48 protein-coding genes, 2 pseudogenes and 2 riboswitches (2 of these 52 cut by a window edge) are annotated in these 57,671 nt (G+C 38.3%); of the genes and pseudogenes, 47 read left to right on the top strand and 3 right to left on the bottom strand.

What is annotated here, in order from left to right; translation table 11 throughout:
- Nucleotides 1-2,268, top strand: partial view of an RNA polymerase recycling motor HelD gene (gene helD / locus G3O09_RS03835; protein WP_163100157.1) — the 3' portion only. 72 nt of this gene lie to the left of the window's left edge; the window shows 2,268 of its 2,340 coding nt (coding positions 73-2,340); its start codon lies off the left edge, out of view; its stop codon occupies nt 2,266-2,268.
- Nucleotides 2,269-2,522: 254 nt separating this feature from the next.
- On the opposite strand, the gene G3O09_RS03830 is transcribed toward helD, so the two are convergent.
- Entirely contained in the window at nt 2,523-3,068 is a 546-nt protein-coding gene (locus G3O09_RS03830; RefSeq protein ID WP_163100156.1) for a DUF7010 family protein, read from the bottom strand.
- A 388-nt stretch (nt 3,069-3,456) separates the two neighbouring features.
- Here G3O09_RS03830 and G3O09_RS03825 point away from each other — a divergent pair, with 388 nt between their 5' ends.
- Nucleotides 3,457-4,848 carry a TldD/PmbA family protein gene (locus G3O09_RS03825; RefSeq protein ID WP_163100155.1) on the top strand — a complete coding sequence of 464 codons (1,392 nt, stop codon included), beginning with the start codon at nt 3,457-3,459 and terminating at the stop codon, nt 4,846-4,848.
- A 1-nt stretch (nt 4,849) separates the two neighbouring features.
- Nucleotides 4,850-6,193 carry a TldD/PmbA family protein gene (locus G3O09_RS03820; RefSeq protein WP_163100154.1) on the top strand — a complete coding sequence of 448 codons (1,344 nt, stop codon included), beginning with the start codon at nt 4,850-4,852 and terminating at the stop codon, nt 6,191-6,193.
- 135 nt (nt 6,194-6,328) lie between these two features.
- Here the strand turns inward: G3O09_RS03820 and G3O09_RS03815 are convergent, their stop codons facing one another.
- Both G3O09_RS03815 and G3O09_RS03810 read right to left on the bottom strand, forming a co-directional pair.
- Nucleotides 6,329-6,913 (bottom strand): YdcF family protein, encoded by a 585-nt coding sequence (locus tag G3O09_RS03815; protein WP_163100153.1) that lies wholly within the window; start codon nt 6,911-6,913, stop codon nt 6,329-6,331.
- 179 nt (nt 6,914-7,092) lie between these two features.
- Entirely contained in the window at nt 7,093-7,968 is an 876-nt protein-coding gene (locus G3O09_RS03810; RefSeq protein WP_163100152.1) for a LysR family transcriptional regulator, read from the bottom strand.
- Nucleotides 7,969-8,087: 119 nt separating this feature from the next.
- On the opposite strand from G3O09_RS03810, the gene G3O09_RS03805 reads away from it, so the two are divergent.
- The 44 genes and pseudogenes from G3O09_RS03805 to G3O09_RS03585 all read left to right on the top strand — a co-directional run.
- Complete coding sequence (locus tag G3O09_RS03805) at nt 8,088-9,116, top strand: YeiH family protein (RefSeq protein ID WP_163100151.1); 1,029 nt, start codon at nt 8,088-8,090, stop codon at nt 9,114-9,116.
- 301 nt (nt 9,117-9,417) lie between these two features.
- Nucleotides 9,418-10,149 carry a GntR family transcriptional regulator gene (locus G3O09_RS03800; protein WP_163100150.1) on the top strand — a complete coding sequence of 244 codons (732 nt, stop codon included), beginning with the start codon at nt 9,418-9,420 and terminating at the stop codon, nt 10,147-10,149.
- 389 nt (nt 10,150-10,538) lie between these two features.
- A complete protein-coding gene (locus G3O09_RS03795; protein WP_163100149.1) occupies nt 10,539-11,588 on the top strand; it encodes a LacI family DNA-binding transcriptional regulator in 1,050 nt (349 codons plus the stop codon).
- Nucleotides 11,589-11,976: 388 nt separating this feature from the next.
- Nucleotides 11,977-13,128, top strand: a complete 1,152-nt coding sequence (locus G3O09_RS03790; RefSeq protein ID WP_163100148.1) for a Gfo/Idh/MocA family protein — start codon at nt 11,977-11,979, stop codon at nt 13,126-13,128.
- Between the two features lie 85 nt (nt 13,129-13,213).
- Nucleotides 13,214-14,143, top strand: coding sequence for an ABC transporter permease (locus tag G3O09_RS03785; protein WP_240338330.1), 930 nt, complete (start codon nt 13,214-13,216; stop codon nt 14,141-14,143).
- 13 nt (nt 14,144-14,156) lie between these two features.
- On the top strand, nt 14,157-15,038 hold the full coding sequence (locus G3O09_RS03780) for a carbohydrate ABC transporter permease (RefSeq protein WP_163100147.1): 882 nt from the start codon (nt 14,157-14,159) through the stop codon (nt 15,036-15,038).
- Nucleotides 15,039-15,053: 15 nt separating this feature from the next.
- On the top strand, nt 15,054-16,670 hold the full coding sequence (locus G3O09_RS03775; protein WP_163100146.1) for an extracellular solute-binding protein: 1,617 nt from the start codon (nt 15,054-15,056) through the stop codon (nt 16,668-16,670).
- A 73-nt stretch (nt 16,671-16,743) separates the two neighbouring features.
- Complete coding sequence (locus G3O09_RS03770) at nt 16,744-17,427, top strand: YesL family protein (protein WP_163100145.1); 684 nt, start codon at nt 16,744-16,746, stop codon at nt 17,425-17,427.
- A gap of 67 nt (nt 17,428-17,494) precedes the next feature.
- Nucleotides 17,495-20,053 (top strand): beta-galactosidase, encoded by a 2,559-nt coding sequence (locus tag G3O09_RS03765; RefSeq protein ID WP_163100144.1) that lies wholly within the window; start codon nt 17,495-17,497, stop codon nt 20,051-20,053.
- 23 nt (nt 20,054-20,076) lie between these two features.
- A pseudogene (locus tag G3O09_RS03760) lies at nt 20,077-20,367 on the top strand (carbohydrate ABC transporter permease); the annotation flags it as partial.
- Between the two features lie 95 nt (nt 20,368-20,462).
- The gene (locus G3O09_RS03755) at nt 20,463-21,446 is read left to right on the top strand and encodes a Gfo/Idh/MocA family protein (RefSeq protein ID WP_163100142.1); all 984 of its coding nucleotides are present in this window, start codon (nt 20,463-20,465) and stop codon (nt 21,444-21,446) included.
- 518 nt (nt 21,447-21,964) lie between these two features.
- On the top strand, nt 21,965-22,855 hold the full coding sequence (locus G3O09_RS03750) for an ROK family protein (RefSeq protein ID WP_163100141.1): 891 nt from the start codon (nt 21,965-21,967) through the stop codon (nt 22,853-22,855).
- 16 nt (nt 22,856-22,871) lie between these two features.
- Nucleotides 22,872-24,038 (top strand): SIS domain-containing protein, encoded by a 1,167-nt coding sequence (locus tag G3O09_RS03745; RefSeq protein ID WP_163100140.1) that lies wholly within the window; start codon nt 22,872-22,874, stop codon nt 24,036-24,038.
- A 19-nt stretch (nt 24,039-24,057) separates the two neighbouring features.
- Nucleotides 24,058-25,224, top strand: a complete 1,167-nt coding sequence (nagA, locus tag G3O09_RS03740; protein ID WP_163100139.1) for an N-acetylglucosamine-6-phosphate deacetylase — start codon at nt 24,058-24,060, stop codon at nt 25,222-25,224.
- On the top strand, nt 25,221-26,156 hold the full coding sequence (lacC, locus tag G3O09_RS03735; RefSeq protein ID WP_163100138.1) for a tagatose-6-phosphate kinase: 936 nt from the start codon (nt 25,221-25,223) through the stop codon (nt 26,154-26,156). The genes nagA and lacC overlap by 4 nt, the downstream gene beginning before the upstream one ends.
- A gap of 14 nt (nt 26,157-26,170) precedes the next feature.
- Nucleotides 26,171-27,181 carry a tagatose-bisphosphate aldolase gene (gene lacD, locus G3O09_RS03730; RefSeq protein ID WP_163100137.1) on the top strand — a complete coding sequence of 337 codons (1,011 nt, stop codon included), beginning with the start codon at nt 26,171-26,173 and terminating at the stop codon, nt 27,179-27,181.
- Between the two features lie 335 nt (nt 27,182-27,516).
- Nucleotides 27,517-28,518, top strand: coding sequence for a sugar-binding protein (locus G3O09_RS03725; RefSeq protein ID WP_240338322.1), 1,002 nt, complete (start codon nt 27,517-27,519; stop codon nt 28,516-28,518).
- Nucleotides 28,518-29,984 (top strand): sensor histidine kinase, encoded by a 1,467-nt coding sequence (locus tag G3O09_RS03720; RefSeq protein ID WP_163100135.1) that lies wholly within the window; start codon nt 28,518-28,520, stop codon nt 29,982-29,984. The genes G3O09_RS03725 and G3O09_RS03720 overlap by 1 nt, the downstream gene beginning before the upstream one ends.
- The gene (locus G3O09_RS03715; protein ID WP_163100134.1) at nt 29,978-31,564 is read left to right on the top strand and encodes a response regulator; all 1,587 of its coding nucleotides are present in this window, start codon (nt 29,978-29,980) and stop codon (nt 31,562-31,564) included. Before G3O09_RS03720 ends, G3O09_RS03715 begins: the two co-directional genes overlap by 7 nt.
- A gap of 360 nt (nt 31,565-31,924) precedes the next feature.
- Nucleotides 31,925-32,108: pseudogene (locus tag G3O09_RS03710) on the top strand (transposase); the annotation flags it as partial.
- A 521-nt stretch (nt 32,109-32,629) separates the two neighbouring features.
- The gene (gene mglB / locus G3O09_RS03705) at nt 32,630-33,694 is read left to right on the top strand and encodes a galactose/glucose ABC transporter substrate-binding protein MglB (RefSeq protein ID WP_163100133.1); all 1,065 of its coding nucleotides are present in this window, start codon (nt 32,630-32,632) and stop codon (nt 33,692-33,694) included.
- A gap of 99 nt (nt 33,695-33,793) precedes the next feature.
- The gene (mglA, locus tag G3O09_RS03700) at nt 33,794-35,296 is read left to right on the top strand and encodes a galactose/methyl galactoside ABC transporter ATP-binding protein MglA (RefSeq protein ID WP_163100132.1); all 1,503 of its coding nucleotides are present in this window, start codon (nt 33,794-33,796) and stop codon (nt 35,294-35,296) included.
- Between the two features lie 12 nt (nt 35,297-35,308).
- Nucleotides 35,309-36,331 carry a galactose/methyl galactoside ABC transporter permease MglC gene (mglC, locus tag G3O09_RS03695; RefSeq protein WP_163100131.1) on the top strand — a complete coding sequence of 341 codons (1,023 nt, stop codon included), beginning with the start codon at nt 35,309-35,311 and terminating at the stop codon, nt 36,329-36,331.
- Nucleotides 36,332-36,661: 330 nt separating this feature from the next.
- Nucleotides 36,662-37,843, top strand: coding sequence for a galactokinase (locus G3O09_RS03690; RefSeq protein WP_163100130.1), 1,182 nt, complete (start codon nt 36,662-36,664; stop codon nt 37,841-37,843).
- On the top strand, nt 37,844-38,833 hold the full coding sequence (gene galE / locus G3O09_RS03685; RefSeq protein ID WP_163100129.1) for a UDP-glucose 4-epimerase GalE: 990 nt from the start codon (nt 37,844-37,846) through the stop codon (nt 38,831-38,833). It begins immediately after the preceding gene.
- Nucleotides 38,834-38,843: 10 nt separating this feature from the next.
- Complete coding sequence (gene galT / locus G3O09_RS03680; protein ID WP_205439601.1) at nt 38,844-40,349, top strand: UDP-glucose--hexose-1-phosphate uridylyltransferase; 1,506 nt, start codon at nt 38,844-38,846, stop codon at nt 40,347-40,349.
- On the top strand, nt 40,346-41,392 hold the full coding sequence (locus G3O09_RS03675; protein WP_163100128.1) for an aldose epimerase family protein: 1,047 nt from the start codon (nt 40,346-40,348) through the stop codon (nt 41,390-41,392). Before galT ends, G3O09_RS03675 begins: the two co-directional genes overlap by 4 nt.
- A 17-nt stretch (nt 41,393-41,409) precedes the next feature.
- Nucleotides 41,410-42,399: a LacI family DNA-binding transcriptional regulator gene (locus tag G3O09_RS03670; protein ID WP_163100127.1), complete on the top strand. Its 990-nt coding sequence runs from the start codon at nt 41,410-41,412 to the stop codon at nt 42,397-42,399.
- Nucleotides 42,400-43,012: 613 nt separating this feature from the next.
- Nucleotides 43,013-43,206: riboswitch (cobalamin riboswitch) on the top strand.
- Between the two features lie 157 nt (nt 43,207-43,363).
- Nucleotides 43,364-44,122 (top strand): energy-coupling factor ABC transporter permease, encoded by a 759-nt coding sequence (locus G3O09_RS03660; protein WP_420850321.1) that lies wholly within the window; start codon nt 43,364-43,366, stop codon nt 44,120-44,122.
- A 1-nt stretch (nt 44,123) separates the two neighbouring features.
- Nucleotides 44,124-44,405: an energy-coupling factor ABC transporter substrate-binding protein gene (locus G3O09_RS03655; protein WP_163100126.1), complete on the top strand. Its 282-nt coding sequence runs from the start codon at nt 44,124-44,126 to the stop codon at nt 44,403-44,405.
- Nucleotides 44,406-44,423: 18 nt separating this feature from the next.
- On the top strand, nt 44,424-45,200 hold the full coding sequence (gene cbiQ, locus G3O09_RS03650) for a cobalt ECF transporter T component CbiQ (protein ID WP_163100125.1): 777 nt from the start codon (nt 44,424-44,426) through the stop codon (nt 45,198-45,200).
- Nucleotides 45,201-45,233: 33 nt separating this feature from the next.
- Nucleotides 45,234-46,088, top strand: a complete 855-nt coding sequence (locus G3O09_RS03645; RefSeq protein ID WP_240338321.1) for an energy-coupling factor ABC transporter ATP-binding protein — start codon at nt 45,234-45,236, stop codon at nt 46,086-46,088.
- Nucleotides 46,089-46,430: 342 nt separating this feature from the next.
- Nucleotides 46,431-46,608: riboswitch (cobalamin riboswitch) on the top strand.
- A gap of 137 nt (nt 46,609-46,745) precedes the next feature.
- Entirely contained in the window at nt 46,746-48,368 is a 1,623-nt protein-coding gene (gene cobJ / locus G3O09_RS03640) for a precorrin-3B C(17)-methyltransferase (RefSeq protein ID WP_163100124.1), read from the top strand.
- Nucleotides 48,369-48,377: 9 nt separating this feature from the next.
- The gene (gene cobK / locus G3O09_RS03635) at nt 48,378-49,154 is read left to right on the top strand and encodes a precorrin-6A reductase (protein WP_163100123.1); all 777 of its coding nucleotides are present in this window, start codon (nt 48,378-48,380) and stop codon (nt 49,152-49,154) included.
- The gene (locus G3O09_RS03630) at nt 49,135-49,809 is read left to right on the top strand and encodes a precorrin-8X methylmutase (RefSeq protein WP_163100122.1); all 675 of its coding nucleotides are present in this window, start codon (nt 49,135-49,137) and stop codon (nt 49,807-49,809) included. The genes cobK and G3O09_RS03630 overlap by 20 nt, the downstream gene beginning before the upstream one ends.
- The gene (locus G3O09_RS03625) at nt 49,784-50,920 is read left to right on the top strand and encodes a cobalt-precorrin-5B (C(1))-methyltransferase (RefSeq protein ID WP_163100121.1); all 1,137 of its coding nucleotides are present in this window, start codon (nt 49,784-49,786) and stop codon (nt 50,918-50,920) included. Before G3O09_RS03630 ends, G3O09_RS03625 begins: the two co-directional genes overlap by 26 nt.
- Nucleotides 50,895-52,091 carry a precorrin-6y C5,15-methyltransferase (decarboxylating) subunit CbiE gene (gene cbiE / locus G3O09_RS03620; RefSeq protein WP_163100269.1) on the top strand — a complete coding sequence of 399 codons (1,197 nt, stop codon included), beginning with the start codon at nt 50,895-50,897 and terminating at the stop codon, nt 52,089-52,091. The genes G3O09_RS03625 and cbiE overlap by 26 nt, the downstream gene beginning before the upstream one ends.
- Nucleotides 52,088-52,792, top strand: coding sequence for a precorrin-2 C(20)-methyltransferase (gene cobI, locus G3O09_RS03615; protein ID WP_163100120.1), 705 nt, complete (start codon nt 52,088-52,090; stop codon nt 52,790-52,792). The genes cbiE and cobI overlap by 4 nt, the downstream gene beginning before the upstream one ends.
- Complete coding sequence (gene cobM / locus G3O09_RS03610) at nt 52,792-53,574, top strand: precorrin-4 C(11)-methyltransferase (protein WP_163100119.1); 783 nt, start codon at nt 52,792-52,794, stop codon at nt 53,572-53,574. Before cobI ends, cobM begins: the two co-directional genes overlap by 1 nt.
- Nucleotides 53,567-54,697: a cobalt-precorrin 5A hydrolase gene (locus tag G3O09_RS03605; RefSeq protein ID WP_163100118.1), complete on the top strand. Its 1,131-nt coding sequence runs from the start codon at nt 53,567-53,569 to the stop codon at nt 54,695-54,697. Before cobM ends, G3O09_RS03605 begins: the two co-directional genes overlap by 8 nt.
- A gap of 2 nt (nt 54,698-54,699) precedes the next feature.
- Nucleotides 54,700-56,085, top strand: a complete 1,386-nt coding sequence (locus tag G3O09_RS03600) for a cobyrinic acid a,c-diamide synthase CobB (protein WP_163100117.1) — start codon at nt 54,700-54,702, stop codon at nt 56,083-56,085.
- On the top strand, nt 56,054-56,683 hold the full coding sequence (locus G3O09_RS03595) for a precorrin-2 dehydrogenase/sirohydrochlorin ferrochelatase family protein (protein WP_163100116.1): 630 nt from the start codon (nt 56,054-56,056) through the stop codon (nt 56,681-56,683). The genes G3O09_RS03600 and G3O09_RS03595 overlap by 32 nt, the downstream gene beginning before the upstream one ends.
- On the top strand, nt 56,680-57,441 hold the full coding sequence (cobA, locus tag G3O09_RS03590; RefSeq protein ID WP_163100115.1) for a uroporphyrinogen-III C-methyltransferase: 762 nt from the start codon (nt 56,680-56,682) through the stop codon (nt 57,439-57,441). Before G3O09_RS03595 ends, cobA begins: the two co-directional genes overlap by 4 nt.
- Nucleotides 57,435-57,671 carry the 5' portion of a nitroreductase family protein gene (locus G3O09_RS03585; RefSeq protein WP_163100114.1) on the top strand. Its footprint extends 318 nt past the window's final position, so 237 of the gene's 555 nt are visible here — the first part of the coding sequence; it begins with the start codon at nt 57,435-57,437; its stop codon lies beyond the right edge, outside the window. Before cobA ends, G3O09_RS03585 begins: the two co-directional genes overlap by 7 nt.

The raw sequence follows: 57,671 nt of genomic DNA, 5'->3' as shown, positions 1-57,671 counted from the left end.
AAATTGCAGGAAGAAACTTCCCGGCACCGAAGCGAAGTGGTGAATATCCGCAAACACTTTTGGGATGAAATCAAGGTGAACATTGATACCTTCCATGATTTTCTTGAGACCATCATCGGCTTGAGACAAGAGGCTCAAGCTCTGTCAGTAAGTCAAAGCACCCACAGACATGCATCCAAGAGATTGACCACGCTACACCGCATGCAGGAGGTTCCTTACTTCGGCCGAATTGATTTCATTGAAGAAGGAATTTCATCTCAAGAACAAATCTATATTGGAATCTCGACGCTTACGGATGCAAGTGGAGGTGATTTCCTTATCTACGACTGGAGGGCACCGGTCTCGAGTGTATACTACGATTACCAGCCCGGTCCGGCTAAGTATTCAACACCAGGAGGAATAATCCAAGGTGAATTGGAGAAAAAGTGGCAATATCTTATTCGCGGCGGTGTTCTTCAATCCATGTTCGATACGAGTCTGACCATTGGAGACGAGATTTTACAGCAGGTTCTGGGCAAAGGTACAGACAAACATATGCACAATATAGTAGCTACCATTCAACAGGAGCAAAACCGGATCATCCGTCATGATCGAGGGAGGCTACTTATTGTTCATGGTGCAGCTGGTAGTGGCAAGACATCTGCTGCCCTGCAACGGATTGCTTATTTGCTCTACAAATATCGAGATAATCTGAATGCTGATCAAATTATTCTATTTTCGCCAAATTCGATGTTTAATAGTTACGTGTCCAATGTGCTGCCGGAACTCGGCGAAGAGAATATGCAGCAGGTCACATTTCAGGAATACCTGTACCATCGGCTGAGTAATGAGTTTCAAGTTGAAAATCCATACGATCAATTGGAATATGTATTAACAGCAGAGAATATCCCTTCTTACAGAAATAGGGTTTCGAGTATCCAGTTCAAAGCATCTACTCGTTATTTTGAGGTGATTAATGCATATAGGAAATCGCTGGAGTTATCTGGAATGTTATTCAAGGGAATTAACTTCAGAGGAAAGTCGATTATTACCGCTCAACAAATTGCAGACAGATTTTATTCCGTCGACACCTCACTCCGCTTCCATAACAGACTTGAAAAGTTAAAGGATTGGCTCATTAAGCAAATAAATGAAGCCGAAAAGGTCGAACGGACTAAGCCATGGGTACAGGAGGAAATCGAGCTGCTTAGCAACGAGGATTACCATAAAGCACATACCTTTTTAGCGAAAAAACGAGGCTATAATAGAGAATCGATTGCTGATTATGAGATCGAGCCTCAAGCACTTGGCCAATTGATTGTTCACCAGAAGATGAAGCAGTTGCGAAAACGAATCCGGACGTTACGTTTCGTCGACATTAAGGGGATGTATAGGCAGTTATTTGCTGATCCGATGTATATCAAACAGTGGATAGAAGGGGAAACACCCGAGGAGTGGGCGGATATTTGTCAAGCTACTCTGGAAATGCTAGATGAAAGTAAATTATCTTACGAAGATGCTACTCCGTTCTTATATATGAAAGAATTGATTCAAGGCTTTGAGACAAACGGCTCGATAAAGCACATACTTGTTGACGAGGCGCAGGATTATTCACCGTTTCAATTCGAGTTTCTAACACGTTTGTTTCCTTCGGCAAGGATGACTGTGCTAGGTGACTTTAATCAGGCGATATTCATCCATGCAAGCGAAATGGTTGATTTCCATACACTTACCGACTTATATGGACAGGTTGAAACGGAAGTGATTAACATGACACGCAGCTACCGATCAACAAAACCGATCATCGAATTTACACGGAGACTAGTGCCTAACGGTGACCATATTATACCTTTCGAACGTGACGGCGAACAACCTGTGCTGACACAATTGTTCGATCACGAAGAACTGCACCGCTGCATTTCATCTAAAATCGATGCTCTACGAAGTCTTGGTTATCATAGTATTGCCATAATATGCAAATCTGCAGAGGAAAGTAAGAATGCATACGAAGCATTGTCAAACGTCGATGATATTAAGCTCTTGAAGAACGGCTCGCTTGAATATGAACAAGGAGTGGTTGTCATTCCGTCATATTTGTCCAAAGGAATCGAATTCGACGCTGTCATCGTCTATGACGCTTCGGAGCAAGTATACGGCGATGAGAGCCTCCGTAGAGTATTCTACACCGCCTGCACCAGAGCCATGCATTATTTGCAACTTTACTGCGTAGGTGAACCGAGCCCATTTTTGCGAAATGTATTACGTGAAAATTTAATCCACAATGAATAAGGTATGTAGAAATAACAGAATGAAAACCTTCATATAGTAGTTTTTCATTTTGTCGACATAAGGCATTCCGAATGAGTCCATTCGGGTGTCTTTTTGTCATTTCATGAATATTGCGTCAGGCACTATTCGTAAACGATAGAAAGACTTATATATTTGGTTCGGTTCCTAGTTGTCTTATTATTTATGTTCTGGCTGTACAAGTTGGATCAATATTGAGATTTTTAGGAAATAAAAAAACACCTATAAATAGGTGATTAAACAGGACTTGACTTAAGTTCCTTAAATATTAATAAAACACCACTAAAATAAACAATAGAGATTGCTAACGGGACTAGGGTATAGGCATGATTAACAAGGAATCCACCGAATAATAGAGAAGAAAAGCAAGTTCCAAGCGTTACGAATAAATAGGCTTTACTTTTATAAATCCACATATATGGAAGAAAATGAGAACCACCTAGAAGTCCTATGGTGAATGGAATAAATTCAGGAATATGCATGTAAACAATAATAAAAACTGGAATATAAAAAGCTTGTGGAGCAGCAACAATGCCTCCCAAAGTTCCAATTGGATTATCAGTGGTAATTAAATTTACATGTAAGATTTTTCCTAATAATAATCCAAAAGGAAATATGACACTCAATCCGAAAATCCATATTAAATGTACTGTTTCCATTGGAAAAACGAGAGGTAAAAAGGTAAAGAGAAAAAAGACGATAGATCCTGATAATAAAATAGGAAATCCTTTTTTCGCATTCGTTATTATATGTGTTTGCAAGTGTTCTAGAGTTAAATTCAAATAATTTCAGCTCCTTAATAAGTATTTTTTACTATAATTTACCATGTTTATCCAATGCTTACTATTATTATTTTTAGTAATAACATTGGTCGGTTTTGCATCTGTATCTGAAGAGAGGTCAAAGGGTAAATAGGTATTCTACCTGAATGTTTACAGTTTTTCTTGTTGAGAATGGAAGTCATATCAAGCTGTCCTTATAATCGTTCTCATATTTGCGAGAAAAGAGTTGTCCCAATTGTCATTAGTATTAGCAGACTCTTTTTCATACAGTCTGAAAGCATAACTTTCAACAGAAAAGATGTTTTATCTTTTGTGGTAAATATAGGTAATGAATCGTATAATAATATTGTTCTGATTATTTTGAAAATATTGAGCGAGGAGGGGTTTTATGCTTTCGAAATCTGTGATTGAAGATGTTCTTTCAGCTGCGCTCGCAACCGGAGGAGATTTTGCGGAAGTGTTTGTGGAGGATAGATATACAAATACTCTAACTCTACAAAGCGGTAAAATTGAAAATAGTTTATCAGGTAGGGATTTTGGCATTGGGATCCGTGTCTTTAAAGGTTTGCAAAATGTATATACATATACAACAGATGGGTCAAAAGAGAGTTTGTTAAAAGCAGCTAGTAATGCCGCACATGCCATTTCTGGAGATTCGATTATCCAACCGCAGCCTTTAGAAAAAGAAATGCTTACTTGCGACCATCCGATTTTGATTCATCCGCGAGAAGTAGAGAAAATGCGCAAAGTAAATGTCATGAAGAAGGCTTATGAGATTGCGAAAAATTACCATTCTAGCATTCAGCAAGTTCATATTCGTTACCTGGATGAAGAGCAAAATGTTCTAATTGCGAATAGCGAAGGTAAATTTGTAGAAGACAAAAGGATTAGAAGTAGAATGGCGATTCAATCAATCGCTTCCGATGGCATGCAAATGCAGCGGGGTTTTTATGGGCCAGGTGCACATAAGGGATTTGAATTCTTTGAGAATTTAAATCTAGAACACTATGCAAATGAAGCATCGCGGATTGCAGTGACTATGTTAGGAGCTGAACCTTGTCCAAGTGGTAAGTTCCCTGTAATCATTGACAATGAATTTGGAGGCGTTATATTCCATGAGGCTTGTGGACATGGATTAGAAGCGACTTCTGTAGCAAAAAATAACTCTGTTTTTGCCAATCGAATTGGAGAAAAAGTCGCCTCAGATGTTGTGACTTATATTGATGATGCGACACTTTCAAACGAGTGGGGATCCATCACGCTTGACGATGAAGGGGAAAAGGCTCGAAGAAATGTTTTAATTGAAAATGGTATTTTGAAAGGATACTTGATTGATAAATTTAATAGCCGAAGAATGGGGATGGAATCAACAGGATCTGGTAGAAGGCAGTCTTACCGTTTTGCCCCAACCTCTCGTATGACGAACACATATATAGCGGAAGGGAAGTCTTCGCCGGAAGAAATCATCGCTAATACAGAGCATGGCATTTATGCAAAGTATATGGGTGGTGGTTCCGTGAATCCTGCAACAGGTGATTATAATTTTGCCGTCATGGAGGCTTATCTTGTGAAAGATGGCAAAATTGGTAAACCAATTCGAGGAGCGACACTTGTTGGGAATGGTCCGGAGACGATTAAGCTTGTTGATATGGTAGGAAATCAATTAGCACATGGAGCGGGAATGTGTGGATCATTAAGCGGAAGCATTCCTGTGAATGTTGGACAGCCAATGATCCGTGTTAGTGAAATGACGGTTGGCGGCAGTAAGGAGGCTGAATAAAATGAATATCAATCAATTTCAGCAGGAATTATTCGAACTCGGAGTAAAGCATGGATTTAGCGACATGGAGCTTTATTTTGAACGAGAAGAAAAGTTCGGATGCGGTATATTCAAAGGAGAAATTGATTCCTATGAAACTTCGGAAATTGCGGGCGTTTCATTCCGCGGCCTTTTTGATGGGAAAATGGGCAATGCTTTTACTGAAAAATTAGATGAAGATTCATTATTGTTTCTAGTGGAAAATGCAAAAGAAAATGCTCAATTGTCAGAGGATGAGGTTCAAGAAGAGATTTTTGCAGGAAGTGCAGCATATCAAGAGGGAAGCTTCTATTCGAATGAATTAAAAAAGGTCACCATTCCTGAGAAAATCGAGCTACTAAAAGAGATTGAAAAGCATATTTATGCTTACGATGAGAGAGTAACTGGAACCAATTTTTTTAAACTACAAAGCGAAGAATTAGAGCGCCACATCATCAATAATAAGGGGCTTTCCCTTCAAGAGAAGCGGAATTATATCTATATGTATGTTTCTGTCGTGGTTAAGCAAGGAGAAGAAATAAAAACAGGTTTTTATGTAAAAGCCACCAAAGACTTCTCTGCTTTTAATCCTGAAGTGATCGCAAAGCAAGCCGTCGAGGAAGCACTATCACAATTGGATGCACAATCGGCTGACAGTAAGCGTTATACAGTTTTGTTGCGGAACGATGCAGCAGGAAGTCTTCTCGAGACCTTCTCGCCAATATTTTCAGCAGAAAATGCCCAGAAGGGCCAGTCGCTATTAAAAGATAAGGTTGGAAAAGTCATAGCTCATTCTGCTTTACAAATTATCGATGACCCGTTATTAGAAGAGGGGATATTAGGTCAGACATTTGATAGTGAGGGAGTTGCAACGTTAAAGAAACAAATTGTGAAGGATGGAAAGCTTGTTACCTTGCTCCATAATCGGAAAACAGCTGAGAAAGCAGGGGTTGAGACTACAGGAAACGCCTATAAGTCCTCTTATAGTGGAGTTTTGACAGTGTCTCCATCGAATTTCTACATCGTCCCATCAAATAATAGTTTCGAGGAGCTAACTGCTTCTATGGAAGAAGGAATAATTATTATAAGTTTGGCAGGATTACACTCCGGTGCGAGTACGGTTTCAGGAGATTTCTCACTAGCTGCTCATGGGTATTTTGTGAAGGATGGAAAAATTCAAAACGCAGTAAAGCAAATGACGGTTGCTGGCAATTTCTTCGAATTATTGAAGAATATTGAGGAAATTGGATCTGACCTAGATTTTTCAAGGTCGAATATCAGCTCACCGTCACTATTAATTAAAGATTTAGCTGTTACGGTAGAATAGGTAATAAGAAAAAGTGTCAGGCACCATTCGTGGACAATTTCTTTACTTTTGTCCATGGGAGGTGTCTGACGCTTTTATAAAAATCAACAATTCTATCAATCTATGTGATTTATCAATCATTAATTAACTGACCTATCAAAGAATATATTTATATAAAAAGTATTTTGTAATAGCCAAGTATTCACGACTGTATGATTTTGGAATAGCTACTAGTGGAGTTTTTGCAGATAGTCCATCTAAAGGAATATTTAAATCTTGTGCTATCATTTTTGATCTAAAAAGATGAAAATCATTTGTAACAATCATACCTTTTTCCAAATGATCAGGTATTAGTTCCTTCGAAAATTTAATATTTTCAACTGTATTTGTAGATTTATCCTCTTTAATAATTCTATGATCTTCTACCCCCTGCTCTATTAAGCCTCTTTTAATGGCTTCTGCTTCGGAGATTTCTTCACCTGGACCCTGCCCTCCAGATGCAATCACTATTACATGTGGATTTTCTAATAAATATTCTGCTGCTTTTTCTATTCGATATTGAAGAGATAAAGATGGAACGGTTCCTTTCACCCTTGCACCTAGAACAATGAGAAACTCTGCAGTCTCTTCTGCCTCTATATCAGCATGTTCCATAATCTTAAAATGCAAAATACAAAAATAGACAACCATTAACACTGTAAATGCACCTATTGAAATCATTATTTTTTTCTTATACTCCATTCAATCATTCCAATCTCAAATTAAAAATCCTTCAATTAGAATTTTACCATATAATTACATAATAATGTGATATCAGGGCTGTTTTGGCAAGGATTGTTGTTTTTTTGTACCTATATATTTTCATGTAGTAAATAACTACGTTCTCTTATCCCTTACATGTAGGATGATTTTATGCTGGGTTACATTGGACGGATCACATTAATGAAAGCTTCAACACTTTTTTTATTCTTCATGATGGGAGAAACCACATAGGAAAAAGTTCGAGTAAAAGATTGGTTCTCTATAGGAATTATTGATAGTTCCCCATGTTTTAATTCCCTCACAATAACACTACGGGAGAGTAGAGAAATTCCCATCCCTTGAATAACACATTCTTTTATCCCTTGATTACTGCTAATTGAGATGAGTGATTTTACTTTTAAGCCATTGGAACGAATAACGTGTTCTAAATATTCACGTGTACCGGAGCCTACTTCTCTTGTTATCCACGTATGATCCTGGAGGTCACCCCATGTAATGTTTCCCTTAATACTTGGATGACTAGGAGAAGCTATAATAAAAAGTTCATCTTTCATAAAAGAATGAATAAACAGTTCCTTTTCATTTGTTTGTCCTTCAATTAAACCAATATCTACTTTAAACTGGCGAATATATTCAACAATTTCTTCTGTATTTCCAATTACAACTTTAAGTTCAAGTTCTGGAAAGTCATTTTGAAGTTTAAAAAGCAAGGAGGGTAGTATATATTCACCAATTGTAAAACTTGCCCCTATTGTTAGTTCACCTTGTACGGAATTATGATGATCTAAAATATCATCTTTTGTTTGTTCATAAAGGGAGATTATTTGCTTTGCGCGATTGTACAGGATATCACCTGTTGGCGTAATCTGCACATGTTTAGGAGATCGCATAAATAATTCCGTTTGAAATTCCTTTTCTAAATTTTTTATATGTAAACTTACACTAGGTTGTGAAATATGGAGGGAATCTGAAGTCTTTGTGAAATTCTTAACCTCTGCAAGCGTTACAAATGTTTTTAAAGCGTCAAAGTACAATTTTTTCACACCCTTATCATTAGTAATACTAATTGTTATTATCAATTATATGTATTTTACTAATGATTGAACCTTTAATAAAGTGTAAGTATGCAAAACAGATTAGGGAAGTGACATAAATGGATACGGCAATTGGAAGACAGTCAAAACAAAGAATGATAGTAGCCTTTATGAAAGGTGTAGGCATTACATTACTCATAGCAATAGTTGCTAATTACTTATCTAGATTTCCTTTTTTGTCCATAATGGGACAGCTAGTAATAGCCATTTTAATAGGTATGATTTGGAGATCCCTATTTGGTCTTCGTGAGAATCTCAAACTCGGTGTGACCTTTTCAAGTAAAAAACTACTAAGAGTAGGAATTATCCTTTTAGGAATGAGATTGAATTTATCAGACATTTACCATGCTGGAACAAGTGTATTTATCTATGCTGTAATTAATTTAGTATTTGCTCTAATAGTAGTTTATGGATTAACACGTTTGTTTGGTGTAGAGAAACGATTAGGAATCCTTACTGCTTGTGGTACAGCAATTTGTGGGGCTGCTGCTGTCGTTGCAATTAGTCCTCAAATAAAGGCGAAAGAAGAAGAAACAGCAGTGGCGGCGGCTACAGTTGCTGTGTTGGGAACGATATTCACATTGGTTTATACAGGATTATATGCTGTTATGAATTTATCCGAAAAGGGATATGGTGTATTTGCTGGTGGAACACTCCATGAAATAGCCCATGTTATTGCTGCTGCTGCACCTGGTGGAAATACTGCTGTTGATATAGCAGTTATTGTTAAACTTACGCGAGTTGCCCTATTAGTTCCAGTAGCCCTTATTATTGGATTTATAGTCCAAAAAAAAGAGAAGGAAAGCAATGAAAAGAAAATCTCCTTATCTATTATTCCTTGGTTCATTTTAGGGTTCATTGCAATGAGTGGATTTAATACATTAGGTATAGTTTCTGATACAGTGGCTAATTATATCGTGAATTTCGCATACCTATTAATAGGGATGGCTATGGCGGGTCTGGGGTTAGGTATTGAAATAAAGACCTTTAGAAAATTAGGAATAAAAGCATTTGCTGCAGGATTTATTGGTTCCATCCTTTTAACCATTTTGGGTTATTTTTTAGTCATCGTTTTTCATCTGAATTAAAGAAAATGGATATTATTAGATTTTTTAAAACAAGCAATGCTTTAACAAAGATAGTAAGGTGAACCTATCCTTGAACAAATAAATTAAAAAACTAAGGAACAACTACTAGATTAAAAGAAGTTGAATCCACTATTGTCAAAAAAGATATAGGTGACGAAGTAGGGAGGTTGTGGAAAAGTTTTCGCTTGGTACTTAAACTCTACCTACACACGGCACCTTGTTAGGTTGACTCAACAAGTTGAGGTGGTATAATTTTGTTAATTAAAAGAATGAAGTATTGTTTGGAGGCAGGCTTATTATAATGGAACCATTGAAACATGAAAGTATAATCCCGCTTTATCACCAATTAATGGAAAGACTAAAGGGTTCGATTGAAAAAGGGCATTGGGCACCAGGTGATAAAATTCCATCGGAAAATCAGTTGATGGACCAATTTGGTGTGAGCCGCAACACGTCTAAAAAAGCGATTGAAGAGCTAGTGCAGGAAGGAATCCTATACCGAGTCCAAGGGAAAGGAACCTTCGTGGCAAAACCGAAATTGCAGCAGTCATTGATGGGATTCTACAGCTTTAGTAAAGTATTAAAAGAAAATGGCTTGAATCCTAAGGATATCATTTTGAAAATTGAAGAAGTTACACCGACAGCAAAAATCCGTGAAGCATTACAGCTTGGAGAAGATGAGCGTGTTATTGAAATGAAACGACTTCGCTGTGCCAATAATGAGCCATATATTTTGGAATCATCTTTCATTCCTAAACATGTGGTTTCCGACCAGGATCAGCTTAAAAAAGTTGGTGAGATTTCCTTATATGACTTATTTTCACAACAGTTTAATATTGTGGTAACCAGAGCAAAAGAGGCATTTGAACCTGTTCTAATACGTGCTGACGAAAAAGATTACCTTCAAACAGAAGAAGGACGCCCGGCACTATTGCTGGAACGCATAGCCTATGATATTACTGGAATACCTGTTGAATTTTGTATATCCATAGTTCGAGGTGATCGCTGCCGCTTTTACACTGAACTAACCTAATTATTTTAAATTAATCAAAGCATTATAATAGTCGCCACGAGACTCCTTAGGGGTCTCCCATGACCGTCCGTGGAAATCGAAGAGCCTGGAGCTCTAATCAACAACCAAGTTTATCGCAGCCAAATAAAAAATAATATAAGTTGATGGGTTGACAGGTCCTCGTGGAGGAGATATATTTGTATTAGTAAGAATTTTCAGTCGAGAAATCTAACCCGTACCTACTTGTACCAACAACCCGTCGTGAAAGAGTAGGGAAAGTACTTTTCAAAGGAAGTAAAACCTCTCTATTAGTAACATCTATGGAATTTTTTTGTATTTCCGAATTGGATGAAAATTTGGTATCCTTTAATGGAAAGCGTATATGTACATAACTAAGAGGTGTTTTACTAGTGGTTAGATTAAAAGATATTGCAGAGCATGTTGGCGTGTCGATTTCTACCGTATCGAGAGTCATTCAAAATGATCAGACACGAAATGTTAACCCTGAAACCAAGGCCAAAATATGGGAGGCTGTTAAGCAATTAGGGTATATACCTAATCAGCATGCTCGAAATTTAGTTACAAACAAGCAAGAAAAAAATCATACAAGAACAATGAAAATTGGCTGGGTTGCCAATCCAAAGCATGCTGAGACAAACACTTACTATGCAACTATGTATTCAGGTATACGTGATACATTAGACGATAATGATTACACCCTGATTTCTATCACCAAGGATGAGCTTGAAAACGAGACACTGCTGCTTAAGACTATTCATGACTTAGGCATTGAAGGACTTATTCTTATTGAAGCAATTGATGATAACCTAATTGAATATATTCAACAAAATATACCTTTAATAGGACTAGACTTTTGCTACACAGATAAAGATATTGCTATCGTCGATTACGATCGTAAAGCAGCAATTCAAAAGGTAGTTCAGCATTTAGTTAGACAAGGTCATCAAAACATAGGGTTTATTGGCGGAGGTACGAATAAAGGTTTTGTTGATTTGGATTCGGAATATCGTTTTAAAGGTTATAAATTAGCTATGGAAGAAGCTGGATTTGCTATCCAACCTGAATGGGTCATAAATACTCAGTGGAACATGGAAAATAGCTATCAAAAAATGAATAATCTAATTAAACGAGACCCACTGCATTTGCCTACAGCCATGGTTTGTGCCAGTGACCTTATGGCTATCGCTGCCATGAGGGCTGCCAGAGAACATAATCTAAGAATTCCAGAGGACATTGTTTTCTTTGGGGTTGATAATATTGAAATGGGTAAATATTCATTTCCACAGCTTTCCACGGTAGACATTCCAAAATATGAGATGGGAAAAATAGCTGCTAAAACCATTATGGAAATGGTAGAAGGGAAAATTACACTACCAATTAAAATCACCTTGCCATTTGAATTAGTCCTTCGTGAATCATCAAATATAAAAAGAACCTAAGCGGTTCTTTTTTTTAAAAGAAACTGGAAACTAATGGGTGATTTGAGAAAAAATAGGGATATATACTCATGACTTAAAGGTGAATTATTTGGAAAATAACTAGCTAAGGTCTATTAAGTCTAATACCTGTGTAAAAACAATCAAACTACGAAACCTAGGTTGTAAAGCAGATACCAACTATAATTGAAAAATAATATAATATTGATTTTCCACTTGCTGAGGAGTAATGGGAAATTTATCAGTAATTCGTTGGAATGGATAGCTTTGATTGTTAGGAAAACGTTTGGATAATTTCAGGAAAATCATTTGGTTCTTTTAAGGTGGTGATCATTCCTTCGTTGCTTGTCTGAATTTTGAAAGTTTACTAGTTTAGAATAGGAGTGAAAAAATGAATACAGTTAGAATAGGCATCATAGGAGCAGGACTAAGAAGTGGGATTGCAAAGTATTGGCATAATCCAGGAGGGAAATCAGTGGTTGTCGCCGCTGCTGATGTCTCAATGGAAAATCTAAAGAAATTTCAAGAAAATATTAATGAACACGCATACATTACTTTGGACTATAAAGATTTATTAGCGCGTACGGATATTGATGCAGTCGCTATTCTATCGCCAGATTATCTTCATGAAGAACATGCAATTGCTGCCCTACAAGCTGGAAAACATGTTTATTGTGAAAAGCCCTTAGCGATTACTGTAGAGGGCTGTGACCGGATTATTGAGGAATCGAAAAAGTCCGGAAAACATCTGATGGTTGGATTTAATATGCGCTATATGAGTATGTACCAAACAATGAAAGAAATTATTGATTCAGGTGTGATCGGTGATCTTAAAGCTGTTTGGGTAAGACACTTTGTCGGATTTGGCGGATACTTTTATTATCATGATTGGCATGGAACAGCGAAAAATACCACTTCGCTTCTATTGCAGAAGGGTTCGCATGATCTAGATGTGATTCACTGGATTACAGGGAAATATACAAAAAAGGTATCAGCTTTTGGCGCACTTGATTTTTATGGTGGTGACAAACCTAATCAGTTAACATGTCCAACATGTGATGAAAAGGATACTTGTACTGAGGCGAGTCTTAAAGTTTTGACCCAATGCGCTTTCCGTGAAGAAATTGATGTAGAAGACAATAATATGTTGATCATGGAGCTTGAAGGCGGAATTAAAGCATCCTACTTGCAATGTCATTTTACACCAGATTATTCGAGAAACTATACTTTTATCGGTACAAAAGGAAGAGTAGAGAATGATGATGTTAATGACAAGGTGTACGTGAAAACACGAAAAACAAACACCTGGAATGAGCTTAGTGATATAACGTATGACATGAAAAAAGAACAAGGCAGTCATGGCGGTGCTGATCCGAAAATTTGCAGCGACTTTGTCGAACTAGTTCTAAACAATAAGCAGCCTTTAACCACACCATATGCAGGGAGAATGAGTGTTGCGGTAGGATGTGCAGCAACTGAATCCATTCGCTCCGGTGGAAAAGTTATTGAAGTTTGTCAAGGTTCAACTGTAAAGAATGTGTAACTAGCTTGCGCTAAGAGAAGGGGGAGGGAATTTGGAAAAAATTGTTCAAAACAAAACTAGTATTCAACCTACTACCATATTAGAAATAAAAACAGAAGCTTCCTTGTCAAAGTGGACAATTTTGAAGAAATCATTTCGTAAAAATTGGGATCTTTATTTATTGATTTCACCTGTAATCGCTTACTTTATCATCTTCCATTATCTACCGTTATATGGGATCCAAATTGCTTTTAAAGATTTTATTGCTACGAAAGGCATATGGGATAGTCCTTGGGTAGGAATGAAACATTTCGAACGCTTTTTTGATAGCTACTATTTTTGGAGGCTTATAAAGAATACGTTGGGAATTGGTATTTATACACTGGCTATATCGTTCCCAATTCCGATTATTATCGCACTAATGCTCAATGAAGTAAGAAATTCAAAGTTTAAAAAATTCGTTCAAACAGTAATTTATGCACCACACTTTTTATCCACTGTGGTAGTGGTGGGAATGTTGATTCTGTTTTTAAAATCAGATGGTCTAATTAATCAGGTGATCACCTTAGTTGGGGGTACTCCCATTGATTTTATGACGGAACCAGGTTGGTTTAAAACTCTTTATGTATTCTCAGATGTTTGGCAAACGATGGGATGGAGCTCGATTATCTACCTTGCCGCCCTTACAGCTGTTGATCATTCGCAGCACGAAGCGGCAATGATTGATGGAGCGTCAAGACTACAAAGAATTTGGTATATTAACATTCCAGCGATTTTGCCAACGATTGTCATCATTTTTATCTTAAATGCTGGCTCAGTTATGTCGGTAGGATTTGAAAAGGTTTTCCTAATGCAAAACAATTTGAACATGTCGGCATCAGATGTGATTTCAACGTTTGTTTACAGAAGCGGTATTTTGGAGGCACAGTATAGCTTCTCCGCTGCTGTAGGTTTATTCAATTCAATAATTAACTTCATTATGCTTGTGATGGTTAACTATTTTGCTAAGAAAATAAATAATACAAGTTTATGGTAGGTGGTGAACCAAATTGCAGAATTCTACTTCGGACAAAGTGTTCAGTTTTTTCAATTATTTCTTTCTGGCTATAATCGCCTTACTTATTTTATATCCTATATATTTTGTTGTAAGCGCTTCTTTTAGTAATCCAGCCTATATTCTGACAGGGGAAATGTGGCTCTGGCCAAAAGGATTTAATTTAGATGCTTATAAAAAGGTGTTCGCGAATGAAGATATAGTGAATGGATTTATCAATACACTTAAATATACTACTTTCGGAACACTTATAAACGTAATCATGACAATTATGGCTGCATACCCGTTGTCGAGAAAAGACTTTTACGGACGAAATGTTATAATGGCGATTTTTGTATTCACGATGTTTTTTAGCGGAGGATTAATCCCCACGTATTTACTTATTCGCGACCTTGGGATGATCGATACCTTCTGGGTCATGGTTATACCAAATGCGGTTGCGGTTTGGAATATTATCATTATGCGGACATTTTTTCAAACGACGATCCCTCTTGAGCTGCAGGAATCGGCACAGATTGATGGGTGTGGTAATATCCGAATTTTGATAAATATTGTTTTACCCCTTTCAATGCCTGTTATTGCAGTTATGGTTTTGTTTTACGCAGTGGGACATTGGAATTCCTATTTTCATGCATTAATTTATTTGTCAGATAAAGAGAATTTTCCACTTCAATTAGTTTTAAGAGAAATACTGATCAAAGGTGAACTAGATGAAATGATTAAGGCAAACTCAGAAAGCTTTTTAAAACAGCAGCTGAGTGTAGAAGGTTTGAAATATGCAGTCTTGATTGTATCAAACTTGCCAATGATGATTCTGTATCCGTTCTTGCAAAGATACTTTGTAAAAGGATTCATGGTTGGATCTATTAAAGGATAATAAGGGGGATGTAGTATGAAGAGAAATAAATATTTAATGAGTTTTATTACAGGTGCATTATCCGTATCCATTTTGCTAAGCGGTTGTAAAGACCAAGAGGCGACTACTGAGGCAGACAAAGAAAATAAGGAAAACCTGAATAAAACGAATATGCCGATTGTAAAAGAGAAAATTGAACTAGATGGATTTGCTGCAAGGTATTTATCTCCAGAGAATTGGGAAGAACTTATGCTTTGGAAAGAATATGAAAAAATGACGAATATTCATATTAATTGGAAAACAGTTTCTACTGAAGCAGTGGCAGAAAAGCGTAATCTTATGTTAGCAAGTGGAGATTACCCTGATATATTGTTTGCGTCAGCTGTACCAAAATCTGACCTTATTAAGTATGGTCAGCAAGGGGTTTTTCTTCCCCTTAATGACCTAATTGACAAATATGCTCCAAACCTTAAGAAGATTATGGATGAATATCCTATTGTTAAACAAGGGATTACCATGGCTGATGGGAATATTTATGGGTTCCCTGCATTCTATGATCCGAATTTTAAAGGACTGCACATCGGTACTCCATGGATACAGAAGGACTGGTTAAACAAATTAGGACTAGAAGAGCCTACAAATTGGGATGAGCTATACGAAGTATTGAAGAAGTTCAAGGAAGGTGATCCAAACGGAAACGGTAAGGCAGATGAGATCCCATTAGGGGCGTCGTACACTATCGATCAAATCATTAGTTTCCTTAAAGGATCAGTTGGTTTAAACAATCACGGATCATCGAATGGGTATATCGACTTGGATCCAAAAGGTGAGAAATTAAGATTCCAGCCAACATCAAAAGAATACAAACAGCTGATAACCTATTTAAATAAGTTATACACAGAGGGTTTATTAGATAAAAATGTCTTTACCCCAGATTCTTCAAAATTTAATGCAGTTGCTGCAAAAGGTGTTTACGGAGTGCTGCCTGAAATCGATCCTAAAATTTTGTTGAACTTAGATGGATATGTGGGTATGCCTGTACTTGAGGGTCCAAATGGCGATCAATTAAATACTGCAATAGGTTCCCCATTGGGTAATGCAGGTATGTTCGTTATAACTGATAAAAATAAGAACCCAGAAGCTACCGTTCGATGGATCGACCATTTCTACAGCGAGGAAGGCATAAAAATGTTCTTTATGGGATTTGAAGGTGTTACTTATACTGAAAAGGATGGTGAATTCGTATATACGGATGAAATCGCTAAAAACCCTGATGGACTGAATCTCGATCAAGCTATAAGCAAATATTTAACATGGCCGGGTGGATATTATCCTGGAGTTGTTAAGGAAAAATATTTCCAAGGTGCAGAAGGATCTGAAGCAAGTTTAGAGAATGCTGAGAAGGCAGAACCACTTACCCTAAAGCAGGAAGAAATATGGCCGAACTTTAATTTCACTGTTGATGAGTCAAGTGAGCTGTCTGCGCTTTCTACAGATATTAGCACATATGTTACAGAAATGACTGCAAACTTTATTACAGGCAAGAAGTCAATTGACGATTGGGATAACTATGTTAAAACAATAGAAAAAATGGGTCTAAAACGTTATATGGAAATTAATGAAGCCGCTTATAAGAGATATAAAGATCAATAATCTATTAGACTCAGGAGGGATAGAATTTACTATCCCTCCTGAGTCATAATTTTTAATCAGGAAAGAAGAGATCATGATGGAGTCAAAAGGTCTAATACATAAATTTTATCGATTTTCTGAAATTGTCATGAAAATCGCACTCATTCAAGGGCTTTGGGTGGTTTTTTCGCTGTTTGGAGCCATCCTATTTGGAATTATGCCTGCAACTATAGCAATGTTTACTGTTACCCGGAAGTGGATGATGGGAGATGATAACAATCGCTTATTAGTAAAAGATTTTTGGGGTACTTTCCGCAAAGAATTTTGGAGATCGAACGCAATAGGGCTCATTTTATTTGCATTGAGCTTTTTACTTTATATGAATTTTTCTATTATGCGATTTACTGAAGGTATTATTTTTATATTTTTAGTAATCGCTTTATTTACGCTTAGTATTCTATTCTTTATTTTGCTTATTTATATCTTTCCTGTGTATGTTCACTTAGAATTAAATTTTTTCCAATACTTTACAATGTCCGTCCTTTTGGGAATTTCTTCACCAATCTATACACTAGTAGCGGTATTTGGATGTGTTGGATTATATTGGTTATTTTTTTGGATTCCAGGTTTAATACCTTTCTTCAGTGTCAGTCTATTCGCTCTTTTTCTCATGAAGGTATCATTAAAAGTATTTAAAAAAACAGAACAGAAACAAGAGGGATTATCAAATACATACATTGCAAGTCAGGTAAACAAAATCAACAATGATACACCTTAAGGATTAGGAAATAACTCAATAGAGTCACAGCCGTCATTTAAAGGTTATAATTTTTGGAGGGAAATCAATGATTACTTATGACCAAAAAAGCTGGAAGATTAACAATGAAAGAATCTTTATCCTATCTGCTGCTATCCACTATTTCCGCCTTCCAAGAGCGGAGTGGAGCGAAGTCTTAGATAAAGCGAAAGCAGGGGGATGCAATACAATTGAAACGTACATCCCTTGGAATTTTCATGAAATGAATGAAGGGGAATGGGATTTCTCTGGCGACAAGGATTTAGCGCATTTTTTTCAGTTATGTGCTGACAAAGGACTGTATGTGATTGCAAGGCCAGGACCCTATATATGTGCGGAATGGGATTTTGGCGGATTTCCTTGGTGGCTCTCTACGAAAAAGGGGATTCAATATCGTTCCGCTGACCCTATTTTTCTACAATATGTGGATAAATTTTTCGATCAGGTTATACCGATCATACATAGATTCCAGTTTACAAAAAGTGGGACCGTCATTATGGTCCAAGTAGAAAATGAATTCCAGGCATTTGGTAAACCTGACAAACAGTACATGGAGTACCTCAGGGACGGTTTGATGGAGAGAGGCATTGACGTACCATTTGTTACCTGCTATGGAGGTGTTGATGGAGCAGTCGAGTTTCACAATTTTTGGTCGCATGCTAAAAATGCCGCTAAGATCTTAGATGAACGTTTTGCCGATCAGCCGAAAGGGGTTATGGAGTTTTGGATTGGATGGTTTGAACATTGGGGCGGAAATAAAGCGAATCAAAAGACACCTGAGCAGCTTGAACGTGAGTGTTACCAGCTATTGAGTAATGGATTCACTGCGATCAACTATTACATGTATTTCGGCGGTACAAATTTTGACCATTGGGGTGGCAGGACAGGTGGAGAACAGATCTTTTCCACGACATCGTATGATTATGATGTTGCTATTAATGAATATTTACAGCCAACAAGAAAATATGAGGTATTAAAGAGGTTTCATTCATTTACGAAGTGGCTCGAACCAATATTCACAAATGCAGAACAAAAGGGTATAGAATTAAAGCTTCCTAGTGATCTAAAGTCTCAGAGAGTTGTCAGTCCACATGGTGAAGTGATATTTATCGAGAATACTAGACATGAAAGAGTTCAATCTCAGGTTTTACTTGATGGTGAAACGGTTCCGTTTACGATAGAGGCGAATGCGGTTTTACCGATTGTCCGTCATGTGAGCTTAGGAAACAGCATTTTGATTGCGACACTCACTGGTCAGACAAAGGGGTTCGATACTGATAAGGCGGTCATTTATCATGAGGAGGGGCAGCGTACATTTTTGAAATTGCAGCTTGATAGAAAGGCTGAAGTTCAATGTCCATTACCGAATCGCTTTGAAATCTGTGAAGATGGCATGGTTAAGTTTCATTTATTCCATGGAAGCCAACCGCAAACCGTTCAGCTTTCCTTTGAAGATGGTTTCAGCTATTCAATTGAAGTGGTTTCAAGAAAATCTTTAGAAAAAGCGGTTCCTCATTTAGAAAAGAGATCACCAAATCATCCACTACATTGGGAAGCGGCAGATGAAAAGCTTTGTTTTTTAAGCGGAAATGTGAAAGAGGCTGACAAACCGCTTGATTTTAGTAGCTTCGGACAGTTTAGTGGCTATTTAGGTTATGAAAGTGAATTTTATGCTGAGGAATCGAAGGATACGACAATTATTTTTACGAGAATCGAGGATCCCGTCTTGGTCTTCTGTAATGGTCAATATGTCGGCAAGCTTAGCATAATTGGGGCTACATCCATTGAGGTTCCTGTTAAGAAAGGGAAAAATACGTTAACCTGCCTTGTCCAAAATATGGGGCGTTTTAACTATTCCCAAGCGATCGGTGAACCAAAAGGGATGAGTGAAGCACCTGCTCTAAATGGAAAGTATTTATCATTACGAGAAGGATGGCAGATAGAAGGGTGTGGAGTTACGCACCATTTATCGCAAATACCAAAAATTGAAGGTCGAATTGGGTTTTTAAGATCATTCATGAATCAGGGGTATGACCGTGCAATACTTGTCGGTGAGGGAGTTTCACGAGTTCAGGTAAATGGAAGTTCGGTAAAGATGTTGATGGATACTCAAACGGCTTGGTCAAGAGGTTATGCTGTATACGGGGTTGCTGATATTAGTGATGCATTAAAGCAGGGAGAGAATGTATTAAATTTAGATGTTCAGAATACATCTAGTATTCGCCGCTTTGATCTTTATTTGTATAACGAACAAGAGCAAATTGGCCATTGGAAAATAAAATCATTTGCTCAGATTCAAGGTGAAAAGGAATGGTCGGCCGCTAACCATAGGAACCAACAAACCATTTCTCCACGCTGGTATAAAAGTCCTTTTGACTGGAAGCCAGAAAACGGTCCGATTGTAAAAATTCGGATGGATGGTATGAGTAAAGGCAGTTTTTGGGTAAATGGTCAATGTTTAGGAAGGTACTGGAACATTGGACCACAGGAGGAATATAAGATCCCAGCATCCTTATTAAAGGAACATAATGAAGTTGTTATTTTTGATGAAGAAGGCTTAAGTCCAGATCATGTAGTTATTCATTCTTATATTCCATTTGGACAATAACAATTAGTAGATAATCACTGATTTTTCTTAGACTTTATTGGAACATAGGCTTATCGATGTTAAGACCTGCAGTTCTAGGAATTTTCAGGTTTATAGGCACATGGAATGAATATTTATGGCCGTTAATTGTTTTAAATGACCCATCTAAATACACATTGCTAGTTGCATTATCTCAACTAAATGGAATTCACGACACAGACTTAGGATTAGTAATGGCCGGTACGTTATTAACTACTCTTCCATTAATTATTTTATTCCTTTTTATTAGGCGCCAGTTGATTTCAAGGGTTGCTGTAGGTGCGATAAAAGATTAGGAGTTACTCTTTTGGTCCACCTGGAAGGGAGAGTAGACTCAGAAATCGAGGAAAATGGTTTGAAGGATTTTATCATAAATTTGGAGGAGATACTTTTGACTTTAAAAATCGGTTTTATCGGCACTGGTGGTATAGCAAAGGAACATTTAAATAATTTAGCTAAAATTCAGGATACAGAAGTAACAGCATTTTTTAATATTAATTTGGAAAGAGCCCAGAAAGAAGCTCAAGCATGGACGAATGCAAAAGCGTACAACGATGTGAGTGAAATGTTAGATGATCGTAAGCTGGATGCAGTATACATCTGTGTGCCACCAATGGCACATGGAGAAGCAGAGAATGCAGTCATTGATAGGGGGATTCCATTTTTTGTTGAAAAGCCACTTGGCATTGACAATCGACCAACTGAAATTCTTAAAAAGATTGAACAAAAAAAGATTATTACCTCGGTAGGCTTTCATTGGCGATATAAGGAAGCAACAAGAATAGCACTTGAATTACTAAATGAACGAAAACTAGGTATGTCGTTAGGATATTGGATGGGTGGTATGCCTATGGTACCTTGGTGGAGAGTTCAAACTGGATCAGGTGGTCAGTTCGTTGAACAAACAACTCATATTGTTGATTTACTACGATATCTTAATGGCGAGGTCGTTGAAGTTTTTGCCGCATACAGTCAGCGAGTTATGCATGAAAAGGTAGAAGGTACAACAGTTGCCGATGTTGGGACTGTAACAATGAAATTAGAAAATGGCAGTATTGCCTCGATCTCTAATACGTGTTTATCTCCGGTAGGGCATAAAGTTGGTCTAGATTTATACACAGATCAGGGAATACTCGAAATTAGTAGTACAGGATTGAAGGATATCAAAGCAGAATCTGTAACAGAGTATAAAGAAATGGTTAACCCATATTTTGTCGAAGATGAAGTCTTCATTAACGCAGTTCGTACAGGAGATTCTTCAAAAATTTTATCTGACTATCGGGATGCTCTGATTACTCATAATGTAACGTTAGCAGCAAATAAGTCTGCGGAAATTGGAGAGCCAATTAATTTAAAGGAGTTTTCACATATATGAAATACTCTCTTTGCATATGAGCTTACGAATTAGACTAACCACCAGTTTGGGCAAACTGCATGATAATCATAAGAGATCCATTCCAGAAACTTTACGTACGAAAAAAAGAAATTATTGTCGTCAAATCAATAGAATAATAAGGAAATGGACGCCTTCACTCGGATTGAAAACAATTAACTTGTTGGGTTGACACTACGAGTGGTCGTGATATAATTTATTAATAAAAAACTCATAGATTTTGGCTATGAGTTTTTTATTAAATATAACTTGTACCAACAACCCATCTTATTTCCTTTAATTGGTTTTTTCATGCTTTTTTAAAAAGGGTGGATTGAGAAATGTGGGAAGCGTGTTTCACTTCCGAGAAGCATAGTAAGGTAGGCATCATGTGGAAAACAGGTTACAGAGGCTAAATAATCTTGCATGAGACTATTACCTTTGTGGAAGTAGGAAAAAGTTTGAAGTGCTGTGAAGCGCTGTTCATAAAATAGAAAAAAGATTGTTGAGGCGGAGAAAAAATGAAAAAGGCAATCGGAATTGATATCGGTGGGACAAAGATTGCAGCGGGAATCGTTTCGGAATCGGGAGAATTGCTTAACAGAAAAGAAGTGAAAAGTAATCCAACCGACCGAGAAAACATGTTTGAGCAAGTAGTAAAAGTGGTGGAACAAGTTCTTGAAGGGTCATCGTTTTCTGAGCTAGAAGGTATCGGCGTCGGAGTTCCTGGAAAGGTTGACCGTGAGAACGGTATTGCTGTCTTTCAAAACAATTTGCCATGGCAGCAGTTTCCCCTTACTGCGCGATTACAGGAGCAATTTGGCGCCAAGCCAATTACCATTGACAATGATGTCTATATGGCGGCTTTTGCTGAATGGAAAGCGGCACATGTAAAAAGGAATGAAACCTTTGTCTATGTGACTGTCAGTACAGGAATCTCCTGTTCTATCATCCATAATGGTGCTTTTTTTAGGGGAGCCGGATTCGCAGGAGAGTTGGGTTTGATTCCAGTCCTTTCGAAGGAAGGCAACGAACGATTGGAATTCATCGCTGCCGGCCCAGGGGTAGAGAAACTAGCAAAAAAGGAGTTACATGACGAACAAATTTCAACCAAGGATATCTTTGATGGATTTATAAATGGGGACCCAAGTTATCAATCTATCATTAATGAGGTGACTGAGCATTTAGCTCAAGGTCTCTATTCCATTTCCTGTTTATTAGATCCACATAAAATGGTCTTCGGCGGCAGTGTCATCGTGAATAATCCTTTTCTACTTAAGTTAATCAAAGAAAAGCTAAAAATCTATCAAATACCTGAGCAACAACATCTTTTAGATCAGATGAGCATCAGTACATTGGCGCAGAATAATGGAGTTGTTGGTGCAGGATTAAGAGTATTCGAAAAAATCTAAAGAGGAGTTATCGGATATGTATACATTAAATCATGAAAAATTAGTGCCATTAGGTGCATCGATAACAACGATGGAAATAAAACAGCAGCCTGATTTATGGAAAGAAGCTTATACCTTGTTTTTGGAGAAAAGCAAGGATATTAAAGCGTTTTTACAAAACTTATCAACGAAACACGGACGGGTTCGAGTCATTTTTACCGGCGCCGGAACGTCTGCTTATGTGGGTGATACTGCCACACCATACATAAAAGAAAAAGTGGATGAAAAACAGTGGGAAATACTCAGTATTCCGACAACCACTTTAGTATCTAATCCATATCAATTTTTAAAAGCGGATATTCCAACTTTACTCGTTTCGTTTGCTAGGAGCGGTAACAGCCCGGAAAGTGTTGCTGCCGTAGAATTAGCCCAGCAAATTGTAACTAATTTATATCAGTTGACGATTACCTGCGCAAAAGATGGTCAATTAGCCAAGCGGGCAGAAGTGGATGAAAATAATTTATTACTATTGATGCCTGAAAAATCGAATGATCAAGGCTTTGCGATGACGGGAAGCTATTCTTGCATGACGTTGACAGCTTTACTTGTTTTTGATCCTTTGTCTGTTGAAGAAAAATCGGCAATTGTTCAAACGATTCGCCTTTTGGGTGAAAGTGTTATTCGAAGGGAAGACGCCATCCAAGAGATCATCGATCTTGATTTTGACCGAATCATTTATCTTGGTTCCGGAAGTTTTGAAGGCTTGGCGAGAGAGGCGCAGTTAAAAATATTAGAGCTAACCGCTGGAAAAATTGTCACATCCTTTGATTCACCGTTGGGATTCCGACACGGTCCGAAATCATTTGTGAATGAAAAATCATTGGTTTTTGTGTTTGTTTCCAACCATCCATATACACGTAAATACGATTTAGATATGTTAAAAGAAATGCAGCAGGATAACATTGCCAGCTATATTTGTGCCATCGAGGTTGATGGAGAAACCAACTATGATGGGAACACGTTCGTTTTCGGTAGCGAGGCCCAATCCGTACCGGATGCATACTTGGCATTACCTTTTGTCATGATAGGACAAACGGTTTCACTCCTAGCTTCCGTAAAAGTTGGTAATACACCGGATACCCCATCGCCGACAGGTACGGTCAACCGTGTCGTTAAAGGCGTTACTATACATGATTATCAGTAAATCGATAGGGGAAAGTAGTATGTCCATTTATATCTTTGCAGATCGGTTTTTCCTTGAAGGCATAGTGGTAGGTCCAGGTTTTTGGGAAATAAAAGATGGGAAATTCGGTATTTTCTCAGAACATAGGCCAGAAAATGCTGAAGAAATCCTTGATTATACGGGGCATTGGATTGCTCCAGGTTTAGTTGACACGCATATTCATGGGTATAAAAATCACGACATTATGGACAATGATTTTGAAGGATTGAATGAGATTTCTAAAGGACTACTCTCGTGTGGCGTCACATCCTTTTTACCGACAACCTTAACCTCCTCGAATGAATCGTTGAATAACGTTGTCGAAATGATTGGTAATAATTACACGAAAGTTTGTGGTGCTAAAATTAAAGGGATCTTTTTAGAAGGTCCGTTTTTTACCGAAAAGCATAAAGGGGCGCAAAACACGAATTATTTTTGTGACCCATCCGTTGAAAAGGTGAAAGTTTGGCAGAAATTATCCAATGATTCTATTAAAAAAATTGCGATTGCACCTGAAAGAAAAGGTGCGGCTGAATTTATTGAATATGCAGTGGGAGAAGAGATTACGGTCGCGTTAGCGCATAGTGATGCCACGTATGAAGAGGCAAAACAAGCGGTAGAAAAAGGAGCTTCGATTTTTGTTCATACCTTCAATGGAATGAGCCCGCTGCACCATCGGGAACCGGGAATGGTCGGGGCAGCTATGAATTTAAAAGATGTTTTTGCCGAAATCATTTGTGACGGGCACCATGTACATCCTGCCGCCGCCAATATTTTAATGAATGTCCGTGGCAGAAATCATACCGTTTTGGTGACTGATTGCATGATGGCTGGGGGAATGCCGGAAGGAACCTATCAACTTGGAGAATTTCCTGTAGAGGTGAAGGCTGGGGCTGCCCGCATCGAAGGAGGCAGTTTAGCAGGCAGTATTTTACAGCTGAAAGATGCTGTAAAAAATGTCGTCGATTGGGGAATTGCCACACCTGAGGAAGCAATTTATATGGCGAGTACCGTTCCCGCAAGAAGTATTGGTGTGGATGGCGAATGTGGGAAGATTGCTAAGGGATACGCTGCTGACTTTATTGTGTTGAATCCTGATCTTGATTTAATTGCGACTTACCTTGATGGTGTTTGTCGTTATCAGTTACAGAAAGAGGGAGAGCGATGATTTTAGCGGTCACCATGAATCCATCGGTTGATATTTACTATCCTCTTCAGGAATTTATGTTAGATGCTGTGAACCGTGTGGAAACTGTGAGTAAAACGGCTGGCGGTAAAGGCTTGAATGTTGCCCGAGTGATTGCACAAATGGGTGAAAAAGTCATGGCTACCGGTGTGCTAGGCGGAACTACCGGTGATTACATCGTCCAGGAATTAAATAAACGCGATATATCCAATGACTTTTTACAAATCGAAACAGAATCAAGAAATTGTATCGCCATTCTTCATGAAGGAATGCAAACGGAAATTTTAGAATCTGGGCCAACCTTAACGAAAGAAGAAGGGGCGGATTTTTTAAGAAAGTTTGAGGAACTGCTGTCTAAAGTTTCATTCGTGACGATTTCAGGCAGTTTGCCGAAGGGGCTGCCAGCTGATTATTATCAACAAATGATAGAAATAAGTCAGAGGAAGGGTATTCCTGTGATATTGGATTCATCAGGTGAGCCGTTAAGAAGAGCCCTTTTAAATAAAGAAAAACCATTTGCTATTAAGCCGAATATTACGGAATTGTCGCAGCTGCTTAACATGGAAGTGGGTAGCGGGATAAGCCAATTGCAACAAGCTTTGGATCATGAGTTGTTTCAAGGGATTGAGTGGATTGTCGTCTCAATGGGTGGTGAAGGTGCCTTTGTTAGAATTGGTGCGGCTGATTACCGTGTTACCATCCCTAAAATAGACATGGTGAATCCAGTCGGGTCCGGAGATGCGACCGTAGCCGGGCTAGCGGTGGCATTGAATCGGAATCAGCCTGCCACGGAAGTAATTAAAACGGCCATGACCACGGGTATGCTCAATACGATGGAAGCCGGAACAGGTTCGATTAACATGGCTAAGTTCAACCAATATTTTGATTTGGTAAGTGTAGAAAAAATAGATTGATAGGGGGAAAATTAATGCTAGAGTTAACAAAAAACAAATTGGCAGCTTTAAAACGTTTATCTGATGAAAATGGTGTGATTGGGGCATTAGCGATTGATCAGCGCGGCTCATTGAAAAAAATGCTTGCAGCGGGAAGTTCAAATCCTATCGGGGATGAAGGTATCATCCGCTTTAAAGAATTAGTTTCTGAAGAATTGACACCATATTCGACTTCGATTCTATTAGATCCAGAATATGGATTACCGGCTGCTAAAGTCCGTAGCAAAGACGCCGGTTTATTGATTGCCTATGAAAAAACAGGCTACGATGCAACAGCTGTGGGCCGTCTGCCTGATTTACTGCCAGAGTGGTCAGTGAGCCGATTGAAAGAAGCTGGTGCTGATGCCGTTAAATTTTTACTGTACTATGATGTGGATGAAGACGAGACAATTAATGATTATAAGCATGTATATATGGAACGAGTAGGATCCGAGTGTGCAGCTGAAGATATTCCATTTTTCTTGGAAATCGTCTCTTATGATGCCAATATTGATGATGTTAAAAGTAAAGAGTATGCAAAGGTGAAACCGCATAAGGTGATAGAGGCAATGAAGGAATTTTCTAAACCACAGTATCGTGTTGATGTTTTGAAAGTAGAAGTTCCTGTGGATATGAACTTTGTCGAAGGCTATACAGAAGGTGAAATAGTCTATAGCAAGGATGAAGCTGCATCGTATTTCAAAGAGCAAAGTGCGGCAACAGAGCTTCCGTTTATCTTTTTAAGTGCTGGAGTAAGTGCGTCATTATTCCAGGAAACATTGAAGTTTGCCAAAAAATCTGGTTCCAGCTTTAATGGCGTGTTATGCGGCCGCGCCACGTGGAAAGACGGCGTTGCTCCATTTGCTTCCGCTGGTGAACAGGCTAGCCGTGAATGGTTACAAGTAGTTGGGAAAAAGAATATTGAGGAACTAAATGTGGTTTTAAAAGAGTCTGCTAGCTCATGGTTTGATAAGATTAAAAATAGTAATAACCTTGTATCTTCTTAATTTAGTGGCAAAGTAAATATTAATCGAGTTCTGTTCAAGAGTTTTGGATACATGAATTCCAACTAGGCTCTTATAATTTTATAAAAATGGCCGGTTTCACATGATGAAACCGGCCATTTGCTATTGAAATAAGTAATTTCAAGAATAGAGCGTTCCTTCCAACAGACCAGGAAGGCAAATCACATAGAAGGGATTTTAACGAAGTTTCTGCAAAGCAATGAAGGATAGGTTTAAGATTAGTATATTTTCGAATGTTATCCACTAAAATCTTCATTGTTGCTTTTATAAAGTGTCAGTATAATATCCTTAGGAGACAGACGAGTAGGGGGTGTTTGGTGAGCAGGTCAGCGATTGTTGCGTACATTTTAGGGACTCTATTTTTTATAATAAGTTGCTTCTTTTCTATTTATTATGGATATAAAGTGGTCACCCATAAATTGCCCACGGAGAGTAACCATTTAGATAAATATAAATATCATTTCGTTTTAGTCCCAGAGGAACAAGATAATGAGTATTGGAGACTTGTGGAGAAAGGGGCACGGGCTGCAGCCGAAAAGTATGATGTACTTCTAGAGTATGTTGGACCTAAGCAATCCAATATTGATGAGCATGTAAAAACAATAGAAATGTCAGCAGCCTCAAATGTAGATGGCATTTTAATGCAAGGGTTAAATGACGAGCAGTTTAAGCCGTTAATTGATCGAGTTGTTGAGAAAAAAATTCCGATAATTACAGTCGATACAGATGCATTAAATAGTAAACGTATCGCTTATATTGGGACAGATAATTATTACTCAGGGTATTTGGCCGGCAAAGCAATGATTGAAGAGACACATGGAAACGCAAATGTTGCAATCATAACTGGAAATTTTTATAAGAATCACCAAATACAGAGGGTAAAGGGTTTTCAGGATGCATTGAAAAAAGAAAAAGGGATTCGCATTATTACGGTGAAAGAATCAGATATTAGTCGTGTTCGGGCTGCTGAGAAGACGCACCAAATTTTACAAGACTATCCTGAGGTAAATGCATTTTTTGGAACTAGTGCATTAGATGGGATTGGAATTGCACAAGTAGTCGAGAAATATCAAATGAGAAAAAGTATAACGATTATTGCCTTTGACACACTTCCCGAAACGATAAATTACATAAAACAAGGAATAATTAATGCCACAGTTGTACAGGAGCCTTATGAAATGGGGTATCAATCGGTAGAAATGATGATCGATATCAAAGAGGGAAAAAAGGTGCCTGCCATTGTCCATACAAATACTAGAATTATGAGGAAAGAAGATATATTAAAAAGTTATATGGATAGAAGGGACAGTAGATATTAATGTTATTTCGAATTAGATCCAAGCTGCTTCTCTATTTCATAGTTTTAGTCGTATTATTATCATCAGTGGGTTTCTTTTTTTATAAAAGCAGTGAAAAGCTCGTCAATGAGTATGATGACGGCTTTGAACAATTTCTTTTGCTTAATGATATTTCACAAAGAACCAATTTCATTACGAAGAAGCTGCATGCATATATTTTGGATAAAGAAGAGCTATACTTATCTGACTACCAAAATGAAAAGATAAAATTAATCAAAGATAAGCGAAAACTTCAAGAGGTAATGAAGACGAGTGATATAGCATTAATAAACTATAAAAATATGATTGATAGCTTCTTAGCGGAAACAGATGAAACTGTTAGGTCATTTCAGAAGGATGATATTAACCACTACTCTAATCATTTTAATGAAGTATTAAAAATAAACGGATTTCTTCAAGAGAGTACACTTGCATTGTTAAATAATAAATTATCAGATTATCAAGTGTTCTATGATCAAATGGAACTGCAAAATCATTATTATAAGCTTATGTCCATTTCCCTTTTTTCTGCTACTTTTTTTCTAAGTACGTTGTTAGCATTATGGATTTCCGGTGGGATTACAATGCCCATTAGAAAATTATCAGAAGCAGCAAGGCAGATCTCAAAAGGAGATTTATCTGGGGAAGATATAAAAATTACAACGAATGATGAATTAAAGCCTTTAACGGAAACATTTAACCAGATGCGAATGAATCTAAGGCAGCTCGTCTCGGAAATTAAACAAAAGTCTGAGTTAGACAAACTGTTAAAAGAATTGGAGTTAAGGAGTCTGCAAAATCAAATTAATCCACATTTTTTATTTAATACATTAAATACCGTTTCAAAAATGGCTTATTTGGAAGAAGCGGAGCATACTTCCAGATTAATTGAGGCTGTTGCAGCATTGCTGCGTTATAATCTTGGCGATTTAAAGAAGGCATCGACATTAAGAGATGAAGTAGACATTGTTAAAGAGTATTTTTTTATTCAACAAACAAGGTTTGGCGACCGCATCCTATTTACTACAAATATAGAGGATGATTGTTTAGATATTGAAATTCCTACCTTAATTTTGCAACCAATTATTGAAAACGCATTCATCCACGGTGTTGAATCATATGAAGAAAATGCGCAGATTTGCTTAAATATTTACCGCTTTCAAGACCGTATCCATGTAGACGTAATAGATAATGGACGTGGGATGGATGATAAAACTAAAACTAGATTACTAAATTACGTAGAAGGGAAGGATTCTGAGGAGGTATTTTCACCAGAAAAATCAACTGGCCATTCTACGAGCATAGGGGTTAAAAATGTGATTAAAAGGTTGCAGCTCTTTTATCAAAGAAATGATGTTGTTGAAATTGATTCGGAAGCGAATAAAGGAACGAATTTCAGACTGACCATCCCTTATATGGCTAAGGAAGAAGGGGAAGAAGCTTGCTGAAGGTACTGATTGTTGATGATGAAGTGCTTGAAAGAAAGGCATTAAGGAAAATCATAAATGGATATTCAGAGGACGTTATTGTTATCGGTGAAGCTCCTAACGGAAGAGTAGCAATAGAGATGACGATAAAAGATAAACCTGATATCATTTTTATGGATATTAAAATGCCAGGTATTGATGGTGTTCAAGCTGTAAAGGAAATTACAAAGATCGATTCAAGTATAAGATTTATCATGGTTTCTGCTTTTAATACCTTTGAGTATGCTAAAGAAGTGATGCAGCAAGGAGTAAAGGAATACATCTTGAAACCAAGTAGAAAGCAAGATATATTTGAGAGCTTACAGCGTGTAAAGGCTGATATTCGCGAGGAACGTAAACGGGTAAACGAGGAGCAAAGTTTACGAAGAAACTTGGATCGTGCCGTATCGATTGCAGGCAAGGAATGGGTAAATACATTATTAATAAACCAGGTGAAGGATCTTACTTTTGATGAGTGGAGTGAACTGCTGGGAGTAGAAATTACTTATGGATACATGATGCTTTTTTCGCTTCAAGAGGTTGTTGAGCCAGAACATATTATCATCGATAAACAGTCCTGGTATTTATGGCTGAAGGACGCATTAAAATTGGTCGTAAAAAAATATGAATTGATGGTAGGACCTATCATTGACACACAAGTACCTGTTTTATTCCTTTGCAGAAAAACGACTGAAAAAGTCCATTTTAAAACGAACGCCATTAACATCATAGAGGATATGAACCATCTTTTTCAAAAGGAATCTTTTCACGCAGAATTAAGGGTAGGGGTGGGTTTACCATATACCCATGCAAGTGAACTGTATAAATCCTATCATGAGGCATTATCAGCCCTACTGCAATTAATAAAAACTCCTAACCAAAAGTTTTTATTCGGCAATCATGAAGGAGTTACTGAAATATCTTCTTCGATAGATGTATTAGAAGCCGAGAAGCAACTATTAGATGCATTACGTCAAGGAGATGTAAACCAAGTTTCCGTTATTTTTGAACAATTTGTAAAGCAACTTTCCAATAATCAACAGAAAAATCCGAAAATGATTAGTAAATCTTTTGAAGAATTGTTTATTCTCGTTTCTCGAATGCTACATGATCTGGGTATAGACTTTGAACAAACACCTAACATTAATCAGTCTGATGACTTGAAAATTCTTTATGAGAAGGGTAAGTCCTATTTACTAACGGTCGTTCATCAAGTACAGGATTGGCGAAATAATCATGCAAAAGGTATGCTTTATAAGGCGAAGGAGTATATTGAAAAGAACTATGCTGAATCTATTACTTTAGAGCTAGTTGCTGAGTATGTGGAGCTAAGTCCGTTTTATTTCAGCAAATTATTTAAAGACCGATTCGGTATGACATTTATTGATTATTTAACAGAAGTAAGAATGAAGCAGGCAAAAACGGAAATGCTAGACGATGGAAAAAGCTTAAAGGAAATATGCTATTCAGTCGGCTATAAAGATCCAAATTATTTTAGTCGGGTGTTTAAGAAGCATACAGGTTTATCCCCATCTGAGTTCCGTAAAGCCACTGTAAGTTAAGTGAATAACCTTATAGACTATGAAAAAGACCAATCGATTTACTGGATTGGTTTCAGACTGTAGACAAACTCGAAGATTTTCGAGCTTTCCTACAGTCTTTTTTCTTTTACAATTAGGAATGTTAACTAAGAACTAGAGAAGTTGATTTCCACTACGGACGAACGCTTTCCGCGGGCGTGGCTTGAGCCTACTCCTTCGCTACGCCCGTGTGGGGTCTCAAGTCTCACGATTTTCCCGCAGGACATTGAATGAGCTTCCTCGAATAAACACCGCACGAAGTAAATGCGAATGCATTTTCGAGGAGTCTTCGCCCTCCGCTCCAATCAACAGTGCTCGTACATAATTTTGAGGTGATAAACGATGATGACGAAAAATCAAATCGATGAACGTGAACAATTAGAAATGCTGGCTATTGAACAACTTGTTCCACAAGACCACTTAGTCCGAAAACTCGATGAAGCGATTGATTTTACCTTAATCTATTCGTTAGTCGAACACCTCTATTCTAATTTAGGACGCCCAAGGATTGATCCAGTTGTTACGTTTGAATCCATGAATTTAAAGAAACTGGCAATTGGGACATCAAGTTGCTTGAGGATGATTCATGAAGACTTAATTAACCAGTTTTTGATTTGATTTTTCAAGGACACTAGTTGATTGGAGTGGAAGGCGCTTGACTCCTGGGGGATTAGCGTTATAGGCGAGACCCCGCAGGAGCGGTAGCGACGAGGAGGCTCGGCGAACGCCCCCCGGAAAGCAAGCGCCTGGAGCGGAAATCAACCTTTTCGCCTACAATACATATCAAAAATGACAAAAGGTATCGAGAGGTGAACTCTCGATATCTTTTGTCGACAATCTGAGACCAATCACTTTAATGGATTGGTCTTTTTCATTTCTATTAATCTTAACGTTTGCAAAAAAATCTAGGAATTCGCAATTTTATGCTATTGGTTATACTTATTGAACGAAATGGCCTCATGCTAACATATTTGTAAGGGTTTTCAAAGTGAAAGGTAAATGCTAATTTACCGTTGTCATTACTAAATAGAAGAGGAGAATGATTACATGCTTAAAAAGAAAAAGGGGTTAATGTTATCTTTAACGATTGCTTCTAGCATTCTATTAGCAGCTGGCTGCAGTAGTTCTACTGGTGGTTCGGATGCTGGCAAAAATAAGGACGGCGATAAGCTTCCGGCTGTTGGAGCAACGATTTACAAATTTGATGATAACTTTATGTCTTATGTTCGTCGTGCAATGGAAACAGCATCTGAAGGGAAAGTTAATCTGATGTTGAATGATTCCCAAAATGACCAAGCAAAACAAATTGAACAAGTAGATACGTTAATTGCAAAAGGTGCTAAATCCTTGGCTATTAACCTAGTAGATCCAAAGGCAGCACTGACGATTATTGACAAAGCAAAGGCGAAGGATATTCCTGTTATTTTCTTTAATAAAGAGCCAGATTCATCTGTTTTACAAGGTTATGAAAAAGCATACTATGTTGGAACTACATCATCAGAATCAGGTGTAATTCAAGGTGAAATGATTGCGAAAGCATGGGAAGCTAACATTGAAAAATATGACAAAAACGGCGATGGGAAAATTCAATATGTATTACTAAAAGGTGAACCCGGTCACCCAGATGCAGAAGCGCGTACAAAATTTGCGGTTGATACAATTAAAGAAAAAGGGATCGGCGTTGAAGAATTAGCAATGGATACAGCTATGTGGGATGCAACTAAAGCAACAGAAAAGATGGATGCTTGGATTGCTAAATTCAATGAAAAAATTGAATTTGTAATTGCTAATAACGATGGCATGGCTTTAGGTGCCATCGCTTCTCTTGAAAAAGCAGGATATTTCTCTGGAGACAAGTTTATGCCAGTTGTAGGTGTTGATGCAATTCCAGAAGCACTTGATATGATTGAAAAAGGTAAATTGGTTGGGACGGTATTAAATGACGCTACTAACCAAGGTAAAGCGACTATTGATCTTGCTACAAACGCTGCAAAGGGCAAAGACGTTCTTGAGGGAACAGATTGGTCATTAGATGATTCTAAAGCAGTTCGTGTTCCATACATTGAAGTAACAATCGATAATATTCAAGTAGGTAAGGATGCTTATAAGTAGAAAAGCTTAAAGGCGCCTGCTGTACCCAATAAGAAATATGAGAAGCACAAATTAAGTGCCTCTCATATTTTTCAATGGTTTTAAAAAGGAGGCTCGCTCATGTCAGAAGCCAGAACGACAAATATACTTGAAATGAGTCATTTAACAAAAAGATTTCCAGGTGTAATCGCACTTCAAAATGTTTCACTTAAAGTGAAGGCCGGGTCTGTACATGCCTTAATGGGGGAAAATGGTGCAGGAAAATCAACTTTGATGAAATGTTTATTTGGGATTTATGCAATGGATGAGGGTAAGATTCTTTTGGATGGTAAGGAAGTCTCGTTTGCTAATTCCAAACAAGCATTAGAAAACGGAGTTTCTATGGTTCATCAGGAATTGAATCAAGTCCGTCAGCAAAATGTCATGGATAATATATGGTTAGGGCGTTATCCGAAAAAAGGCATTTTTATAGATGAAAAGAAAATGTATGAAAATACGGTAGCTATTTTTAATAGTCTTGACATCTCTATCGATCCAAGAAGTAAAGTGAGCACTTTATCTGTTTCTGAGATGCAAATGGTGGAAATCGCAAAAGCGGTTTCTTATCATTCAAAAATTATTGTAATGGATGAGCCTACTTCATCTCTAACAGAAAAAGAAGTAGACCATCTATTTAAAATCATTAGAAAACTACAAAGTGAGAATGTCGCTATTATTTATATTTCACACAAAATGGAAGAAATCTTGAAGATTTCAGATGAAGTAACCATCATGCGTGACGGTCAGTACATTGCTACAAAAAGTGCGAAAGATTTAACAACCGATGAGATTATTAAGCTTATGGTTGGCCGGGATCTTTCACAGCGGTTCCCTTCAAAGTTGAATCAACCTGGCGACGTTATACTAAAAGTCACAGATTTAACAGCTGAAAACGAATCCTCCTTCTCTAATATCAATTTTGAGCTAAGGAAAGGTGAGATTTTAGGTATTGCAGGTCTAGTCGGCTCTAAACGGACGGAAGTAATGGAGTCATTATTTGGCATGAGAGCTTTAAAATCAGGTAAGGTTGAACTTCATGGTAAGGAAGTTGATAATCATTCACCTCAGCATGCCATCAAAAATGGTTTTGCCCTCGTGACGGAAGAAAGAAGATCAACAGGAATTTACCCTGATCTTAGCATTAGCTTTAACTCAATCATAGCTAACCTAGTTCAGTATAAAAAAGGTATATTCCTTTCTGACCGGAAAGTACACGAGGATACTAAATGGGTAATTGATTCAATGAAGGTAAAGACTCCATCTCAAAAGACTTCTATCGGCAGTTTATCCGGTGGAAACCAACAGAAGGTAATCATTGGCCGTTGGTTGTTAACTAATCCGGAAATTTTATTATTAGATGAACCTACTAGAGGGATTGACGTTGGCGCCAAGTTTGAAATCTACCAACTTATTAATCAACTAGCAGCAGACGGAAAAGGTATCATCATGATTTCTTCTGAAATGCCAGAACTTTTGGGTGTAACAGACCGAATTTTAGTAATGAGTAATGGGAGAGCAGCTGGCATCGTGGATACAGCCACTACATCTCAAGAAGAAATCATGCGATTAGCAGCTTTGTATTAGGAGGAGATGTAAATGAATCCACAGGCTATGAAAAACTCTAAAATTACCAAATGGCTTTTCGATAATGTAATCTATGTTTTTTTAATACTTCTTGTAATTGGAATTGTAATCGCTTCTCCAGATTTTCTATCGGTTACCAATTTAATCAATATTTTAAGTCAATCATCCTCACGTATTATTATTGCGCTTGGAATAGCGGGAATTCTGATTACTGCTGGAACGGACCTTTCTGCTGGACGAATGGTCGGTCTTGCGGCAGTTGTGTCGGCATCTTTACTTCAAGCTGGAGATTATGCTTATAAAATGTATCCAAATTTGCCGGAACTACCTTTGTTTGTTCCGATTATCATTGCCATGCTAATCACGGGTCTATTTGGCACTTTAAACGGTGTCATTGTTTCAAAATTTCACGTACCTCCATTCATTGCTACTTTGGGGATGATGATAGGTGTGTATGGAGTAACGTCTATCTACTTTGATCGCCCTCCGTACGGTGCACAACCAATAGGCGGACTAAGCGAAAGCTTTACAAAGTTTGCTCAACGGGGAATACCGATTGGAGACTATGAAATTCCATTTCTTATATTTTATGCTATTATCTTCTCTATTATTATTTGGATTCTTTGGAATAAAACTCAATTAGGTAAAAACATGTATGCAATCGGAGGAAACCCTGAAGCAGCTAAGGTTTCTGGCGTAAATGTTGCCAAAAATATCATTATTATCTACATGATCGCCGGTCTTCTTTATGGTTTCTCTGGAACAATTGAAGCTGGACGCGTAGGTAGTGCTACGAATAATACTGGTAATATGTACGAGCTTGATGCCATCGCAGCATGCGTTGTCGGAGGGGTATCATTATCGGGTGGTATTGGTACGGTATCTGGTGTTATTACTGGTGTTTTAATTTTCCAAATCATCAACTATGGATTAGCTTTCCTTGGAGTAAGCCCATACATTCAATTCATCGTAAAAGGTGCAATCATTATTGTAACCGTTGCATTTGATATGCGTAAGCATGCAAAGAAGAAATAAATATAGTTAAAGCCCCTTTAACAATGTGTAAATACACTATTAAAGGGGCTTTGTATTATGAAAATAATGGAAGGAAGGAAGGAATATAGAGAATGTTCACGATTCCCGATTTGAATTGGCTTTTTGATTTGAAAGGGTTTGCGGTTAAACCTCTCTTTGCAAAATATGAGAATTTTTAGGCTAGCTAGATAAAATGTAGGAGAGATATTTCTCTTTTATGAGTAAATTTAAAGAAAAAAATTAGTAAAACTTTTAGTAAAATTGTAGAAATGTTTTACTAAAAAGAATAAAATGAAATAAAGAAAACACGTTTGTCATGGGGGATTCAGTATGAAGTTGGACACATTAGTCTCTAAATTTAAGGAAATATATTATGCTTCACCACAAAAAGCGTTTTTTGCACCTGGAAGGATAAATTTAATTGGAGAACATACTGATTATAACGGGGGCTATGTTTTTCCATGTGCCATTACCTATGGCACGTATGCTCTTGTCAAAAAGCGTGAGGACCAGCTCATTCGCATGTATTCGATGAATTTTCCTGACAGAGGGTTAATCGAGTTTGACATATCTTCATTAGACTATAATAAGAATCATAATTGGGCTAATTATCCGAAAGGTATGCTTCGTTACATAGTAGAATCAGGGTATGAAATAACTTCAGGATTTGAATTACTTATTTATGGGAATATTCCCAATGGTGCAGGGCTTTCTTCCTCTGCATCACTTGAAATGTTAACGGGTGTAATGCTGAATGGCCTGTTTGATTTTAATATTTCACGTCTGGATCTCATCAAGCTTGGAAAGCGGGTTGAGAATGAGTTTATTGGCGTAAATAGTGGGATCATGGACCAATTTGCGATTGGTATGGGTGTTAAAGATGCAGGTATTTTGTTAGATTGTCAGACTCTAAGCTATGAGTACGCACCAATCCAATTAGAAGGATATAAAATATTAATCATGAATACGAATAAGCGCAGAGAGTTAGCAGATTCGAAATACAATGAGCGTAGAAGTGAATGTGAAGAAGCACTGGTTCATCTTCAGCAAAAGCTTCAGATTGAAGCTCTTGGGCAGCTTACTGAAAAAGAGTTCGATGATAATCAATATCTCATTACAAATGAAGTTGTTCGTAAGCGTGCCAAGCATGCGGTTTATGAAAATATAAGAACCCTAAAGGCACTTAGAGAGCTAAGAGCAGCCAATTTAGAGGCATTTGGCCAATTAATGAACGATTCACACCGATCATTACGAGATGATTATGAAGTGACAGGAAAAGAGCTTGATAGCTTAGTAGAAGCGGCGTGGAAACAGCCGGGAGTCATTGGAGCGCGGATGACGGGAGCAGGATTTGGGGGTTGTGCGATTGCAATTGTCGCAAATGAAGAAGTAGATGGCTTTATAGCGAATGTTGGTGCAGTTTATCGAGAACGTATCGGCTATGATGCTGAGATTTATGTAGCTAGCATCGGCGATGGTGCTAAAGAAATTGAAATGTCGGAGGCGATGTAAATGAGTATTCTTGTGCTAGGTGGAGCAGGTTATATTGGCTCTCATGCGGTTTATCAATTAATCGAAAATGATTTTGAAGTGGTAGTGATTGATCAATTACAAACAGGTCACCTAGATGCGATCCATCCAAAGGCTCATTTTTATCAAGGAGATATCCGCGATCGACAATTTATGAAATCTGTTTTCGAAAAAGAAAACATTGAGGGAATCTTACATTTTGCCGCTAATTCCCTTGTAGGTGAGTCAATGATTGAGCCATTAAAGTACTTTGATAATAATGTATACGGTACTCAGATCGTTCTTGAAATGATGAAGGAATTTGGAGTTAAACACATTGTTTTTTCTTCGACAGCGGCTGTTTATGGGGAACAAAAGGTTGTACCCATTACGGAAGGGGCTAGTACTATACCAACGAACACTTATGGCGAAACGAAATTAGCAATGGAAAGAATGATGGCTTGGTGCGAAAAAGCCTTTGATTTGAAGTATATATCCCTCCGTTATTTCAACGTTGCTGGAGCTAGAAATGATGGTCAAATAGGTGAAGATCATCATCCAGAAACACACCTTATTCCTGTTGTTTTAGAAGCGGCATTAGGAAAAAGGGAAGCTGTTACGATATTTGGTGATGATTATGATACAAAAGATGGTACTTGTGTAAGGGATTATATTCATGTAGAGGACTTGATAGAAGCGCACCTTTTAGCACTTCGTTATCTGCAAAATGGTGGGGAGAGTAACATTTTTAATCTTGGTAGTAGTCAAGGGTTTTCTGTTCAAGAAATTGTTGAGACGGCAAAACAGGTAACAGGTATTGATATTCCGGTAAAAACTGGTGAACGACGATCTGGTGACCCAAGTACTCTCATTGCCTCTTCGGAAAAAGTAAAACATGTACTTGGCTGGAAACCATCGAAAACTTCGATTGATCAAATTATTAGAGATGCTTGGAACTGGCATCAGCATCACCCGAATGGATATCAAAAATAGAGGTGAAAAGATGATATTTCAATACGTACAACAATTAATCGATCAAGCAATTACGACTCAATTAATTGAGCCGGATGATGAAATATATGCTCGTAATCAAATTCTTTCCCTATTGAAGTTAGATGAATTTAAGGAATCAATTGGGGAAAGGCAAGTAATGATTCCAGACTTACTCGATTTAATCGTTGATTATGCCTGTGAAAAAGGGATCATTGAGAACCGATCTGATGAAAAAGAGATATTCTCTAGTAAAATCATGAACTGCTTGATTCCGCGCCCATCATCTGTAAACCAGTATTTTTATGAAAAATATAAACAAGATCCTCTATCAGCCACAAACTATTTTTATCATTTAAGTAAATATAGTAATTATATTCAGATGAGGCAAATCAAGAAGAACGTTGAGTATAAGGTGTCGACAGAATATGGTGAATTAGATATTACCATTAATTTGTCTAAACCAGAAAAAGATCCAAAAAGCATTGAATTAGAACGTGCAGCTCCGAAAATGGAATATCCGAAATGCTTGCTCTGCATTGAAAATGAAGGTTATGCAGGGAGAATCGGGCATCCAGCTCGTTCCAATCACCGAATGATTCGAGTCAATTTATTAGACGAAACTTGGTGCTTACAATATTCTCCTTATCTGTACTACAACGAGCATTGTATTGTTCTATCGAAAACACATACAAATATGATCATTAGCCGCAAGACATTTGAACGGTTGTTAACCTTTGTTGAGAAATTTCCACATTATTTTGTTGGATCTAATGCCGATTTGCCCATTGTAGGGGGCTCGATTTTATCTCATGATCATTATCAGGGTGGACGTTATGAATTTGCTATGGCTAGAGCGGATGCTGACTGGACATTTGAATTGCAAGAATTTCCAGATGTTCAAGGTTCAGTTTTAAAATGGCCAATGTCTGTTATTCGGTTGCAATCGGAACAATCGAGCATACTAGTTGAAGCAGCGGAAAGAATTTTTACAGCTTGGAAAAACTACAGTGATGAAGAATTAGGAATTATAGCGAAAACAGGGGAGACACTTCATAACACGATTACCCCGATAGCTCGTAAAAATGGCCACTTATTTGAATTAGATTTAGTCCTTCGAAATAATCGAACGAATTCTGAGCATCCACTTGGGATTTTTCATCCACACGAAGATGTTCACCATATTAAGAAGGAGAACATTGGTCTAATTGAAGTTATGGGGCTGGCCGTGTTACCTCCGCGACTAAAGAATGAACTTGAAGAAGTAGGAGAGTACATTCTTAATAAAACAAAAGTCGTTGCTGAGTATCATTTAGACTGGGCTCAAGAGTTAAAAAGCCAGTATTTCTCTGTTGCTAACGAAACAAATATCGAATCGATTATGAGAGAAGAAGTTGGGAAGAAGTTTTTGAAAGGATTGGAAGATGCGGGTGTTTTTAAACGTGATGAAGTAGGCCTTGCTGGATTTCATCGCTTTATCCAATTATTTTCTACTCCAAATGTAGGGATAATCCGATGAAAATGATAGAACAGTTGTTTGGTAATTACAACGGTGAATCCGTTAAAGAGTATACTCTTTACAATGAATCAGGAATGTCAGTCTCATGCCTAAATTACGGTTGTGTCATATCGAAAATTATGGTCCCTGATCGAAATGGAAACATTGAAAATGTGGTCCTTGGTTTTGAGGATTTTAAAGACTATCTAAATTGGTCTCCGTACTTTGGAGCGATAGTAGGAAGAGTGGCTGGAAGGATTAAAGGTGCATCGTTCGACCTGGATGGTAAGAACTTTAGACTTGCAGCTAATGACTATCCTAATCATTTACATGGTGGAAAATTAGGCTTTAGCTCCGTTATTTGGAAAACGGAAATAATTGAGGAAGAAAATGCTATTGGCCTTAAGTTTTTCAATTTTAGTCCTGATGGAGAAGAAGGGTATCCTGGAAATTTAGGTGTAACCGTATCGTATCTTTTAACGAATGACAATGAACTGAAAATTACGTATGAGGGAAAGACGGATAACAAGACCTTGGTTAATTTAACGAATCATTCTTACTTTAACTTAAGTGGAAATTTTAAAAGGGATTGTTCGGAGCATGAGCTTCAATTAGAAACGGATTTCTTTTTAGAGTTAAGTCCTGATTTTACACCTACTGGAAGATTACTTGATGTTAAGAACACTCCCTTTGATTTTAAGCAAAGTCGAAAGTTAAAGTATGGTATCCATTCGACTCATCCGCAAAATGTCCTTGTCGGTCACGGTTATGACCATCCGATTGTTTTCGCTAGCCATGATGAGCGTACAATTGTGTTAAGGGAGGAGGAAAGTGGCCGCACTTTAGTTGTTACAACCGATCAACCATGTGTCGTTCTTTACTCAGGAAATCAATTAGAAGGCCCCTATTCCATATCTGATGTTCCAGTAAGAAAATACCTAGGGGTTTGCCTTGAAACACAAGGGTTCCCGGATGCGATCAATCACCCTGAATTTCCATCTATCATTTTAGAACGAGAGAACGTATACTATTCAACAACGAAATATCGTTTTCTTTGTCGATAAGTGAGGGGTTTAGATTAATGGCTACAATTAAGGATATTGCTAATCTGGCTGGTGTTTCGATTGCCACTGTATCGCGGGTATTAAACTATGATAGTACTCTTTCTGTTAGTGATGAAACGAAGAAGAAAATCTTTGAAACTGCTGAAGAATTATCATATAAAAAGAAGGTTACTCGGAAACCAGAGACAGGGAAAATGGCCCTTTTGCAGTGGTATACAGAAAAAGAGGAACTAGAAGATTTGTATTATATGTCGATTCGACTAGGGGTAGAAAATCGCTGCCGTCAGTTAGGTGTACAAGTACACAAATACTTTCAAGATAACTTTGATGAATTGAAAGATGCTGATTTTCAAGGGCTTATTGCCATAGGTAAATTTAGTCATAATCAGATAGAAGAATTACATACGATTACAAGTAATATAGTTTTTGTCGACACCTCACCTGACGAAGATCAATTTGATTCGATTGTCATTGATTTTGAAAGGGCCACCAAAAAAGTGCTTGACCATTTTATTGATAAAGGTCATAAACAAATTGGGTATATCGGAGGAAGAGAATCTTTTAAAGACAAAACTTCTATGATTGAAGATCCAAGGGAAATTATGTTCAAGCGCTATTTAACGGAAAAAGGGTTGTTAAATGAAGCGTTTATGTATATTGGCCATTTCTCTGTTGGGGATGGTCATTGTTTGATGACTAAGGCGATTGATGAACATAGGGAGCAATTGCCAACAGCTTTTTTTGCTGGAAATGATTCCATAGCTGTAGGTGCATTAAGATCCTTATTGGAGAAAGGAATTTCTGTTCCAGATCGTGTTAATATCATTGGTGTAAATGATATTAGTATCACAAAATATGTCTTTCCATCTTTAAGCACGGTAAAAGTTGATACGGAATCGATGGGCGAAACAGCCGTTGACACGTTAATGGAGAGAATTGAAGGCAGGAAGACATCTAAAAAAATTATGATCGCAACGAAGTTGATTATTAGAGATAGCAGTTTTTAAGTGAAGATTTCATTTGGCTCTTTTCGTAAACTTTGTTGTTATTAACAAATATTAGTGAAAATCGGTAATATAATTTTTACGGTTTCTACCTCTCATCGCACATAAAATCACAATAACAAGTGCCAGGTACCTTCCAAATTTTCTGGATGGTGCCTGGCACTTGTTGTTATTTAATTAATAGATGTACAGATTGATTATCAATCAAATAAAGGTAAAATGGAATTAATTCAGAGACTGCACAATGTTTTAACAGGGATAAAGAAACCTCACTTAGTTTTATCACGGTGAATAATATGGCGGCAGGTTAGATTAACAGAAACTGGAAACAGTCTATACTTAGGGGTTTGCCTTAAAACTCAAGGGTTTCCAGATGCGATTAATCACCCAGATTTTCCATCTATCATTTTAGAACGAGATGACCTATACCATTCAACGACGAAGTTTCGTTTTCTTTTGGAAAAGTGAGAGGTTTAGAGAAAAATTCGTCTTTCATAGCAAACTAAGAGAGTGCACAGTTTTTTATATATAAAACCGAGATTCAGTAAATATCCATAGGGGTTATAAGAAAATATGATAGACAGCAAGTATCTGTTATTGTAATATAGAGAAAATTATATACATATTTTAAACAGGTGTTATGCATGTAAGAATGCATAGCTTAATAGGGAAGTTCGGTGAAAGTCCGACACGGTACCCGCCACTGTAATTCGGAGCGATCTGCACAATGTCACTGCTTTATTTTAAAGCGGGAAGACGTAGGGAGCATCGATGTTAAGTCAGGAGACCTGCCTGTTTAGATAAAACGACGAGACCTACGGGCTTATGGGGGATGTGTTTACAGAGACGAATGTATGCTTTTGTGATTAAAGCACATACCATAGTTTTTTGTGAGCATTTAAACCCACCAGGTTTAAATGCTCTTTTTAGTTTGGTCACAATTTTATATCATGGAGGTTAGTTTAAAGTGAAAAAAAGATCATTATGGGTTTACTTTGTTGTTCTGTTAGGTTTAACTAGCTATTTTTGGACGAACTCTTATCGTCCAGCCTATGCAATGCATATTATGGAAGGATTTCTACCTTTTGGTTGGGCTGTTTTTTGGTGGGTAATCACCATTCCATTTGTTGGTATTGGAATACGATCGATTACGAAAAAATTAAAAGAAAATCCTGAATTGAAATCAATGCTAGGTCTGTCTGGTGCATTTGCATTCGTTTTATCTGCGTTGAAAATTCCTTCAGTGACAGGTAGTTGCTCGCATCCAACGGGTGTAGGATTGGGGACAATTTTATTTGGTCCAACGGCAATGAGTGTCTTAGGAACAATAGTCCTTTTATTTCAATCACTATTGTTAGCCCATGGAGGAATTACTACGTTAGGCGCGAATGCCTTTTCGATGGCTGTCGTCGGACCTTTACTTTCTTACGGAATATACAAGTTTGGAAGAAAAATAAATTTATCCGTCGCCGTTTCAGTCTTTCTAGCTGCAATGTTAGGGGATTTAGGAACATATTTAGTGACATCGGTTCAATTAGCTTTAGCTTTCCCTGCTGAGGTCGGTGGATTTGTGGCTTCATTTGTTAAGTTTGCTAGTATCTTTGGTTTTACACAAGTACCTTTAGCGATTAGTGAAGGCTTACTTACGGTTATTGTGATGAACTTACTTCAAAAATATCATATGACAGAATTAAATCATTTTCCTACGATGAAGGAGGCAAGCTAACATGAGAAATGGAGTATTATTTTTATTCGTGATTCTATTAGCAATTATTCCTTTAATTTTTGTAAAAAATGCTGAATTTGGTGGAGCTGACGGGCAAGCTGAGGAAGCGATTAACGAAGTGGCACCTGACTATGAGCCATGGTTTAATGCGATATGGGAACCACCAAGTGGAGAGATTGAAAGTTTACTATTCTCGTTACAAGCGGCTCTTGGAGCCATTATTATCGGCTATGTCATTGGATATGGAAAAGCTAGAAAAAAATATTCTTCATCCAAACAATAGCGGAATGAAGGGATTCCTATGATTAAAATTGATGATTATGCTTATACGAGTGGATTAAAAAATGTTCATCCCATTGAGAAGGTCAGTTTTGCGCTGATCTTTCTCTTTTTTACAATTGTTTCAAAAAATGTTATCGTGGCTTGTCTTACCTTTACTGTAATGAGTATCGGGGTGTTATTCAAGGCGAAAATACCGTTTAAAGCATATTTGAAACTACTTTTCGCCCCTTTTGTTTTCTTAATGACAAGCTTGTTTGCAATCATATTTTCCATTGCACCTATTAATCAAGAAGGTTTAGAGATACTTTGGATGGCTCAAATAGGTTCATGGCAAATCTATATTAGCCCCTATAGTGTTCAACAATCATACCACTTGGCTACAACGATTTTAGCCAGTGTAAGCTGTTTATATTTTCTTGTTTTATCAACACCACTTCATCAATTAATGTGGGTATTAAAAAAAGCAAAACTTCCCACCGTTTTTATAGAACTAATCGGGATTACGTATAGATTTATCTTTGTATTATTGGAAAATATGTATCAAATTTATATTGCGCAATCTAGTAGGCTAGGCTATCAAAATTATAGAAGTTGGATTTCAAGCGTTGCACAGCTTATCGTAAGTCTTTTTATTAAATCGATTCGTTCAGCCAAAGACCTTCAAATCGCAATTGATAGTCGAGGTGGAGATGAACATTTGTATGACGTGGAATTATCCATGGACTATAATCGAGGGAATTTTATCATTATTTTTATTTCATTTGTAACACAATTCAGTATATTGATTTTGACATAACCATGACAGACCATTGAAAAGGAAGTAAGCAGAGTGAGCGAACCAATTGTAACGTTTGAACAAGTATCTTATCAATATGCAGATGGAACGATGGCATTAAATGAAATTAATTTTACAATTGAAAAAGGGAAGAAGATAGCCTTAATAGGGAACAATGGTGCTGGGAAATCGACCTTATTTCTTCTTTTGAACGGTATATTAAGGCCAACAAGTGGTCACATTTTTTATAACGGAAAGAAGTTGACATATAAACAAAAAGAGATTCAGCAATTAAGGCAGCAGGTCGGTATTGTATTCCAAAATCCTGAAACCCAACTTTTTTCTTCTAGTGTATATGACGATATTAAGTTTGGTCCTAAAAATTTGAATTTACCTACTGAGGAAATAGAGAGGCGAGTAAATGAAGTTCTGACATTAACAGAAACGGAATCTCTTAAAGATAAACCTCCTCACTTTTTAAGTATCGGACAGAAAAAAAGGGTAGCAATCGCTGGCATTGTTGCTATGAATCCAGAATTAATGGTGTTAGATGAACCGACAGCTGGACTCGATCCTTACTATTCAATAAGAATGATGGATATATTGAAAGACATTCATCACCGAAATCGGACGATATTATTATCAACGCATAATGTAGATTTAGCTTATGAGTGGGCAGATGAGGTGATCATCTTAAACAATGGGCATTTGTTAGCTCAAGGAACAGCTGTTGAGGTTTTTAATAAAAAAGAAATTCTCGAAAAAAGCCATTTACAAACACCATGGATTATGGAAGTGTTTGAAAGATTACAAAGAACGAATGTATCCAATAAAAAGTATCCGAGGTCGAAAGCAGAGTTGTTTGAAATAATGGAATCATGTTTTAATGGAATTAGCATTCACGTTTAAGGTGAAACTGTGACAAGTGATCGGGTATTTTTTGATGCATATTTTTTTGGCTGTGTTAAAGTCCATTGTTGATTTTTAGCTCTTTGTTGATTGGAGTGGAAGACGCTTGACTCCTGGGGGATTAGCGTTACAGGCGAGACCCCGCAGGAGCGCTAGCGACGAGGAGGCTCGGCGAACGCCCCCCGGAAAGCAAGCGTCTGGAACGGAAATCAACAGGCAAGTTTAACAGCGCCATTTTTTTAAAAACATCATTTCCATCTAAGAAGGATTTGTTCTACAAAAATTTTTAAAAAATAACTAGTTTGTCAAATTTCGAGATTATATGATATATTTAGAAAAAATTAATAAATAATTTAAATAAGTGCTCACATTTGTGAGTTTAAAGGGAAACTAGTGAAAGTCTAGTACAGCCCCCGCTACTGTAAAAGCTGATGAAATTACAATGCCACTGAGAAATTGGGAAGGTGTAAGAGTAAAAAGAAGCTTAAGTCAGGAAACCTGCTTATTTAAACGACACTTGCTTTTCGGAGGGAGAAGTATAGGCGGGACAATTTCACCTATTGTTTTTGTGTTTCAGTATGATTTCTATATACTGCATTTCACGTGCCTGTATTCCTTTTAAAAGGAGTGCAGGCATTTTTATTTGGAGGTAAGCCTATGAAAAAGGGAAAAATTTTTGTTGTTGGCTTCGGTCCCGGAGATAGTGAGCATATTACAAAACGGGCTGTAGATGCATTGCAGCAAAGTGATTGTATTATTGGCTATAAAACATACGTGGACCTAATTGAACCTTTTATAACAGCAAAATCTATCGTCAGTACGGGTATGACAGAAGAAGTGTCACGTGCACAGGATGCTGTAAAGAAAGCTGAAGCAGGTCATATTGTTTCAGTGATTTCCAGTGGAGATTCAGGCGTTTATGGTATGGCTGGATTAGTGTATGAAGTGCTTATTGAAATGGGCTGGACTGAAAAAGAAGGAATTGAGGTTGAAATTGTTCCAGGTATTTCAGCCATTAATTCATGTGCGAGTATATTGGGTGCGCCAGTCATGCATGATTCCTGCACAATCAGTCTTAGTGACCATTTAACACCATGGACTGTGATTGAAAAGCGCATTGAAGCAGCTGCGATGGCGGATTTTGTTATAGCTTTATATAATCCGAAAAGCGGTCGACGGACACGCCAAATTGTAGAGGCACAAACTATTCTATTAAAATATCGTTCTCCTAAAACACCAGTGGGACTTGTGAAAAGTGCCTATCGTGAAAATCAAAATGTAGTGCTGACAACACTGGATGAAATGCTTGAACATGATATTGGAATGCTGACAACGGTTATTATCGGAAATTCTTCTACTTTCTTTTATGACAATAAAATCATCACTCCTCGAGGCTATCAGCGTAAATATACGCTAGGTGATGAGAAGCAAAGCTTAAAACCGCATCAGCGTTTGAAAAAGGAAGCGGAACCCTGGGCATTAGATCAAGAAACAGGGGAAGCGCAGGCTGGTTATGAGAAAATTGAAAGTAAAAAACAAGAAGCAACATCGTTAGATTTGGCTTTAAAGGCTTTATCCATGGTAACTAAAACGGAAATGGAAAACCCATTTTTCGTTCAGCAACCGATCGAAAATATATTTGAATTTGCTGTTTCACCTGGTGTTGCCAATAAAATTATTAAGCCGGAGCAAATGCGTGTATTGGCAGAAATCATTGGCGAGACAGGCACCATGGAATATACACCGGATCATCGCTTTTTAGTAAAGATTCCAACCAATCAGCCTGAATCGATTGTTCAAAAACTTGAACAAAATCAGTTAACTGTTATGCCTATAGGAGATGTTTTAAATTTAAAAGCTTGTGATTTCTGCAACGGTGAAAAAGCAGAATCTATTCCATATGCAGAAGAAATTGCATCCAAATTGGGCGGCTTAAAGCTTCCAAAAGAATTACATATTGGTTTCAACGGCTGCGGTATGGCTTGTTATCGGGCAGTATTCGATGATATCGGGATCGTTTACCGTAAGAAAAAATTTGATTTATTTATTGGCGCAAAGCCGGTTGGCCGTACAGCACATGCTGCACAGCCAGTGGCTGAAGGTATTGAACCAGATCAGCTGCTGCCGTTATTAACGAATATTATAGAAGAGTACAAACAAAATGCCCATCCAAATGAGCGCCTTTTTAAATATTTTAAACGTGTGAAAAAAATTCAGTATTTTACCTACCAGGATATGAGCTCCAAGATTGAAGTCGAGCCGGCACCATGTGGAGATTAGGAGGAACCCATGATTTTATTTTTAGCAGGCACAAGTGATGCGAGAGCATTAGCCATTCAATTGCAAAATCAAGGCTATCCTTTAGTAGCAACCGTTGTCACAGAATCTGCAGCCGAAAGTTTAAGAGCCCACGACATTCCTTATCAAGTCGGGCGGTTATCTCTGGATGACATGACGGCAATTATTCAGAAGCAAAAGATGACCTGTGTCATCGATGCCAGCCATCCATATGCGGAAGAAGCGTCGAAAACCGCAATGGCCGCAGCAAAAGCATCTGATATTCCATATATTCGATATGAAAGGCCGGAAGAACAGTTTACTTCTCCCTTAATAACAGAGGTTGAAGGTTATGAAGAGGCTGCAAAATTAGCTCATTTACATAAAGGAACGATCATGCTGACAACAGGCAGCAAAACGTTAGAAATATTCACGAAATATTTACTGAATGATGAAATCCGGCTAATTTGCAGAATGCTTCCCAATATAGGGAACATGGAAAAATGCGATAGGTTAGGCATTAAACAAAAGGACATCATTGCGATCCAGGGTCCATTTTCGGAATCATTAAATAAAGCACTATGTGAGCAATATAATGTGACTCTATTAATTACAAAAGAAAGCGGAAAAGTGGGATCTGTAGATGAAAAAATGACAGCTGCTCTGCAATTAGGGATTCCAGTTATTTTAATAAAACGACCAGCGATTAAATATGAAAATTTTTGTACTTCTTTCGAAGAAGTGACTCAACTATTAGGAGGGTTTATTCATGGCAAACATGAACTTTAATACAAAATTTGTTCCTTTAACGGTAGATCCAGATAAAATATATGATCACAGCTTCGCTATTATAAAAGAAGAAATGGGCGAGCATTCATTCACAGATGAGCAATGGCTGGTAGTTCGACGTGTGATTCACGCTTCAGCAGATTTTGAGTTGGGCCGTAGCATGATTTTTACACCTGATGCCATTGAGGCAGGCGTTCAATCTATATTAGCGAGCCGACATGTCGTTGCAGATGTACAAATGATTGAAAGCGGTTCAGGACGTAAACGATTCCAAAAGCATGGCGGGGACTTGCATTGTTATATTGCTGATGAAGATGTTTCAAAGGAAGCGAAAGCCCAAGGAACAACACGTGCGATTATTTCCATGCAAAAAGCAACGCGTCTAAATGAAGGAGGAATCTATGCCATAGGCAATGCTCCAACGGCGCTGCTGGAGTTAATTCGTTTAATAAAAGATGGTGTAGCTAAACCGGATTTAATTATTGGAATGCCAGTTGGCTTTGTTTCAGCAGCGGAGTCGAAAGAGGAGTTAGCGGTGCTGGAGGGGATTCCATTTATTACGAACGTAGGTAGAAAGGGTGGCAGTACAGTGACAGTCGCTGCACTTAATGCCATTTCGATTATGGCGGATGAACGTGCAAAAGAAACGAGATAAAAAAGACCCTTCCCAAATGCGTCATGGTTACACGACTGGAGCTTGTGCAACAGCGATGACAAAGGCAGCACTGCAAGCTCTTGTCGTGGGAAAGGTACCAGATGAAATCACGATTTATTTACCGATTGGCCAGTATGCAACATTTAAAGTAACCGCATTTGAAGTGTCAGATGACCGGGTCATGTGTGAAACAATCAAAGATGCAGGGGACGACCCTGATGCTACACATCAAGCACGAATTCAGAGTACCGTTCGTTATTCAAAAGAAAACGGCGTCCATTTAGATGGCGGAATTGGTGTAGGGCGAGTAACAAAACCCGGACTGCCTGTACCAGTTGGTCAAGCTGCGATAAACCCTGTACCTCGTAAAATGATACGAGGAGTTGTACAAGAATCAATTGAAAAATATAAATTGGTTTGTGGAATTGAAGTGGTCATTTCCGTTCCAGATGGTGAAGAAATTGCTAAGAAAACATTGAATGGGCGTTTAGGCATTATAGGTGGAATTTCGATTCTAGGTACACGGGGAACAGTGGTTCCATTTTCAAGTTCTGCTTATATGGCTAGTATCGTACAAGCGATCAATGTAGCAAAAGAAGCAGGATGCGAGCATTTAGTCATTACAACTGGTGGACGCAGTGAAAAATATGCGATGCAGCAGTATCCTCATTTACCAGAAGAAGCATTTATCGAAATGGGCGATTTTGTCGGTTTTACGTTAAAAAATATTGCAAAGAAGAAGATTCCGAGAGTCTCGTTAGTAGGGATGATGGGGAAATTCTCAAAAGTTGCCCAAGGCGTTATGATGGTTCACTCAAAAAGCGCACCGATAAACTTTGAGTTTTTAGCAGGCATTGCCAATAAAGTGGGTGTTGATGAGAAGACGCAGCAAGAAATTTTGCAGGCGAATACAGCTTCACAGGTTGGTGAAATGCTTCAAGGAAACGAGGCCTTCTTTACAGCACTTTGCAAAAACTGCTGCTACTATGCACTGAATCATATGAATACTGACATAAAAGTGTCGACAACCTTGTATGCCATGAATGGAGACTGTTTAGGAAAGGCTGAGAATATTGACGAATTGGATGAAGATGATTGGTATAGGGGATAATGGCGCGGAAGGATTGCTCCCCCAATATGCCCAGTGGATCAATGAATGTGATCTACTTGTAGGTGGGGAGCGTCATTTACAATTTTTCCCTGAACATAAAAAAGAGACAAAAGTAATCAAAGGCGGTTTGTCAGCGTTAACAGCTGAATTACAGCAAGAAACACGAAATGTCGTTATTTTAGTGTCAGGTGATCCACTGTTCTATGGACTTGGCAGTGTATTAGCGAAAAAGCTTCCATTAGAGATTTATCCATATACTAGCTCGGTACAGCTTGCTTTTTCAAAAATGCAGGAAAGCTGGCAGGATGCGTATATTGTCAGCTTGCACGGCCGTTCCATTAAAGGGTTTGCACAAAGGATTGATGGGCGTAAGAAAATTGCTGTTTTAACAGATGAAACAAATTCTCCGCAGGTAATTGCAAAGTATTTAAAACGTTTTGGTATGACCGAATATGATGCTTTTGTTGCTGAAAACTTACAGGGTGAAAAAGAGCGATGCCGCTTTTTTACATTAGACGAGATGGAACAGACATCCTTTTTTCCATTGAATGTTGTGATTTTAAAACAGCGTGAGGTAGTGGAACGAGCGTCTCTTGGCATTCCGGATGATGCATTTCTTCAGAGAAAGCCAGATAAAGGATTAATTACTAAAAGAGAAATTCGAACTCTTTGTTTGCAGGAGTTAGAGCTTAAGGAAAATAGCATTGTTTGGGATATTGGAACCTGCACAGGTTCAGTTGCGATTGAAGCAGGGAAAATAGCACGGGAAGGTGCCGTGTATGCAATCGAAAAAAATGAGGGTGACCTTGAAAACTGCCTGGAAAATCAATTGAAACATCGTACAGATTTTGTAGCAGTGCTGGGGAAGGCTCCTGACCGTCTGGATGAATTTCCAGATCCAAATGCGATTTTTATTGGCGGAAACGGCGGAAATATGGAGCATTTACTGCATACCTGTATTTCACGCATACAGGCAAATGGCCGGCTAGTTATGAATATTGCTACGATCGAAAATTTGGCAGAAGCGCTTCAACATCTAAAGGCATTAGGCTGTGAAGTATCGATATTACAGGCACAAATTTCAAAAAGTAAGCCAATTTTAAATTTAACGCGCTTTGAACCGTTAAATCCAATCTATATTGTGACAGCAAAGAAGGGAAAAGACCAATGAAAATAGGAACTTTATATGGATTAGGTGTAGGGCCTGGTGATCCAGAATTAATCACTGTAAAAGCATTTCGTAAATTACAGGAAAGCCCAGTCATTGCTTATCCAAAAAAATTAAAAGGCAGTAAGTCTTATGCCCATCGGATTGTGGAAGTGTATATTAACCCGGCAGAAAAAGAGATGCTTGGTTTAGTATTCCCCATGACAAAAGATGAAGATATCCTGCGCGCTGAGTGGACAAAATCAGTAGAAGCTATTTATAGCTATTTAGTTCAGGGAAAAGATGTAGCATTTGTAACAGAAGGGGATCCGATGCTGTTCAGCACATTTATTCATTTAATGAACTTAATGAAATCGATGCACCCTGATGTCCCGATGGAAACGGTAGCGGGTATTTCATCCTTTAATGGTTCTGTTAATCGTTTAGGGATTCCATTAGCCGATGGTGATGATCATGTGGCCATGATTCCTGCAACGGAGGATATCGAGGAAATGCGCCGGGTGATAGAAACTCATGATGCGATCGTCTTTATCAAAGTAGCCAAAGTATTAGATGCTATGCTGGATTTATTAGAGGAAATGAATTTATTAGAAAAAACACATGTTGTTACAAAAGTTACATCTGACGAAGAGGTTATTTGGAATGTCCAAGATCTTCGAGGTGCTGAATTAAATTACTTGTCATGTATGGTGGTGCGCAAATAATGAAGAAAATTTGGATTATCGGAGCAGGGCCGGGAGATCCGGATTTAATAACGGTAAAAGGTTTGAAGCTATTAAAAGAAGCAGATGTAGTAATGTATACCGATTCGCTCGTAAGCGAGACATTAGTTTCTGAAGCGAAGGAGTCGGCAGAGATTCTTCGTACAGCAGGGATGCATCTACAGGAAATGGTGGATTGTATCGTCGAGCGTGTCAATGCAGGCAAAACGGTTGTACGTTTACATACAGGTGACCCGGCGATGTACGGGGCAACGATGGAGCAAGTGGCGCTGCTAAAGCAACATGATATCAGCTATGAAGTTGTTCCAGGTGTAAGTTCTGTTTTTGCATCTGCAGCAGCAGTTGGGGCAGAGCTAACGATTCCTGATTTAACGCAAACGCTTATTTTAACAAGGGCTGAAGGGCGTACCCCTGTGCCAGAACGAGAAAAATTACAGGCACTGGCCAGCCATCACTGTACGATTGCCATGTTTTTAAGTGCGACATTAACTAAGAAAATAACAAAAGAATTGCAGGCAGCGGGATGGGCAGACGATACACCAGTTGCTGTTGTGCAGCGTGCTTCGTGGCCAGACCAAAAAATTGTTCGTACAACACTGGCTGAATTAGATGAAGCCATGCGTGTCAATGGTATTCGTAAGCATGCTATGATTCTGGCAGGCTGGGCATTAGACCCAAATATCCATGAAAAAAATTATCGTTCGAAGCTATATGACAAAACCTTTACTCATGGCTTCCGTAAAGGTGTGAATGCGAATGATTAGTTTACGAGAAGGCGAAATTCCTGTAATCGATAAGCGCAAACCTTATGCCCTTGTAGCCATTACGAAACATGGGGTGGCACATGCAAGAAGCTATGCAGAAAAATTTCCGTATGCGGACCTATATTATATGAAGAAATTCGAGCATGGCGACGAAGAGGCACGCCAAATTCAATTATTTGATGGTACGGTTCGCCTATTATTGCCCGCTTTATTCCAGCAATATAAAGGGATCATTTGCATCATTTCACTCGGTGCGGTCGTGCGTATGATTGCTCCGCTTTTGATTGATAAAAAGAAAGATCCTGCTGTGTTAGTGGTTGATGATAAAGGCCAGTTTGTCGTCAGCGTATTATCAGGGCATATTGGCGGTGCCAATGCCTTAACCCATGAATTTGCCCATGCAATTGGGGCAACACCGGTTGTGACAACCGCGTCAGATGTTCAAAAAACAATTCCCGTCGATTTATTTGGCGCACAATTTGGGTGGATGTGGGATAGTGAAGAAAAATTAACACCTGTCAGTGCATCGGTTGTCAATGAAGAGCATGTTGCAATTGTGCAGGAAACAGGAGAAAAAAATTGGTGGATGTACGATAACTCGATGCCGGACAATTTAAAAATTTATCCATCGATAAATGATGCGATAGTGGCAAAGCCAGAAGCGTCACTACTAATTACAGATAGAATCATTGAGCCGCATGAAGAAGTCCTGCTCAAGAACGGCGTGATGTATAGACCGAAATCAATTGTACTTGGCATCGGCTGTAATCGCGGAACGGCAATGGCTGAAATTGAACAAGTAATCGATGAAACATTATCGGAGCTGCGTTTGAGCAAAAAAAGTGTCAAAGCCGTTGCGTCTATTAATCTAAAGAAAAACGAAGAAGGCTTGCTTGAATTAACTGCAAAATATAACTGGCCGTTTGTTACATATACTTCTGAACAGTTGAATGAAATACCGATGGAAAATCCGTCGGAAACAGTCTTTAAATACACAGGTGCATATGGTGTCAGTGAGCCGGCTGCATTGCGATATGCGAATGCAAAGGAACTGCTACTAGAGAAAAAGAAAAGCGGTAATGTGACAATCAGCATTACACGCGTCAACTTCGAGGAGGGATGATCATGAATCGATTTGTTTTAGCCGGCACAGGAAGCGGTGTTGGGAAAACAACGTTTACCATAGGAATCATGCGTGCGCTTATGAAGCGTGGTTTAACGGTACAGGGCTTTAAATGCGGTCCTGATTATATTGACCCAACCTATCATACAGCTGTCACCAAACGCCCTTCTCGAAATATCGATAGTTTCATGATGTCCCATGATACAGTTCGTGCCATTGTTGCAAGAGCGAGCCAAGATGCAGATGCAGCAATTATTGAAGGAGTCATGGGATTTTATGATGGCAAATCCCCATTATCAAATGAAGGCTCTGCTGCACATATTAGTGAGATTACAAAAAGTCCCGTCATTTTAATTGTCAATGCGGCAAGTATGGCAAGAAGTACGGCTGCGATTGTCAAAGGGTTTCAATTGTTAGATGAAAATTCAAATATTGTTGGTGTTATTGCCAATCAATTAGGAAGTAAAAGCCATTTTGAAATTATCAAAACAGCAATTGAACAAGAATGTGGAATTCCCGTCATTGGTTATTTGCCGAAAGGTGCTGTACCTACGATGCCTAGTCGTCATCTAGGTTTAGTGCCTGCCATTGAACGTGGAGATTTAGATTCTTATTTTGATAGTCTTGCAGCAGCAATCGAAGAAACAGTGGATATTAAACAGCTGCTTGAAATTACAAAAGCACGGCCACTGGAGGTTACTTCATCAATTTTTGATGTACAGCCAGAAAGACAGGAAATACATATCGCCATTGCAAAGGATGCCGCTTTTAACTTCTATTATGAAGAAAATTTAGAATTACTCCGTGCATATGGTGCTACATTGCATTACTTCTCACCTTTACAAAATGAGGAAGTGCCTATAAAAGCGCAGGGGTTGTATATCGGCGGCGGTTTCCCGGAAGAATTTGCAGAAAGCTTGGCGCAAAATGAGGCAGTGAAGCAATCCATAAGAGCCGCACTTGAACGAGGGCTGCCAACATTAGCAGAATGCGGCGGTTTTATGTATTTAACAGAAGAAATTGTGAATCGTCAAGGCCAAGCTTTCCCGATGATTGGGATCATTCCAGGACGTGTGCGGATGCAAGATAAATTGGCAGCTCTTGGCTACCGGGAGATTACAGGTGTGCCTGGCAACTTTCTGATTAATGAAAAGGAGCAGGCCAAAGGGCATGAGTTCCATTACTCAACGTATGAGGGGGAAATATCATCATCTGCTTATTTTAGTAAAGGCCGCTTTCGTGCTCAGAAGGAAGGTTATCTACATAAAAATATTGTGGCTGGCTATACACATTTTCATTTTGCTTCGAATCCACAGCTTGTGAAAAATTGGCTGACAGCATGTTTGGAGGTAAACAATGAATTATTTCCCATTGTTAATGAACATTGAATATAAAAAGGTTGTGATTGTTGGTGGCGGCCATGTAGCACGTCAAAAGGTGGAAGCGCTGCTGCCAACGAATGCTCAAGTGACAGTAATAAGCCCGGCGGTAACTGAAAAATTACAGCACTACATTAATGAAGGGCTTGTGACATGGAAAGAAAAAGCATTTGAACCAGCTGACCTAGATGATGCAGCACTAATTTTCGCTGTTACAGATAACGAAGAAGTAAACAATGCAGTGGAAGAAGCAGCTCAGCATTGGCAGTTACTCAGTCGTGCGGATGCAAAAGGACGTGTTGATTTCATCAATCCAGCAGTCGTTCGCCGCGGTGAATTCGTTGTGACTGTATCGACGTCTGGAGCCAGTCCAGGTCTGACACGCCAAGTAAAGACTGATTTAGAAGATCAATTTGGAGAGCATTACGCGCAGTATGTTTCTTTTTTAAAGGAAGCACGTCAACGAATATTAAAAGAGTTTAAGGGCGATATGAAAAAACAGCTATTAGCAGAGCTCCTCGATCCCCAGTTATTACAGTGGGTGGAGCAAGGTGAAAAACATAAATGTGAGGCGTGGCTTCTACAGCGTATGGGAGAAAAACAGTGAGCGGATTTGTATATATTGTAGGAGCTGGTCCTGGTGACCCAAAACTATTGACGATTCGTGGATTGGAGTGCATTCAGCTAGCAGATGTGATCTTATATGACCGTCTGGTGAATGCTGAATTATTAAAACATGCAAAAGCTGACGCCCAGCTGATTTATTGTGGAAAAGAACCAGGCAGGCATGGACTCATTCAGGATGAAATTCATCGTGTGCTAGTGGAACAAGCCAATCTTGGCAATCAGGTTCTCCGCTTAAAAGGCGGTGACCCCTTTGTCTTTGGACGAGGTGCAGAAGAAGCAACGATTTTACGACAAGCTAATATTCCATTTGAAATCGTGCCTGGTATTACAGCAGGGATTGCCGCGCCTGCCTATGCAGGGATTCCTGTGACACATCGTGATCATGCAGCAAGCTTTGCGATTGTAACAGGTCATGGCCGCCCGGAAAAGGAGCAGGACTTTTTAAATTGGTCCGCGCTTGCTCAAATTGATACGGTAGCTTTTTATATGAGCATTGGCAATATCGCACATATTACGAAAAGCTTAATCACATATGGCAAAAGTGAAACAACCCCTGTAGCTGTCATTGAATGGGGCACAACAAAAAACCAACGAACGATTACTGGCAATCTCTCAACCATTGCAAAGGATATTGAAATCCATGGTCTTAAGAATCCATCCATGATTTTAGTTGGTGATGTTGTTGGGGTAAGGGATCAAATTGCCTGGTTTACAGAAAAGGAGCATGAATTATGTTAGAAGCATTAAAAAAACGCCGTGCGATTCGCCAATTTGAAACCCGCGAAGTGGAACGCGGCAAAATTGAGAGTTTACTAGAAGCAGCAACGTATGCACCAAATGACCGCATGCGTGAGCCCTGGCATTTCTATGTATTACAAGGCGACAGCTTAAAACGTTATGAGCAAGTGGCACTTGATTATTTACAAAAACGCTTCCCAACAAAGCCACATTTAGTAGAAAGTTCAATG

Source organism: Peribacillus alkalitolerans (assembly GCF_010882125.1).
Taxonomy (GTDB): Bacteria; Bacillota; Bacilli; order Bacillales; family DSM-1321; genus Bacillus_BN; species Bacillus_BN alkalitolerans.
This window is presented reverse-complemented; position numbering and strand designations above follow the sequence as displayed.

Excerpts from the sequence above, each read along its gene's own strand:
- G3O09_RS03825 (WP_163100155.1), top strand. The coding sequence starts at position 3,457 with ATGCTTTCGAAATCTGTGATTGAAGATGTTCTTTCAGCTGCGCTCGCA.
- G3O09_RS03820 (WP_163100154.1), top strand. The coding sequence starts at position 4,850 with ATGAATATCAATCAATTTCAGCAGGAATTATTCGAACTCGGAGTAAAG.
- G3O09_RS03815 (WP_163100153.1), bottom strand. The coding sequence starts at position 6,913 with ATGGAGTATAAGAAAAAAATAATGATTTCAATAGGTGCATTTACAGTG.
- G3O09_RS03805 (WP_163100151.1), top strand. The coding sequence starts at position 8,088 with ATGGATACGGCAATTGGAAGACAGTCAAAACAAAGAATGATAGTAGCC.
- G3O09_RS03800 (WP_163100150.1), top strand. The coding sequence starts at position 9,418 with ATGGAACCATTGAAACATGAAAGTATAATCCCGCTTTATCACCAATTA.
- G3O09_RS03790 (WP_163100148.1), top strand. The coding sequence starts at position 11,977 with ATGAATACAGTTAGAATAGGCATCATAGGAGCAGGACTAAGAAGTGGG.
- G3O09_RS03775 (WP_163100146.1), top strand. The coding sequence starts at position 15,054 with ATGAAGAGAAATAAATATTTAATGAGTTTTATTACAGGTGCATTATCC.
- G3O09_RS03770 (WP_163100145.1), top strand. The coding sequence starts at position 16,744 with ATGATGGAGTCAAAAGGTCTAATACATAAATTTTATCGATTTTCTGAA.
- G3O09_RS03765 (WP_163100144.1), top strand. The coding sequence starts at position 17,495 with ATGATTACTTATGACCAAAAAAGCTGGAAGATTAACAATGAAAGAATC.
- G3O09_RS03750 (WP_163100141.1), top strand. The coding sequence starts at position 21,965 with ATGAAAAAGGCAATCGGAATTGATATCGGTGGGACAAAGATTGCAGCG.
- G3O09_RS03745 (WP_163100140.1), top strand. The coding sequence starts at position 22,872 with ATGTATACATTAAATCATGAAAAATTAGTGCCATTAGGTGCATCGATA.
- nagA (WP_163100139.1), top strand. The coding sequence starts at position 24,058 with ATGTCCATTTATATCTTTGCAGATCGGTTTTTCCTTGAAGGCATAGTG.
- lacC (WP_163100138.1), top strand. The coding sequence starts at position 25,221 with ATGATTTTAGCGGTCACCATGAATCCATCGGTTGATATTTACTATCCT.
- lacD (WP_163100137.1), top strand. The coding sequence starts at position 26,171 with ATGCTAGAGTTAACAAAAAACAAATTGGCAGCTTTAAAACGTTTATCT.
- G3O09_RS03720 (WP_163100135.1), top strand. The coding sequence starts at position 28,518 with ATGTTATTTCGAATTAGATCCAAGCTGCTTCTCTATTTCATAGTTTTA.
- mglB (WP_163100133.1), top strand. The coding sequence starts at position 32,630 with ATGCTTAAAAAGAAAAAGGGGTTAATGTTATCTTTAACGATTGCTTCT.
- mglA (WP_163100132.1), top strand. The coding sequence starts at position 33,794 with ATGTCAGAAGCCAGAACGACAAATATACTTGAAATGAGTCATTTAACA.
- mglC (WP_163100131.1), top strand. The coding sequence starts at position 35,309 with ATGAATCCACAGGCTATGAAAAACTCTAAAATTACCAAATGGCTTTTC.
- G3O09_RS03690 (WP_163100130.1), top strand. The coding sequence starts at position 36,662 with ATGAAGTTGGACACATTAGTCTCTAAATTTAAGGAAATATATTATGCT.
- galE (WP_163100129.1), top strand. The coding sequence starts at position 37,844 with ATGAGTATTCTTGTGCTAGGTGGAGCAGGTTATATTGGCTCTCATGCG.
- galT (WP_205439601.1), top strand. The coding sequence starts at position 38,844 with ATGATATTTCAATACGTACAACAATTAATCGATCAAGCAATTACGACT.
- G3O09_RS03675 (WP_163100128.1), top strand. The coding sequence starts at position 40,346 with ATGAAAATGATAGAACAGTTGTTTGGTAATTACAACGGTGAATCCGTT.
- G3O09_RS03670 (WP_163100127.1), top strand. The coding sequence starts at position 41,410 with ATGGCTACAATTAAGGATATTGCTAATCTGGCTGGTGTTTCGATTGCC.
- G3O09_RS03655 (WP_163100126.1), top strand. The coding sequence starts at position 44,124 with ATGAGAAATGGAGTATTATTTTTATTCGTGATTCTATTAGCAATTATT.
- cbiQ (WP_163100125.1), top strand. The coding sequence starts at position 44,424 with ATGATTAAAATTGATGATTATGCTTATACGAGTGGATTAAAAAATGTT.
- cobJ (WP_163100124.1), top strand. The coding sequence starts at position 46,746 with ATGAAAAAGGGAAAAATTTTTGTTGTTGGCTTCGGTCCCGGAGATAGT.
- cobK (WP_163100123.1), top strand. The coding sequence starts at position 48,378 with ATGATTTTATTTTTAGCAGGCACAAGTGATGCGAGAGCATTAGCCATT.
- G3O09_RS03630 (WP_163100122.1), top strand. The coding sequence starts at position 49,135 with ATGGCAAACATGAACTTTAATACAAAATTTGTTCCTTTAACGGTAGAT.
- G3O09_RS03625 (WP_163100121.1), top strand. The coding sequence starts at position 49,784 with ATGAACGTGCAAAAGAAACGAGATAAAAAAGACCCTTCCCAAATGCGT.
- cbiE (WP_163100269.1), top strand. The coding sequence starts at position 50,895 with ATGAAGATGATTGGTATAGGGGATAATGGCGCGGAAGGATTGCTCCCC.
- cobI (WP_163100120.1), top strand. The coding sequence starts at position 52,088 with ATGAAAATAGGAACTTTATATGGATTAGGTGTAGGGCCTGGTGATCCA.
- cobM (WP_163100119.1), top strand. The coding sequence starts at position 52,792 with ATGAAGAAAATTTGGATTATCGGAGCAGGGCCGGGAGATCCGGATTTA.
- G3O09_RS03605 (WP_163100118.1), top strand. The coding sequence starts at position 53,567 with ATGATTAGTTTACGAGAAGGCGAAATTCCTGTAATCGATAAGCGCAAA.
- G3O09_RS03600 (WP_163100117.1), top strand. The coding sequence starts at position 54,700 with ATGAATCGATTTGTTTTAGCCGGCACAGGAAGCGGTGTTGGGAAAACA.
- G3O09_RS03595 (WP_163100116.1), top strand. The coding sequence starts at position 56,054 with ATGAATTATTTCCCATTGTTAATGAACATTGAATATAAAAAGGTTGTG.